Genomic DNA, 53,978 nt, shown 5'->3' on the forward strand with positions numbered 1-53,978 from the left:
CAGCGCCACCCCGTACACCGGGGCACCGGCCCGCCGGGCGACCTCCATCCACACCACCGACAGCAGGATCGGCAGGCCCCGGCGCCGCCGCAGCACCTCGTGCAGCAGCGACGACTCCAGCCGCCGGTAGTCGGCGGGCGAGCCGCCGAAGCCGCACCGGGTGCCGAGCAGCTCGGCGAGGTTACGGGCCCAGGCGCCGGGGCCGCCCGCCGGGGAATAGGGGAGCAGCCCGGCCAGCCGGTCCAGCTCGATCTGGACCGCGTCGCGGCCCGCCTCGTCCAGCGCGGGATCGGCCTCCTCGCCGATCAGCAGGCACAGCAGCGCCAGATCGGGCCGCTCGGCCCGCGCGGCCTCGGCGAACCGCTGCCGCCGTGCGCCGCGGGCGTCACCCTGCTGCGGCTCGGGCTCCGGGGACTCGGGTTCCTGGGACATGGCGTGGGATACCCGTTCAGCGCCGGCCGCCGGGCAGCGCCCGCCGGTAGTGACAGTCGTGGTGGTCGGTGAAGCCGAGCCGGTCGTAGAACCCGAGCGCGCCCGCGTTGTCCGCCTCGACCTGCAGATACGCGGCCGAGGCACCCTCCTCCAGGGCCCGCTCGGCGAGCGCCGCCATCACCGCCGTGGCCAGGCCCTGCCGCCGCGCGGCCGGCGCCACCTCCACCGCGGCGAAGCCCGCCCAGCGCCCGTCGACGACCAGCCGCCCGATCGCCGCCGTCCCGCCGTCCGGACCGGCCACCGTCGCGAACCACACCGAGGGCCCGCCGGTCAGCACCCGCAGGGCGTTCCGCGCCGCCTCCTGCGACAGGCCGGCCTCGCCGGTCCGGTTGTAGAGGGCCGGCCAGTCCGCGCCGGGCTCCCGGGACAGGACGACGCGGGGCGCGGCACCCCCGGCGGAACCGGCGGGGACCTCGGTGTCGGCGAGCGGTGCCAGCGCCGCGATCCTGATCCTGGTGTGCGCCTCGTCGGTCCAGCCGCGCTCCGCCAGCTCGGCGGCCAGCTCGGCGCCGCCGCCGTCCGGCCCCGTGGCAACCATGATCGTCGGCCGCAGGCCCCGCGCGTCATACCACTGGCCGACCCGCTCCAGGGCGGTCCCCAGCGGGACACCGGGGTCGCCGAGCGGCAGGACGGAGTTGGCACGCCGGGTGAAGCCGCCGGAGGCCCGCAGCGTCCACTCCCCGAGACGCGCCGTCTCCACGGCGGGCCAGCCGCGGGCCGCGACGGTCTGCAGTTCGCGGACGGTGGCCGAGGGGCCCCGCCGTCGGGAGGGCTCCCCCGAGGAGGGCCGCGCGCCCCCGTGCCGGGCGGCCGGACGGTCGGGTACCACTTTGGCCGCCACCATCGCGGACTCCTCGACCGCGACGATCTCCCCGTTGCGCCGTGTGATGCTCAGCACACCTTGATCCCAGGATGTGAGAACGCCGACCGCGTCGGTGAACGCCGGACCACCCGCGCCGTCCCCGGTCAGACGCCGGACGGATACCCTTTTGCCCACGTCAGCACGGGTGATACGGACCTCCGCGCGCCCGCCGGCCAGGAATTCCATCGCTCAAACCGCCCCTCTTGTTCGTCTCGCGCCCGGGAACGGAGATACTAGATGGCGGGCATCGACGACGCCGCGCTCCCGCGCGCCCAGCGGCGGTACTGCCAATCGGACCGCCGGCCCTACCGAGGAGGAACGACAGCGTGACCTACGTCATCGCGCAGCCTTGTGTCGACGTCAAGGACAAGGCGTGCATCGAGGAGTGCCCGGTCGACTGCATCTATGAGGGCTCCCGGTCCTTGTACATCCACCCGGACGAATGCGTCGACTGTGGTGCCTGCGAACCGGTCTGCCCGGTCGAGGCGATCTTCTACGAGGACGACACCCCGGAGGAGTGGAAGGACTACTACAAGGCGAATGTGGAGTTCTTCGACGAGCTCGGTTCGCCCGGTGGTGCCAGCAAGCTCGGCCTGATCGAGCGCGACCACCCCTTCATCGCGGAACTGCCGCCGCAGAACCAGTAACGACCGAGGACCAAGGGGGAGCCCGCCCGCTCCCTCTTGCTCCCCTGTCGTTGGGGGCACCTCCAGTGTCAGCCACGGGAGGTCGCACGGCGCCGCCCCGGTCCCGTACGGCCTGCCGCCGTACGGGACCGACGCGTTCGTGCCGACGGCCCCGCACCACCCGAGAAAGTGAGCACCGTGGGCGCAGCATCGTCTCCCCGGCCCGAATCCCCCCGCGGCTCGCTCCGCGGCCGGCTTCCCGTCTTCCCGTGGGACCGCCTGGAGCCCTACAAGGCCACCGCGGCCGCGCACACCGACGGCATCGTCGACCTGTCCGTCGGCACCCCGGTGGACCCGGTCCCCGCACTGGTGCAGCAGGCGCTGACCGCCGCGGCCGACAGCCCCGGCTACCCGACGGTGTGGGGCACCGCGGCGCTGCGGGACGCGCTCACCGGCTGGGCCGCCGAGCGCCTCGGCGCCCGGGGCCTGGAGCACACCAACGTGCTGCCGGTCGTCGGCTCCAAGGAGCTGGTGGCCTGGCTGCCGACCCAGCTGGGCCTCGGCCCCGGCGACAAGGTCGGCTACCCCCGGCTGGCCTACCCGACCTACGAGGTCGGCGCCCGGCTGGCCGGCGCCGAGCCGGTCGTCTACGACGACCCCACGGAGCTGGACCCCAGCGGTCTGAAGCTGCTCTGGCTGAACTCGCCGTCCAACCCCACCGGCCGGGTGCTGAGCGCCGACGAACTGCGCCGCACCGTTGCCTGGGCCCGTGAGCACGGGGTGCTGGTCTTCAGCGACGAGTGCTACCTCGAACTGGGCTGGGAGGCCGACCCGGTCTCCGTGCTGCACCCGGACGTCTGCGGCGGCTCCCACGACGGCATCGTCGCGGTCCACTCGCTCTCCAAGCGCTCCAACCTGGCCGGCTACCGCTCCGCGTTCCTCGTCGGCGACGCCGCGGTCCTCGGCGACCTGCTCCTGATCCGCAAGCACGGCGGCATGATGATCGGGGCCCCCGTCCAGGCCGCCACCGTCGCGGCACTCGGTGACACCGCCCATGTCGCCGAGCAGCGGGAGCGCTACGCCCGCCGCCGCGCCGCGCTGCGCGAGGCCTTCGAGGCGGCCGGTTTCCGTATCGAGCACAGCGAGGCCTCGCTCTACCTCTGGGCGACCCGCGACGAGCCCTGCTGGGACACCGTCGGCGCCCTCGCCGAGCGCGGCATCCTGGTCGCCCCCGGCGAGTTCTACGGCCCCGCGGGGGAGCGGTTCGTCCGGATCGCCTTCACCGCCACCGACGAGCGGGTGGCCGCCGCGGTGCGCCGTCTGGCGGAGTGAGCCGCGAGTGACACGTGCAGGGGCCCGGGGAGAGCGAACTCCCCGGGCCCCTGCGCGTCGTACGGGCGGCGGTCAGCGGCCGCCGAGCGGCAGACCGCCGAGCAGGCCCTTGGCGGGCGCGAGCAGGCCCTGCGGCGAGCCGACGAGTCCCTTGGCGGCGTCGAGCGGGAGCGAGCTGGTCGAGACGCCCTTCCTGGCGATCGGGCGGGCCACGCTCTCCGCCTTCTCGGCGGCGGCCTGGGTGAGCGGCATGGCCTTCTTCACGACCGGGCCGGCGGTCTCGATGAGCGCCGGGGCGAGCTTGGTGGCCGCCTTGCCGCCGGCCGCGTTCACCAGGCCGACGCCTTCCCGCGCGGTGTGGTCGAGGGTCGCGCTGGTGTTCTGGGAGTCCAGGGGCGCCGTCAGTCCGCCGAGTGCCTTGGTGGGCAGCTCCGCGGCGCTCGCGGAGCCGGCCGCAGCGACCACGGGAGCGGCACCCGCTGCAACGAGCAGGGCGGCTCGGGCGATCCGACGCGTAACGGGGAGGGACATGGTGCTCCTTTTACGGAGAAGGACTCGTACTTCTGACAGATGTGCCATGTCCGCCTGGCGGACGCACTGACTACCGCGTCAGAACCCCGAAGGTTGCGGTGAACTCCGGTAAAGAGTTGGTAACGCGTCACATAATCGGCCCTGGCGAAAGACGGGCAATATGCGCACGCGCCGAAGTGCCGCGGAAACGTCACAGCCCTTTGTCCGCAAGGGAATTGACCGGGCCCTATCCGTGCGCTCGGCCAACTGCCCCTCGGTAAAAGGGAATTGCTGCCGGTGCCCCTTCCGGGCGACCGGGCAAACTACTGCGCGGTGATGATACGAACGTGGTGCGCGGCCACCGCGGAGCCGGCCGGCTTCCGTTGCCAGCCCTTCCCCGCCTCGTCCGCCGTCCACATCCGGCCGGCGTAAGAGATCTGTTCGATGTGCAGCTCGGCGGAGTGCGCCATGGCCCACATCGCCAGCTCCCAGCCGCGCCGTTCGGCATCGCCCGAGGCCATCGCACCGGCCTGCCGCACCGGTATCGTCACCCCGCTCCCGCCGCCCGCGGAGCGGCCCTGGGTGGCGCCGGGCCGCGGCAGCACCTCGGGGCCGAACTCCCGCACCAGCCGCTCCCGTACCGCCTTGGCGCCGCCCGCCGTCCCGTCCACCGGGCTGCTCTCGGTGCAGCTCATCGCGTCGTGGTCGCGGCCGGTGAGTGCCCCGGTCAGCCGGGCGGCGTTCGCCTCGTGCTTCGCGTAGGCCTGCGGGTAGCCGCTGCGCTGCACCTTCTGCGCGGCCACGGTCAGCGGCAGCCGGGAGTAGCCGGGCACCTTCGCCAGGTGACGGTAGAACTCCCCGGCCGAATAGACCGGGTCCATGATCTGCCGCACGGTGCCCCAGTCCTGCGAGGGCCGCTGCTGGAAGAGCCCGACCGAATCCCGGTCACCGAAGTCGATGTTGCGCAGCCCCGACTCCTGCATCGCGGTCGCCAGCGCGATGGTCACCGCCCGCTCCGACAGCCCGCGCGAGGACGCCACGGCCGAGATCGTCGCGGCGTTCGCGGCCTGCTCAGGGGACAGCTCGTAGTCCTTCGCGTCACCCTCGGCGCGGACCGTGCAGTGCGGTGCTCCCGGGCCGCCGGTCACGTACTGCACCACGAGGTAACCGGCCAGACCGATCAGTACGGCGAAGGCCGCTGCGGTACGCCACAGGCGGGAGCGGCGGCGGGGAGCTGAGGACGGGGCGGACACCGCCCCACCGTACTGGAGTGCTGCGGATAGGGTCGGCCCCATGGAGCGCTCCACAGACCACCCCGCCCTCGACCTGTCGCTCGACTCCGCCGCGCTCACCGCGCAGCTCGTCGACTTCCCCTCCGAGAGCGGCGACGAGAAGGACCTCGCCGACGCCGTCGAGCACGCCCTGCGCGCGCTCCCGCACCTGACCGTCGACCGGTACGGCAACAACGTCGTCGCCCGGACCCACCTGGGCCGCGACGAGCGGGTGGTGCTCGCCGGACACCTCGACACCGTGCCGATCGCCGGCAACGTCCCCTCCCGGCTGGACGAGAACGGCGTGCTGTGGGGCTGCGGTACCTGCGACATGAAGTCCGGCGTCGCCGTCCAGCTGCGGATGGCCGCCACCGTCCCGGCGCCCAACCGCGACCTGACCTTCGTCTTCTACGACCAGGAAGAGGTCGCCGCGCACCTCAACGGCCTCGGCCACGTCGCCGACGCCCACCCCGACTGGCTCGCCGGGGACTTCGCCGTCCTCCTGGAGCCCTCCGACGGCGAGGTGGAGGGCGGCTGCCAGGGCACCCTGCGGGTCCTGCTGCGCACCACCGGCGAGCGCGCCCACTCCGCCCGCAGCTGGATGGGCGCCAACGCGATCCACGCCGCCGCCCCGATCCTGGCGAAGCTCGCCGCCTACGAGCCGCGCCGCCCGGTCATCGACGGCCTCGAATACCGCGAGGGCCTCAACGCGGTCCGCGTCGAGGGCGGCGTCGCCAACAACGTCATCCCCGACGCCTGCACCGTCACCGTGAACTTCCGCTACGCACCGGACCGCACCCCCGACGAGGCGATCGCCCACGTCCGGGAGGTCTTCGCGGACTGCCCGGTGGACGAGTTCGTGATCGACGACCACTCCCCGGGTGCGCTTCCGGGGCTCGCCCACCCGGCGGCCAAGGCGTTCATGGAGGCCGTCGGCGGCACCGCGATGCCCAAGTTCGGCTGGACCGACGTCTCCCGCTTCAGCGCCCTGGGCGTCCCGGCCGTCAACTACGGCCCCGGCTACTCGCTGCTGGCGCACAAGAAGGACGAGCGGGTCGAGGCCGCCCGCATCCTGCACTGCGAGGAGCGGCTGCGCGCCTGGCTGACCGCCTGACCTCCCCGGAGCCCGCGCCGACCGGTCGCATCCCCGCGGAATTCCCCTGCTCTTCACCTCCTCGGATCTACGCTGAAACGGCAAACGATCTGCCAGCGGAGGGAGCACGACATGGCCAGTCCCGAGGGAGCACCGGTCCCTGAGGAGCAGCGGCTGGGTCCCGTACTGCGCCGCCAGGAGCAGGTGCAGACCGGCACCACGGACCAGCGGCTGCTGGACTCCGAGGGCCCCTCCGAATGGGTCCACACCGACCCCTGGCGCGTGATGCGCATCCAGTCGGAGTTCGTCGAGGGCTTCGGCGCGCTGGCCGAGCTGGGCCCGGCCGTCAGCGTCTTCGGCTCGGCCCGTACGCCGCGTGACTCCAAGGAGTACGACGTCGGCGTACGGATCGGGCGGGCCCTGGTGGAGGCCGGGTTCGCGGTGATCACCGGGGGCGGCCCCGGCGCCATGGAGGCCGCCAACAAGGGCGCCAACGAGGCCGGCGGCACGTCGGTGGGCCTGGGCATCGAGCTGCCCTTCGAGCAGGGCATGAACGAGTACGTGAACCTCGGCGTCGACTTCCGCTACTTCTTCGTCCGCAAGACGTGTTTCGTGAAGTACGCCCGCGGATTCGTGGTGCTCCCCGGCGGCCTCGGCACCCTCGACGAGCTCTTCGAGGCGCTCACCCTCGTCCAGACCCGCAAGGTCACCCGCTTCCCGATCGTGCTGTTCGGCACGGCCTACTGGAGCGGGCTCGTCGACTGGCTGCGCGACACCCTCATCGCCCAGGGCAAGGCGTCGATGCACGATCTGGAGCTCTTCCACCTCAGCGACGACGTGGACGAGGCGATCGCGCTGGTCACCAAGGAGGTCGGGATCTAGGGCCGGTCCTGTGGCCAGGGAGGCTCACGCCAGTCCCCGGCGGGCGACCGCCGGGGGCCGGTGACCGGCGATGGAGGCCACCATGTCCAGCACCTGCCGGGTCTCGGCGACCTCGTGGACGCGGTAGACCCGCGCGCCCAGCCAGGCCGAGACGGCCGTGGTCGCCAGGGTGCCGAGCACCCGCTCCTTGACCGGCCGGTCGAGCGTCTCGCCGACGAAGTCCTTGTTGGACAGCGAGACCAGCACCGGCCAGCCGGTGTCCCGCATCTCGCCCAGCCGGCGGGTCGCCTCCAGGCTGTGCCGGGTGTTCTTCCCGAAGTCGTGCCCCGGATCGATCATGATCGCGTCCCGCCGGACGCCCAACTCCACGGCCCGCTCGGCCAGTCCGAGCGTCACCCGCAGGATGTCGGCCATCACGTCGTCGTACGTCACCCGGTGCGGCCGGGTACGCGGCTCGGCGCCGCCCGCGTGGGTGCACACCAGGCCGACGCCGTAGCGCGCGGCCACTTCGGCCAGCCGCGGATCGACGCCGCCCCAGGCGTCGTTGAGCAGGTCCGCGCCCGCCTCGCAGACCGCCTCGCCGACCTCGTGCCGCCAGGTGTCCACGCTGATCACCACGTCGGGGAAGCGCCTGCGGACCTCGGCGACGAACCCGACCGTGCGGCGGGCCTCCTCCTCGGCGCTCACCTCCTCGCCGGGACCGGCCTTGACCCCGCCGATGTCGATGATCGCGGCGCCGTCGGCCACCGCCTGTTCCACCCGGGCGAGGGCGGGCTCGTCACGGAACGTGGCGCCCTGGTCGTAGAACGAGTCCGGCGTCCTGTTGACGATCGCCATGATCACCGGCTCGTGCGCGCCGAACTCGCGATTCCCCAGCCGCAGCATTCCCTGACTCCCTCTCCGTGGTCCGGGAGCGACCCTAACTGTCACACCCGCATGGCACGATCAGTGCAGGCACATAGTCCGGGGAGTTGGTCGTGTTCTGGTTCTTGCTGATCGCGATGGTCGTGGTGGTGGCCGCGGTCACGCTCGTGGTCGTCGGCGGCGGTGACGGCGGTGGGCTGCGGGATTCCGAGCCGGACCGGCTGCACGACCCGCTGCCGGAGGACCGCCCCCTGGCCCGCGCGGATGTGGACGCCGTCCGCCTGCCGGTGACCGTCCGTGGCTATCGCATGAACGACGTCGACGACGTCCTGGACCGCCTCGGCGCCGAACTCGCCGAGCGGGACGCCCGGATCGCCGAGCTGGAGGCCGCGCTGGCCGGTGCGCACGCCTCCGCCATGGGCGGCCCGGGGCTGATACAGGACGGGCCGCCCGTGCTCGGGCCGGTGCCGGAGGCCGGGGCCGGCGACCGGGCGTCCGCCGACGCCCCCGAGGCCCCCGGCGCCCCCGGGAAGGGCGCGGACGGCGAGGAGCGGTCATGAGCGGCGTGGTGCGCGAACCGGACGGCATCCCGCGCTGCCCCTGGGGGATGGAGTCGGCGCAGATGGCCGACTACCGCGCCTACCACGACACCGAATGGGGCCTGCCGGTCCACGGCGACGACGCCCTCTTCGAGCGGATGAGCCTGGAGGCATTCCAGTCCGGCCTCTCCTGGATCACGATCCTGCGCCGCCGCCCCGGCTTCCGCGCCGCGTTCGCCGGGTTCCGGATCGCGGAGGTGGCCCGGTTCACGGCCGCGGACGCCGAGCGGCTGCTCGCCGACCCCGGCATCATCCGCAACCGCGCCAAGATCGCCGCGACGATCAACAACGCCAGGGTCGCCGCGGAGCTGGCCCCCGGCGAACTGGACGAGCTGATCTGGTCCTACGCCCCCGACCGCGCGGACCGGCCGGTGCCGCGCACCGTCGGTGATCTCCAGCCGACGACCCCGGAGTCGACGGCGCTCGCCAAGGACCTCAAGAAGCGCGGCTTCCGCTTCGTCGGCCCGACCACCGCCTACGCGATGATGCAGGCCTGCGGCCTGGTCAACGACCACCTGGCGGAGTGCCACGTCCGGGCGGCCGTGGAGGCGGCGGCCGGCTGACCGGCCCGGCCGGCGGGGACGGCCCCGGGGCGGGTCAGCGCCCCAGGAAGACCGGCCTCTCCTTCTTCACGAACGCCTCGACCGCGATCCGGTGGTCCTCCGACGCCCCGGCCCGGCCCTGCAATTCGTCCTCCTTGCCGAGGGTCTCGGCGAGCGAGTGGTCCGCACCGTAGGCCAGCGACTCCTTGAGCGCGGCATACGCGGCGGTCGGGCCCTGGGCGAGGCGCCGGGCGACGGCCGCGGCCTCCCCGGCCAGTTCCTCGGCCGGTACGACCTTGTTGGCGATCCCCAGCTCGTACGCCTCCTGGGCGCTGATGTTGCGCGGGAAGAGCAGCAGGTCGGCGGCCCGGCCCTGGCCGATCAGCCGCGGCAGGGTCCAGGACATCCCGGAGTCGGCGGTCAGCGCGACGCCCGCGAAGGAGGTGTTGAACGAGGCGGAGTCGGCGACCACGCGGTAGTCGGCGGCCATCGCGAAGCCCGCGCCGGCACCCGCGGCGACCCCGTTGACGCCCGCCACCACGGGCTTGGGCATCTCGGTCAGCGCCGTCACGATGGGGTTGTAGTGCTCACGCACGGTGTTCATGGTCTTCCCGGACCCGGTCGCCCGGTCCTCGGCCAGCAGGCCGATGTGCTCCTTGAGGTCCTGCCCGACGCAGAAGGCGCGCCCGGTGGCGGTCAGCAGCACGGCGCGTACGGCGGAATCGGCGGCGGCCTGCTGGAGGGTGTCCCGCAGCTGGACCTTCGCCTCGATGTTCAGCGCGTTCATCGCGTCCGGGCGGTTGAGCGTGATCGTGGCGAGTCCGTCGGTCACGTCATAGAGCACGGTGTCGGCCATAGTGGGAGTCCCCTCCGTCGCGGCTCGGACTGCGCGGCAGCGGCAGTCAGCGCTCAGGATGCCGGAGATCATCGGGCCTCGGCATGTGACGTACATCAAAGATCATGGGCGCGCCGGAGGTCGGCGGGCGGAGAAGTATTGCAGCCGCCTCTCCGAATTGCGGGGGTTTGCGGGAGCGCGTTGCCGAAGGGATGCAGCCCGATGTTGGTCATCGGGTCGTTCGATGCGGGATAATGGCCTGGAAGCAATGTGTTCGATGCCGGTGACACGTGCCTATCCGGGCCGTCGGCTGAGATGAGCTGGTTTCAGGAAGGGGAACGAGCATGGCGGCCATGAAGCCGCGGACGGGTGACGGCCCGCTCGAGGTGACCAAGGAGGGGCGGGGCATCGTCATGCGTGTTCCGCTCGAAGGCGGCGGGCGGCTCGTCGTCGAGCTGACCCCCGACGAAGCCAAGGCCCTGGGTGAGGCCCTGGACAAGGTCACCGTCTGACAAGGGCGGCGCAACCGGCGGTTTCCCGGGGCTGACCCCGGTATCCCCAGCCGTATGACACCGGCCCCGGCAGGTGGCGCGCAGTGAAGGTGCGCCGCCCGCCGGGGCCGTTTGCATGCGGGCGGGGGACGCGGTCAACCGGGTGGGGGACGCGGTCAACCGCGCTTGACCGCGCAGAGCAGTCCGTCGCCGACGGGCAACAGGGACGGCACCAGGGTCGTGCTCTCCCGTACGGTCCGCAGCAGTTCCCGCAGCCGCAGCACCTCCGCGGGCTGCACCGCGGAGTCGACCGTACGGCCGTCGGCGAAGACGCCCTCGAAGCACACCAGGCCGCCGGGGCGCAGCAGCCGCAACGATTCAGCGAGGTACTCCAGGCACTCCATGAGATCGCCGTCGCAGTACACGAGGTCGTATCCGCCGTCGGCGAGCCGGGGCAGGACGTCCAGGGCGCGGCCGGGGATGAAGCGGGCGCGGTTCCCGGCGAAGCCCGCCGCGCGGAACGCCTGCTTGGCGAAGCCCTGCCGCTCGGGTTCCAGGTCCACGGTGGTCAGCACCCCGTCGGGCCGCATGCCGTGCAGGAGGTAGATGCCCGACACGCCCGTGCCGGTGCCGATCTCGGCGACCGCTTTGGCGTCGACGGCGGCGGCGAGGAGACGCAGGGCGGAGCCGGTGCCGGTGGTCACCGTGCGGATACCGGCTTCCCGCGCACGGTCACGGGACCAGTGCAGGGCGGCCTCTGCGCTGTCGTCGAGGGTCCCGGCGCCGTACGCCTCGGCGAATGCCAGGCTCGTCTGCCGGTTGCCGGTAATGGCCCTCTCCTGTCCCCGTAGTTGACGCAACCGTGACTGTATCCGCTGCGTCCGGGAACCCGCAGATGGGACCGGACGTTATGAAGGGGTAGCGGGAGGACGGGGGGATGCACGGTGACGACTGCGCGAGACACGGACCAGGACCAGAAGCAGGGCCAAATGCAGGTCAAAACTGCTTATCCGGAGCTAACGGGCGAGGTGGATATGGTAGGGGCTCTACTGGACGCCACCAGAGCCACCAGGGGAGGTGCGGCTGCGGCGGGTGACCGAGGGGTGCTGAGGCGCTTGAAAAGGTCGTTCGTCGAGCCGAAATCCGTGACAAACACTGCTGACCGTTTCCGCCCCCATGGCCCGAAGGGCATGGGAGGGGCCTCCGCCGCCGACTCCGCGACCACCGCGACCTTCGCCGCAGACGCGGATGCGCAGGCGTGGACTCCGCCCAGCTGGGAGGAGATCGTCAGCACCCACAGTGCACGGGTCTACCGCCTCGCCTACCGCCTCACCGGCAATCAACACGACGCCGAGGATCTCACCCAGGAGGTGTTCGTCCGCGTCTTCCGCTCGCTGTCGACGTACACCCCGGGCACCTTCGAGGGCTGGCTGCACCGCATCACGACCAACCTCTTCCTGGACATGGTCCGGCGCCGTCAGCGTATTCGCTTCGACGCGCTCGGTGACGACGCCGCCGAGCGGCTCCCCAGCCGCGAGCCCTCCCCGCAGCAGCACTTCAACGACACCCACTTCGACGCAGATGTGCAGCAAGCTCTGGACACCCTGGCGCCCGAGTTCCGCGCCGCGGTGGTGCTGTGCGACATCGAGGGGCTGTCCTACGAGGAGATCGCCGCCACGCTCGGCGTCAAGCTCGGCACGGTCCGCAGCCGTATCCACCGCGGTCGCTCCCATCTGCGCAAGTCCCTCAAGCACCGTGCCCCGGCCACCCGCGCCGAAGAGCGCGAGCAGCGGCGCTCGCTGGCCGTGGTGCCCTCGCAGGAGGTCGGAATCGCGTGAGCGGCAGCGGCGGTCCGTCCCCCGCCGAGCAGCATCTCGGCGACCGCCTTGCGGCCCTGGTCGACGGCGAGTTGGGGCATGACGCGCGCGAGCGGGTGCTCGCGCATCTCGCGACCTGCGGCAAGTGCAAGGCGGAGGCCGACGCCCAGCGTCGGCTGAAGAACGTGTTCGCACAGGCGGCACCCCCCGGTCCCTCCGAAGGCCTGCTGGCACGTCTGCAGCAGCTGCCCGGCGGTGACCAGGAAGGCCCCGGCAGCCGGCTCGGCAGCGGCGCCCTCGGACGCGGTGAGTTCGCCCGCGGCGGCGGGGCGTTCGGCTATGTCCCCGGCGGCCACTCCGGCCATGCCATGGCCTTGCCCGCCCAGCCGCGTGCCCGCGGCTTCCGGGTGCCCGAGGCCGACCGTCCCGCACAGCGGCGCCGGTTCGCCTTCGCGGCGGCCGGTGCGGTCTCCCTCGCGGCCTTCGCGCTGGGCGGCGCCCTCCCACTGGAAGCGGCCGTCGATCTGCCCGGCGGACGCGTCGACGGCGGCGGCACGGCCGTCACCCCGCTCGGCGCCCGCCCCGCCGCCGACAACGGTTCCCTGCTGCGCGGCGCGGAGTACGCCGCGGGGAACTCCGGCTCCGGCGACCGCCAGCCGTCCGGCCGTCCACCCCTGGCCCCGGCCCCCAGCGCCATGGCCCTGTACGGCCCCGGTACGACACCCCCCGCCCCCTACGCGACGGCCTCGGCACCGTCGGTGCCTGCCGGCCGCTTCGGCCTCTCACCGCTGATAGCCGCGACCGGTCCGGCCTCCGCGTACCACCTCGCGCCCCTGACCGCCGTGACCGGCAACAGCCCGGTGCGGAAGAACTCACCGGCGCTCCCGCCCCTGGAGCCCAAGCGTCCGCTGATCGGCTCCGCGGCCGTGGCAGCCCCGTCCGCCGAGGGCGGAGGCCCCGCCCGGCGCTGACCGTCGACCGTCCCCTGCGCCGCCCCCTGCGGAACTGGTTGAATCGCTGTGGGGCGGCGCACCCCTGAGCGGGCGCGTCCGCGAGGTGGTGGTGGCCCGCGCACGACGCGGGCGAACTCTGGGGAGAGCATGGACGACGGTAAGGCCGCCGGGCCGAAGCTGAAGTGGTGGAGCCGTCCGGGCACACGACCGTCCGCCGAGACCGGCCCGCAGACGGCGCCGCCCACCGGCGGCCCGGCGGACGGGACACCGGCCGGGGGCTCCGGCCCGTCCGACGTCCGCAGCGACGAGGACTGGCTGGTGCGCCCGCCGGAGCGACCGGAGCGGGTGGAGCGGGGCGAAGCGCAGGGCGGCACGGCGGGCTCGGCGGACGGGTCCGGGCCGACCGGTGCGGCGTCCGGTACCGAGGTGGCTGACGCGGGGCAAGCCGGCCAAGGGACCCAAGCGACCCAAGTGACCGAAATGGCTGATCCGGAAGGGGAGTTGACTGCTGAGCTGCCCCATGTCCGGGGTGCTTCTGCTGGGCAGTCGTCGGAGGACTGGGTGGTGCGTCCGCCGGAGGCTCGGAACGGCTCGGCGTCGTCTGCGTCGTCCGCGTCGCCCGGAGATGCCGAGGCGGCTGCGGCGGACAACGTGGCCGAAGCGGCTGACCCGGAGCAGGAGTTGACTGCCGAGCTGCCCCACACCCGGGATGCCTCTGCTGGGCAGCAGTCGGAGGACTGGGTGGTGCGTCCGCCAGAGGCTCGGAACGGCTCGGCGTCGTCCACGTCCTCAGCGTCGCCCGGAGGGGCCGAGCCGCTTGCGGCGGGCGGGGCGTCCGAATCGGCCGCAAGCGGCGATGAGCTGGCGGTGACGCAGGAGGTCATGGCCGCAGATGGGGCGCACCAGGAGACCGCCGGCCAGGCCGTGGACGCCCCGGCCGGCGGTGCGCGTCCGGCTCCGTCGACCATGACGCTCGGCCGGCTACGCGCTGACACCCGGGACGAGACCACGCCCGCCCCGGACACCACCGCCGCCACCCCCACAACAGCCGCCACCCCTGCCACCACCCCCAGTCCCACCCCCCTGCCCCCCACGGCTCCACCCCAGGCCGAGGTTCCAGGGGCGGCGTCGCAGCGGCAGCAGAAGCCGTTGCACGCCGAGGACCCGTACGGCACGCCTCCCTACGGTGGGCCCGGGCCATGGGCGCCCGCGCCGCCCGTTCAGCGGCCGACGGCGACGCCCGCGCAGGGCACGGTGCTTCCGCCGCAGGCCGGCCAACTGCCCCCGTACGGCGCCCCGGCCGCCCCGCAGCCCGCGATGCCCGGCGCCGCTTACCCGGGCCCGCCGCAGGCGCCGCCGTCCGCCGTGCCGCCCACTACGCCGCCCGCCGCCCCCGGTGCGGAGCGTGCGCCGCTCGCCCCGGGCGCCGAGCAGCCACACCCGGGCCCGGCCCCCGCCGCTGCACACCCCCGCCCCGCCGCCGAACCTGCCGTACCCCACGGCATCGACCTTCAGAAGACCGGCGCCCCGCAGCCCGCCCCCGAAGCGGCCGCCGCCTCCGGGCCCGCCGCCGCACAGCCCGCTCCCCTGGACCCCGCCGCCCCCGCACCCGCACCCGCACCCGCCCCCGGGCCCGACGCGGCGCCGGACGGCACGGACGGCGCCTTCGTCCCGCACCCCGGCGACGGCGGCCCCCGCCCGGCCTCGGCGGCCGCGCACCGCACGGCCGCCCCGCAGCCCGGCACCACGGGTCCCGCCGGCCACGGACCGGGCGCCCTCCCCACCGACCACGTCCCGGCCGACCACGCCCCGGTCGGCGCCCCCGGGCACACGCCTCAGGGCGCCTGGCAGCAGTACGACCCCTGGAGCGCGCCGCTGCAGGGCGGGCCCGTCGCGCCGCCGTCCGGCCGCCGCGTGCGGCGCGGGCCGCTGATCGCCGGTGCGGTGGCGCTCGCCCTGCTCGCGGGCGGTGTCGGTGGCGGCGTCGGCGCGTACGTCGAGCGCTACGGCGGCCTCAGCGACATCATGCTGCCGCAGTCCGAGGCCGAGGACGGCGGCCGTGAGCCGGACAGCGTCGCCGGGATCGCGCAGACCGCGCTGCCCGGCGTGGTCACCCTCCATGTGCGCGGCAGCGCCGAACAGGGCACCGGCACCGGCTTCGTCCTCGACCACCAGGGCCACATCCTCACCAACAACCACGTCGTCGAACCGGCCGGCAGCGGCGGCGAGATCTCGGTGACCTTCAGCGGCGGCCAGACGGCCAAGGCCAGGGTCATCGGCCGGGACGGCGGTTACGACCTGGCCGTCGTCCAGGTGGAGGGCGTCGCGGGGCTGCACCCGCTCACGCTCGGCAACTCCGACTCGGTGCGGGTCGGCGACCCGGTGGTGGCGATCGGCGCACCGTTCGACCTCGCCAACACCGTCACCTCCGGGATCATCAGCGCCAAGCAGCGCCCGATCACCGCGGGCGGCCAGAAGGGCGACGGCAGCGATGTGTCCTATGTGGACGCCCTGCAGACCGACGCCCCCATCAACCCGGGCAACTCCGGCGGCCCGTTGGTGGACGCCAAGGCGCGGGTGATCGGCATCAACAGCGCCATCCGCGCGGCCGACGGCAGCGGTGGCCAGGACGGCGAGGGCCAGGGCCAGGGCCAGGGCGGCAGCATAGGACTGGGCTTCGCCATACCCGTCAACCAGGCCAAGCGGGTGGCCGAGGAGCTGATCAACACCGGCAGGGCGACCCACCCGGTGATCGGCGTCACGCTGGAGATGGAGTACGCGGGCGACGGGGCGCGGGTCAGCGAGCGCAGCAAGGACGGCAGGCAGCCGGTCCTCCCGGGCGGCCCCGGCGCCAAGGCCGGGATCAAGGCCGGCGACGTGATCACCAAGGTGGACGGTGCTCCCGTGCACCGCGGTGAGGAGCTGATCGTCAAGATCCGCAGCCACCGTCCCGGCGACACGCTGGAGCTGACCGTCCAGAGGGGCGGCAAGGAGCGGTCCGTCCGGCTCAGCCTGGGTTCCTCCAGCACGGACTGACTCGTTTGCACGGTGTTGGCACGGGCGACTCCCGCCCGACGCGCGGGGCCAGGTACCGTGATAGGCGGCCTGGCCCCTAGGCCACTGAAGGCCTCGGATAACCCAAGGAGCTGCACGGTGTTCTTCGACATAGGACCCCTCGAGCTGGTGGCGCTCGTGATCCTTGCCGTGCTCATCTTCGGTCCGGACAAGCTTCCCAAGGTCATCCAGGACGTGATGGCCTTCGTCCGCAAGGTCCGGGCGTTCTCGGACAGCGCCAAGGAAGACATCCGCAGCGAGCTGGGGCCCGAGTTCAAGGACTTCGAGTTCGAGGACCTCAAGCCCAAGAACTTCGTGCGCAAGCACGTCCTGGAGAAGGACGAGTACGGCCTCAAGGACCTTCAGGAGATCCGTAACGGCTTCGACCTGAAGAAGGAGATGGCCGAGGTCACCGACGCCGTCCACGGCCACGAGGGCGCCTCCTCCGCCACGCCCTCGAACGGCTCCGGCCCGAGCCTGTCCAAGGAGTCCCCGGCCGCCTCCGCCGGGCGCCCCGACCTGCTCAAGAAGGCCGCTCAGCCGGACGAGCGTCCGCCGTTCGACGCCGACGCCACCTGACACACACCGGTATGACTGTCTGCGTGGACGCCAGTGGCTATGCTCCGGGTGTCCGGGGTTCGGTCGCCTGAGGGGGGCGGGCCGCCCACGACGCAGGGCAACAAGGAGGCTCCGCGCAGATGGAGACGACCAGTCCGTCAGCGACACACGAGGCGGCCGCCGGCGCCGGCCGGAAGGTCGACGGCTATCTGCTGGCCGCGTTCCCGTGGTACGGCCTCGACGAGGCGTTCACCGGTCCGCGCTGGCTGATGCAGGTCGGGGCGGCCGCCGACGGCACCGTCGAGCACGGTGCCACCGGCCATGGCGAGGAGCCGACGATCAAGGTGGAGCCGCCGCAGGACGAGCGGTTCGCGGTGGTGGTGACGGTCGCCAGCCGTCCCGTGCGGCGCAGCGGCGACGGCACCGGCGTCCTGGAGGCGACCTCGGTCTCGACGGCCGCCTGGCTCGCCGGCTCGGGGCTGCTCGCGCAGACCTGGCCGACCCAGATGGACCGGACGCTCCGCCAGGACTGGCTGGACCAGCAGACGATGCTCGCCTGGGAGCTGGCCGACGACCTCGGCGGCGGCAGCTGGAACGAGCTGATGCTGCCGGTGGACGGGGTGCCGACCTCGTTCGCCTACCGCGAGTCCGAGTACGGCTGGGTGCTGGCCGGTTCGGCGAGCGAGGGCCCCGAGGCGGTGCACATCGGTGCCTACGGGCGCGGGATGAGCGCCTACGGGCTGGGCTTCTCGGTGATCAAGGACCTGTCCGCGTACGAGGGCTGACCGGGCCGGAGCGGCGCAACAGCGAGGGGCGGACCCGTACGGGCCCGCCCCTTTCCGCGTCGTCCGGAAGGCGCCGCGGCCACACCGGACGCAGCGCCTTCGCGGTCTCAGAACTTGTTGCGCGGGGTGATCCCCAGCGACATGCCGGACAGGCCCCGCTGACGGCCGCCCAGCTTGCCGGCGATCGTCCGGATCGCCGAGCCGGCGGGGGAGTCCGGGTCGGTGAGCACGACCGGCTTGCCCTCGTCGCCGCCCTCGCGCAGCCGGACGTCGATCGGGATGGCGCCGAGCACCGGCACCTGAGTGCCGGTCGTCTTCGTCAGGCCCTCGGCGACCCGCTCGCCGCCGCCGGTGCCGAAGACGTCGACCATCTCGTCGCAGTGCGGGCAGGGCAGCCCGGACATGTTCTCGACCACGCCGACGATCTTCTGGTGGGTCTGCACCGCGATCGAACCGGCCCGCTCGGCGACCTCGGCGGCGGCCTGCTGCGGGGTGGTGACCACGAGGATCTCGGCGTTCGGGACGAGCTGGGCCACCGAGATGGCGATGTCGCCGGTGCCCGGGGGCAGGTCCAGCAGCAGGACGTCCAGGTCGCCCCAGTAGACGTCGGCGAGGAACTGCTGGAGTGCGCGGTGCAGCATCGGGCCGCGCCAGACGACCGGGGCGTTGCCCGGGGTGAACATGCCGATCGAGATGACCTTCACGCCGTTCGCCGACGGCGGCATGATCATGTTCTCGACCTGGGTGGGCTTGCCGTCGGCACCGAGCATCCGGGGCACCGAGTGGCCGTAGATGTCGGCGTCCACGACACCGACCTTCAGACCGTCGGCCGCCATAGCCGCCGCGAGGTTGACCGTCACCGACGACTTGCCGACGCCGCCCTTGCCGGAGGCGACGGCGTAGACCCGGGTCAGCGAACCGGGCTGGGCGAACGGCACCTCACGCTCGGCGGTGCCGCCGCGCAGCGAGGCCGCCAGCTCCTTGCGCTGCTCGTCGCTCATCACGTCCAGCTCGACGGCGACGGAGGTGACGCCCTCGACCCGCTCGACGGCCTCCCGCACGTTGCTGGTGATCGTCTCGCGCATCGGGCAGCCGGAGACGGTGAGGTAGACCACGACCGCCACCGCGCCGTCCGCCGCGATGTCCACCGATTTGACCATCCCCAGCTCGGTGATGGGGCGGTGGATCTCGGGGTCGTTCACCGTCGCGAGCGCTTCGCGGACCGCGTCCTCGCTCGGGGTGGCGCCATGGGGCGTGTCGGTAGCCATGCCCCGATGGTACGGCGCGTGAGGGTGCCTCCGGAAAGGCCGTCAGCGGTCGCGTTCGTCACTCTCCGCGTCGGCCGGCTGCCGCAGCTCCAGATCCCGGAGCAGGTCCTGCAATTCGGAGCGAATCCAGTCGCGGGTGGCGACCTCACCGAGCCCGAGCCGCAGCGCCGCGATCTCCCGCGTCAGGTACTCGGTGTCGGCGATGGAGCGCTCGTTCTGCTTGCGGTCCTGCTCGTGGGTGACCCGGTCGCGGTCGTCCTGCCGGTTCTGCGCCAGCAGGATCAGCGGCGCGGCGTACGAGGCCTGGAGCGACAGCGCCAGCGTCAGGAAGATGAACGGGTACTGGTCGAACCGCAGCCCGCTGGGCGCGGTGGTGTTCCAGATGACCCACACGATGATGGTGAAGGTCATCCAGACGATGAAGCGGCCGGTCCCCAGGAAGCGGGCGATCTTCTCCGAGAGCCGCCCGAAGGCCTCCGGGTCGTACTCGGGCAGGAACGTACGGCGCGGTGCGCGCGGCTGGTCGAGGCGCACCCGGGGGCGGTCCGCGGTGCCCCGGCGCAGCGCGGAGGCGCCGTTGGCCCGCGACCGCTCCCGGCCGCCGTCCCGCTCCTCAGCGCCCATGCCCGGCCTTTCCGGGGCCGCCGTCGCCGGTCAGTCCGGCCGTCGCCGGAGCGTGCAGCCCGTCCTCCCGCCAGTCGTCCGGCAGCAGATGGTCCAGCACGTCGTCGACGGTGACCGCGCCCAGCAGGGCCCCGCTCTCGTCCACGACCGGCGCGGCCACCATGTTGTACGCGGCCAGATAGCTGGTCACCTCCGGCAGCGGGGTGTCCGGTGGCAGGGCCGGCAGATCGGTGTCGGCGATCGAGCTGACGAGGGTGAACGGCGGGTCGCGCAGCAGCCGTTGGAAGTGCACCAGGCCCAGGTACTTGCCGGTGGGGGTCTCGTCCGGGGGCCGGCAGACGTAGACCTGGGCGGCCAGGGCGGGGGACAGGTCCGGGTCGCGGACCCGGGCCAGCGCGTCCGCGACCGTCGCGTCAGGGCGCAGCACGATCGGCTCGGTGGTCATCAGCCCGCCCGCGGTCCGCTCCTCGTACGACATCAGCCGCCGCACGTCCGCGGCCTCCTCCGGCCGCATCAGCGCCAGCAGCCGTTCCTTCTCCTCCTCGGGCAGTTCGGAGAGCAGATCGGCGGCGTCGTCCGGGTCCATCGCCTCCAGGACGTCGGCGGCCCGCTCGTCCTTGAGCTTGCCGAGGATCTCCACCTGGTCGTCCTCCGGCAGCTCCTCCAGGACGTCGGCGAGCCGGTCGTCGTCGAGGGCCGCGGCGACCTCGGCGCGCCGCTTGGGGGAGAGGTGGTGCAGCACCCCGGCCAGGTCGGCGGGCCGCAGCTGTTCGAAGGTGGCGAGCAGGCTCTCCGCGCCCTGCCCGTGCTCCTCCAGCGAGAAGCCGGTCACCGCCGACCACTCCACGGTCAGCGCCTCTCCCTTGCGGCGCAGCGCCCCGCCCTTGCCCTTCCGTACGAAGGCCTTGTCGATCTCCCAGTCCCGGCGGGCCGGCAGCTGGGTGATGCCGATGTCGAGGACGGTGACCTCCTCACCGGTCTCCACCAGCCGCACCCGCCGGTCGAGCAGCTCGCCGAGCACCAGCGTCTCGGACGCCCGCTGTTCGAAGCGCCGCATGTTGACCACACCGGTGATCACGATCTGGCCGGAGTCCACCCCGGTCACCCGCGTCATCGGGACGAAGATCCTTCGCCTGCTGATCACCTCGACGACCACCCCGAGCAGCCGCGGCGGCCGGTCGCCGACCCGGAGCAGGGCGACCAGGTCCCGCAGCCGGCCGACCTGGTCGCCGTTGGGGTCGAAGACGGCGCTGCCGGCGAGATGGGAGACGAAGACCCGGGGAGTCACGACCGCCATGCCGAGCGCCGCCCTTCTCCCGTTCGGCCCGAATTAAGGCATCGATCCGGGTTCAGGCTAACGCGCCCCGGTCCGCGCCGCCCCGGTGAAAGCGGCCGTAGGGTGACTGCCCCGCACCCCGCCGACGACCGGCGCGGCCCAGGTACGCTGCCGTACTGCTGCCGAGATCACCCGCATCAGGAGGCCGAGCCGACGTGAGCGCAATCCCCCCGGGGTCCGGCCCCCGACCGCTGCCCGGAACCCGTCGGACGGGACGGGCCGCGCTCGTGGGGGCGGCCTGCGCGGCACTGGCCGTGGCGCTGACGGGCTGCGGCGGGGAGGAGAACCCGGACGCCGGCACCAACGGCGTGGGGAAGCTGCCCGCCGCGAAGATCGAGGCCAAGGCACGGGCCGCCGCCCAGCGCGCCGACACGGTGCACCTCGCCGGCAACGTCGTCAGCCAGGGCCGCACCTACAAGCTCGACATGAGCCTGGCGAAGGACGGCGCCAAGGGCGAGCTGACCACGAAGGCGGCCGCCTTCCAGCTGCTGCGGGTCGGCGACGCGCTCTACCTGAAGGCGGACGCGGCCTTCTGGGCCGGCGAGAAGAGCGGCAAGCCGGGCACGCCCGACCAGGCGGCGGACAAGCTCGGCGGCAAATACGTGAAGGTGCCCGCCAAGGACCCGGTCTACCAGCGCTTCAGCGGCTTCACCGACAAGGACACCCTGCTCGCCGGTCTGCTCGGACTGCACGGCAAGCTGACCGCCGGTGACCGCGGCGAGGTCGACGGGGTCCGCACCGTCCGGGTCAGCGGCGGCGCGGGCTCCGGCGGCACCCTGGACGTCTCGCTGGAGGGCACGCCCTACCCGCTGCGGCTGCACCGGGCCGGCGACGCGGGCGTGGTGCGGATGGGCGAGTGGGGCAAGACCGTGGACCTCAAGGCCCCGGACGAGGACCAGGTCGTCGACTACGGCAGCCGGATCTCCGGCGGCGGGGGCAGCTGACGGACCGGCCCGCCGCTCGGGACCCCCGCCGTGCCAGGCGTGCGGCGGTGTCCCGGCGCCCCGGGTTCAGCGCTTGCGGCCCCGCCGCAGCAGCAGCTTCGGCAGCGCCGCCGGTACGGGCCGCCGGGTGATCGCGGAGGTCGCCGGCGGCGGCGCGGCGTGCGACTCCTCCGGCATCCGCCCGGGGCGCTGTACGGCCTCCCCGGCGGGCTCCAGCCGCAGCACCCGGCACTCGCGCGCCCAGCGCTCGGTGAGGGTGTCCGCGTCCGGCGCGTTCAGCCGCTTGCCCTTGAGTTCGTCGACCGCGGCCCGCCAGGCCTCGCCCTCCGGCGTCAGCTCGACGACCCGGGCCTCCCAGGCGACCAGCCGGCCGCCCTTGTCCTTGCTGCGTACGGTCACCGTCGCCGTCCCGCCGTCGGTCAGCCCGAGGCCGGCCAGCGGCTGCTCACCGGCGCCGTCCCCGACCAGGCAGGCGGCCCCGTCGAGCCACAGATGCCACAGCGCACGGGACGGGCCGGCCGTCCCCCGTACCCAGATGAGGCCGGACTTCTTGGTGGCCTCTTCGATGAGCGCCCGATCGTGCAGGGCCTGCGACACGGTCTCCGTCATACGGCTCAGCCTAAACGTCCCGGCCGCGGGCGACCGGGGCCGCCCAGGCGCTGAGATGTGCGGACGCCCCGCCCGCACCGGCACCCGGGGTCACAGCCATCCGTTGCGCTTGAACCCGCGGTGGATGCCGAAGCAGATGGCGACCGTCGCCATCAGTACGGCCGGATAGCCGAACTTCCAGTGCAGCTCGGGCATGTAGTCGAAGTTCATGCCGTAGATCCCGGCGATCATCGTGGGCACGGCGAAGATCGCCGCCCATGCGGTGATCTTGCGCATGTCCTCGTTCTGCGCCACGGCGGCCTGCGCGAGATTGGCCTGGAGGATGGAGTTGAGCAGGTCGTCGAAGGACAGCACCTGCTCGTTGACCCGCGCCAGGTGGTCGGCGACGTCCCGGAAGTACTTCTGGATGTCGGAGTCCACCAGCCGCATCGGACGCTCGCTCAGCAGCTGCATCGGCCGCAGCAGCGGCGACACCGCCCGCTTGAACTCCAGTACCTCACGCTTGAGTTGGTAGATCCGGCCGGCGTCGCCGCCCTTGGGGGAGCCCTTGGCGCCGGTGCCCTTGCCGTTGGTGCCCGAGCTGAAGACGTCGATCTCCACCTCGTCGATGTCGTCCTGCACCGCACCGGCCACCGCCATGTACCCGTCGACGACCTGGTCGGCGATGGCGTGCAGCACCGCGGACGGACCCTTGGCCAGCAGGTCCGGGTCGTCCTGGAGCCGGTGCCGCAGCGCGCGCAGCGACCCCTGGCCGCCGTGCCGCACGGTCACGATGAAGTCCCGGCCGGTGAAGCACATCACCTCGCCGGTCTCCACGACCTCGCTGGTCGCTGTCAGCTCGGTGTGCTCGACGTAGTGGACCGTCTTGAAGACGGTGAACAGGGTCTCGTCGTAGCGCTCCAGCTTGGGCCGCTGGTGGGCGTGCACGGCGTCCTCGACGGCGAGCGGGTGCAGCCCGAACTCCTGGGCGATACCGGCGAATTCGGCCTCGGTGGGCTCGTGCAGCCCGATCCAGGCGAAGCCGCCCTCGGCCCGCACGCCGGCCATCGCCTCGGCCGGGGTGACGTGGTCGCTCACCCGGCGGCCCTCGCGGTAGACACCGCAGTCGACGATGGCGCTGTTCGGGCAGGCAGGGGCGGACGCGGAGTAGTGGTACGAGGGGTCGTCGCGCCGCCGGGAGGGACGGACGGCGGCGCGCAGGTCGCGGATCATCGACATGGCAGGCTCCTTCACGGGCCGGCCGTCAGCGCGGGCGCGGGGGGCAACGCTGCCCGGAACGTGGACGTACGAGGCGTCATCGGCTGTACGTCCGCAAAGCGGGCGGCGCTCCGTGCGGTGACACTGACGGCAGTTCGCAGAAAACACGGAACAAAGAGTCGAGGGCGCTCTTCCGTCATCTACGTCCGGCGCAAAGGTGCTTCCCTGGTTTCACCGCTGAGCGGCGGGGTACGGAAGCTCTCGGATCAGGAGATTCGCTGCGCGAGCGGGATGACGGGAGAACTATCGGTACTGCACGGTCGACTCGGATCCACCGCAGCCCCACCTCCTCCGGCCGGTCCCCGTTGGGGGACGACGTCATTCCCTGAGCAGACGGCAAGGCTATCAGCCGCCTGACGCGTCACGGTGCCCCTTTGCCCGTTCCATACGAAGAACGGGGGCGCCGCACAGCAGTGCACCGAGGGGTGACGGACGCCCGAGTGGCCGGCCGTATGCTCGCGCCATGTCTGACGTTCTTGAGCTGGTCGAGGCCCGGTTGCGGACAACCCTGGGCGAGCCGGACGCGCGCGCCGCCGTCACCTTTCTCGGGACCGACCGTATCGAGGTCCTCCGCTTCGTGGACAGCGGGGTGGTCCGCTACGCCACGCTCGGGATGTCCGCGCAGCCCATGGCCGACCCCACGGCCGTGCTGGCCGATCCGCTGCGCGGTCCGCGCGCCGAACTCGTGCTGTCCGTACGGACCGGCCGCGCCGACACCGACAAGGTGCTCAGGCCGCTCGCCGTGCTCGCCGCGTCCCCGCAGGTCGAAGGGGTGATCGTGGCGCCCGGGGCCTCGCTGGACGTCGGTGAACCGCTGTGGCCGGGTGCTGCTTTCACCTCGGTGCTGGTCGCCTCGCCCGGGGGGCTGGTCGAGGATCTCGCGCTGGACGAGCCGAGGGAGCCGGTCCGCTTCCTGCCGCTGCTGCCGATGACGCCCAACGAGGCGGCCTGGAAGCGGGTGCACGGCGCCGAGGCCCTGGAGAAGCGCTGGCTGGAGCACGGCACGGATCTGCGTGATCCGCTGCGTGCGGGCGTTCCGCTCGACTGACCGGCGAGCGGAGGTGGCACCGCGCCCCGTCGACCCTCGAACAGGGAGGGCCGACGGGGCGTCAGTGTCCTTACGGGGGCGGGGCGGTCGCGGTGCGTCTCACCGGGCGAGGGCCGTGATCCCGTCCTCCGTCGCGTGCCGCGGGGCCTGTTCCGCAGCCCCGGTGGTCAGCGCCCGGCGGCGGACGGCGACGACACCGGCGCCGGCCACCGCCGCGACGGCCGCGACCACGAACGGAACGTGGATGTCGGTCCACTCCTCGATCCTGGGCGCGAGGAACGGCGCGGCCGCCGCCGCGAACCAGCGCACGAAGTTGTAGCCGGCGCTGGCCACCGGGCGCGGTGCGTCCGAGACGCCGAGCGCCAGTTCCGTGAAGACGGTGTTGTTCAGGCCGATCAGGGCGCCGGACAGCACGGTGCACACGACGGCGGTGGTGTGGTCGCCGTAGCCCAGTACGACCAGGTCGGCGGCGAGCAGCAGCAGGGAGCCGCACAGCACCTTCAGCGAACCGAAGCGGTGCTGGAGCCGGGGCGCCACGAGCACCGAGAACACCGCGAGCAGCACACCCCAGGCGAAGAAGACGCCGCCCGACGCGTAGGGGGACATGTTCAGCACGAACGGGGTGAAGGCCAGCACCGTGAAGAACGCGTAGTTATAGAAGAACGCGGAGACGGCGGTGGCGGCCAGCCCGCCGTGGCCGAGGGCCCTGACCGGGGCGAGCAGTGAGGTCTTGGCGGCCGGCTTCGGCTGCTCCTTGAGGAAGGCCGCGATGGCGATGAACCCGATGGCCATCAGGACGGCGGTGCCGAAGAACGGGTAGCGCCACTTCAGGTCGCCGAGGACCGCGCCCAGCAGCGGCCCGCAGGCCATGCCGAGCCCCAGCGCGGACTCGTACAGCAGGATCGCGGTGCTGCTCCCGCCGGACGCCGCGCCCACGATGACCGCCAGCGCCGTCGAGACGAACAGGGCGTTCCCCAGGCCCCAGCCCGCCCGGAAGCCGACCAGTTCGCTGACCGATCCGGACAGGCCGGAGAGCGCCGCGAAGACCACCACCAGCGCCAGCCCGGCCAGCAGGGTCTTCCGGCCGCCGATGCGGCTGGAGACGAAGCCGGTGATCAGCATCGCGACCGCGGTGATCAGGAAGTAGGAGGTGAAGAGGAGCGAGACCTGGCTGTTGGTGGCGTGCAGGCCGCGGGCGATCGACGGGAGGATCGGGTCGACGAGGCCGATGCCCATGAAGGCCACGACCGAGGCGCCCGCCGTGGCCCAGACGGCCATCGGCTGGCGGAGCAGCGAGCCGCCGCCCTCCTCGAACGGATCGTCCGTGCCGCCGTGGGCGCCGTTCTCCGTGCCGCTCATGCTGCGGTTCTCCTTTCTGTCGCCGGTTGCGTGTCCCCGGCCGGCGGTGGACGTGGCGCCGCCGCCGAGATCGTTGACGTTTACACACAATAAGTTAGGCGATCTAAAGAATGCAAGGTGCAACTAGTTCTCCGGAGGGGTGCGCGGACCGGGGGCGCGGTCAATTGCGCGGCGCCGTAAGTGATTCGGGGCACACCGGTCGGGTGATCGTCCTTGACGCGGGGGCGGGGCTGGAGGACCGTTGGTCCCTATGAGGGGCGAACCCAGTTGCCCGAAGTGCGGAGGCCGGGTAAGGGCGCCCGGTCTCTTCTCCGACACCTGGCAGTGCGCCCTGCACGGCACCGTGCATCCACTGCAGCCGGTCGTCCCGCCGAGCGTCGAGGCGCTCGGCGTCGTCGTGCACCGCGCGCAGGTGCCCGTATGGATGCCCTGGCCGCTGCCGGTCGGCTGGCTGTTCACCGGAGTGGCCTGCGCCGGCGACGACCGCAGCGGCGGCCGGGCGACCGCGGTGGCCTGCACCGGCCCCGGCCCGCTCGGCGGCCCCGGCGAACTCCTGCTGATCGCCGAGGAGCTGGGCGTCGGACTCGGCGCGCGCTACGCCGGTATCGACGGCCCCGACCCCGGTCCGCACATCTGCGTCGACAAGCACCCGCACGCCAAGGTGCTCGCCGCCGGCCGCCCTACCCCGTTGTGGCACGTCGAGGACGCGCCCCCGGACCGCGCGGTCTTCGCGGGCGAGGCACGCGGGCTGTGGCTCTGGGCGGTCGCCTGGCCCGAGCAGTCGGGGCTGATGATGTACGACGAGCTGGTGCTGACCGATCTGCGGGAGGCCGGTGCCGAGGTGGATCTGCTGCCGTGCGGGGCGCTCTCGCCGCGGATTCTGGGCTCCCGGACGACGGACGACGGCCGTGACGCCGCCCGCTGACGGCCGCGACGGCTGACCGCGCGGGACACCGCGGCGCCTGGCGGGCGGCCGGTGCCACCCGGCCGCCCGGTATTCTTCTGGGGTCCCCTTACGGTGTACCTGCACCCGGTGTCTCCCGGGCTGCGTCCCCGTCCGTCCCGCAGCAGTCTGGAGTCCGCGTCGTGCGCATCGATCTGCACACCCACTCCACGGCCTCCGACGGTACGGACACCCCCGCCGAGCTGGTGCGCAACGCCGCGGCCGCCGGTCTGGACGTCGTCGCGCTGACCGACCACGACACCGTCGGCGGCTATGCCGAGGCGCGGGCGGCACTGCCCGGCGGACTGACACTGGTCACCGGCGCCGAACTCTCCTGCCGGATCGACGGCGTGAGCCTCCATATGCTCGCCTACCTCTTCGACCCCGAGGAGCCGGAGCTGGCCCGGGAGCGGGAGCTGGTGCGCGACGACCGGGTGCCGCGGGCCCAGGGCATGGTCGCCAAGCTGCGGGATCTCGGGGTGCCGGTCACCTGGGAGCAGGTCGCCCGGATCGCCGGGGACGGCGCCGTGGGACGGCCGCACATCGCCACCGCCCTCGTCGACCTGGGCCTGGTCCCCACCGTCTCCGACGCCTTCACCTCCGAGTGGCTCGCCAACGACGGCCGGGCGTACGTGGAGAAGCACGAACTCGATCCGTTCGACGCGATCCGGCTGGTCAAGGCGGCGGGCGGGGTCACCGTCTTCGCGCATCCGCTGGCCGTCAAGCGCGGCAGCTGCGTCCCGGAGAGCGTGATCGCCGAACTCGCCGCGGCCGGTCTCGACGGCATCGAGGTCGACCACATGGACCACGACGCCCCGACCCGCGCCCGGCTGCGCGGCATGGCCGCCGACCTCGGCCTGCTGGCCACCGGCTCCAGCGACTACCACGGCAGCCGCAAGACCTGCCGCCTGGGCGAATACACCACCGACCCCGAGATCTACGGTGAGATCGTGCGCCGCGCGACCGGCGCCTTCCCCGTACCCGGCACCGGCGGCTGAGCCCGCCGCGGCCGGCTGCCGCACCGCGCGCCCCGGTCCGCGGGGCCGTCACCCACCGCGCCGCACCCGGCCGGGCACCGGACAGGGCGCGGCCGCATACCGCCCCCTCCTTCCCTCCCTCCCTCTTACGGGCCCGCGCCCGCCGCGCCGGTCCGTGCTCGTCCCGTACCACCTCTCGCAAGGCCATCACCGTGTTCGACGTCGCCGTCTTCAGTACCCTCTTCGTCACCCTGTTCGTGATCATGGACCCGCCGGGTATCACCCCGATCTTCCTGGCCCTGACCTCCGGCCGGCCGGCCAAGGTGCAGCGCCGGATGGCCTGGCAGGCGGCCGTCGTCGCCTTCGGGGTCATCGCCCTCTTCGGCCTCTTCGGCCGGCAGATTTTGGGGCGGCTGCACATCTCCACCCCCGCGCTGATGATCGCGGGCGGTCTGCTGCTCCTGCTGGTCGCGCTGGACCTGCTGACCGGGAAGTCGGAGGAGCCGACCCAGACCAAGGACGTCAACGTGGCGCTGGTGCCGCTGGGGATGCCGCTGCTGGCCGGGCCGGGCGCGATCGTGTCGGTGATCCTCGCGGTGCAGCACGCCCAGGGCGTCGCCGGGCAGGTCTCCGTCTGGGCGGCGATCGCCGCGATCCATGTCGTGCTCTATCTGGTGATGCGGTTCTCACTGGTCATCATCCGTGTGATCAAGGACGGCGGAGTGGTCCTGGTCACGCGGCTGGCGGGCATGATGCTCTCGGCGCTCGCCGTGCAGCAGATCATCAACGGCGTGCTGCAGGTGATCCAGTCGGCGGCCTGACGCCGGCACCCCGCAGCGGAACGCACGGCGCCCCCGTACGGACATCGCGTACGGGGGCGCTCATGCGGTGCGGCCGGTCTCGCCGGCCGCCGTCGCCTTCGCATCGTCGGGCGGCGTGTCGGTGACTAACGGACGGCGGTGTCGGCCGGGCGGATGTAGATGCGCTGGCCGGTCGAGGCGGCCTGCTGCACGATCCGGTTGACGGAGGCGGCGTCCACGACGGTGCTGTCCACGGCGGTGCCGTCGACATCGTCCAGGCGCATGATCTCGAAGCGCAACGGCTTCTCCCTTCGTCTGATCCTCCTGCGGAGAACTCTTGGGCAGGTGCTGCCCGGCGTCGCTGCCGGGCGCTCCGTACTTGGTAGAACGCCCTACCCAGGGCAATCATTCCCTACGCTAAAGAAAAATTTCGACGGCCTAACTACGCCTGCCCGAGAGCGGTTGTGTCCGCAGAGTGACCGCCCGGACAATGGGACCGGTATGAATGACGTCCAGCCCACGGGCCCCACCGACCTCGCCGCGCTCGCCGCCGGGATCGAGCGCACCAACGAGCTGCTCACCCGCGTGCTCGCCGAGGTCGCCACCACCCCCTCCACCCATGCCGCCTTCGTCGACGCGGGCTACGTCTACGCTGCGGCCGGCCGCCTGGTCACCGGCACGGAGGACCGCAAGGCCTTCGACCTGGATGCGGAGGCGCTCATCGAGGCCTTCATCGACAAGGCCCGGATGATCTTCCCGGACAGCCGGCTGCTGCGCGTCTACTGGTACGACGGCGCCCGCCGCCGCATCCACACCCAGGAGCAGCAGCGGATCGCCGAGCTGCCCGACGTCAAGGTCCGGCTCGGCAACCTCAACGCCAACAACCAGCAGAAGGGCGTCGACTCCCTGATCCGTTCGGACCTGGAGTCACTGGCCCGGCACCGCGCCATCAGCGACGCGGTGCTGATCGGCGGCGACGAGGACCTGGTCTCCGCCGTGGAGGCGGCACAGGGCTACGGCGCCCGGGTGCACCTGTGGGGCATCGAGGCCTCCGGCGGCCGCAACCAGGCCGAGCCGCTGCTGTGGGAGGTCGACAGCGCGCGCACCTTCGACCTGGAGTTCTGCAGGCCGTACGTCACCCGGCGGGCCGGTGTGGAGTACTGCGAGCAGACCGCGGGCGAGGGACCGGCGCCCAGCCGCGACGACGTGCGCTTCGTCGGCGCCCAGGTCGCCGCCCAGTGGCTGTCGGAACGCGGCCGCGAATGGGTGGCCGGACTGCTCCCCGGTCACCCCTATCTGCCCGGCGCCGTCGACCAGGAGCTGCTGACCGCGGCGGAGGCGCTGCTGCGGCACTCCCTGCGCGGCCACGCCGACCTGCGGCGGGTCCTGCGCGACGGCTTCTGGGATCACGTCCAGGGGCAGTACTAGCGGGCGCTCGTGGCCCCGGCCGGACGGAGGGGCCGGGATCAGGCCTGTGCGAGCAGCTCCGTGAGACGGTCGAAGAAGCCCGACCAGCCCGCCTCCGCCTGGCGGTACTGCTCGGAGGTGAGATTCCCGCCGAGCTGGCGGAAGGCCATCTCCGTACGGCCCCCGAGATCGGTCAGGGTGACCCGGACGATCTCGCCCTCGATGCCGTCCGGCGCGGACGCGTCCTTGAGCGTGAACTCCAGCCGCTCCGGGGGCGCCACCTCACGGTAGACGCCGGAGAACGGCAGCTCACCGCCGTCCGGGGTGCGCATCACCAGACTCCACACCCCGCCCGGCCGCGGGTCCATCGTCATCCGGTCGGCGGGCACCGCCAGCTCCCCGCCGAACCAGTACCCGAAGTGCTCGGGCCTCGTCCACGCCTCGAAGACCAGCTCACGGCGGGCGTCGAAGGTCCGGGTGAGCGCGATGCCGTGGGGGCCGTCCCCGGGGTCGGCCGGGGGAGTCGCCGGGTTCTCGGTCATCAGGGAGCCCTTCGTACGAAGCCGGTGCGGCCCGGACCGCGCCGGGCCGCCTCCCTCGATGCTCGCCGAACCGCCGGGCGCTGTCCTGGCGACACCGCCCGCTCGGCCCACCGGCCCGCCCTCAGCCCACCCCGCTCCAGAACCCGGCCAGCGCCTCCGCCGTCTTCTCCGGACGCTCGGCGTTGGGGGAGTGCTCGGCGCCCTCGATGACGGTGCGCCGGGCGGACAGCCGCTCCGCCATGTCGTCCATCCACGCCACCGGCCAGGCGTAGTCGACGGCGCCGGAGACGACATGGACGGCCAGCCCGGTACGGGCCAGCTCCGCCACCCGGTCGGGCTCCGCCAGCATCTGCCGGCCGGTCGCGATCAGCTGCTCGGGCACGGTGTTCAGCCAGCGGCGGTGCAGGAACGCGCCGATCTCCGGCGGTGTCGCCGCGTCCGCCGCCTCCGGCGGGTCCAGTTCGCGCATCGCCCGCCAGACGCTCTCCATGTCGAGCGTGCCGAGCGCCTCGATCAGCATCCGCACCCGGGCCTGCTGGGACGCCTCGATGGCGGCCGGCCCGGAGCTGAGCACGGTGAGCGAACGGAACGGGGCCGCGTCCAGCAGCACGGCGGCCCGGGTGACCAGCCCGCCCAGGGAGTGCCCCAGCAGATGGACCGGGCCGCTGTCCGGCTCCCGCACGGCCCGCGCCTGCGCCAGCACGTCGAGCGCCAACTCCCTTTGCGCATAAGCCTGTTCCTCGCGCGGCCCGGCGGACTCGTGCTGGCCGCGGCCGTCCACCGCGACCGCCCGGAAGCCGGCCGCGGCGAGCGGCTCCAGCAAGGCGACGAAGTCCTCCTTGCTACCGGTGAACCCGGGCACCAGCAGGGCGGTCCCGATCGGTGCGGCCTCGGGCCGGGCGTCCTGCACGGCGAAGGAGCCGCGCGCGGTGTCGAGTCGGTACGCACGGGCGCACGGGGGCAGCGTGAGGGTGGGCGGCCTGCTCATGCAGTGAGGTTATCCGGGCCGGGTGGCAAAACAGGGCCGGGACGCCGACGACCCGGCACCCGCGCGGTGCGGGGCCGGGTCGTCGGTGCCGGGTCCAGGAGGACCGGGCGGGTCAGCTCTCGGGCGTCGCCTCGGCCGCCGTGGCCTTGGCGCGGGTGCGGCGGCGCACCGGCTTGGCCTCGGCGCCCTCCGCCGCCTCCGCGGCCGGCTTGGCGGCAGCGCTCTTGCGCGTCCGCTTCGGCTTCACCGGGGCGTCCTCGGCGGGAGCGTCCACCGCGGCCTCGGCGGCCTTCGCGGCGGCGGTCTTCCGGGTGCGCTTGGGCTTGGCCGGTGCCTCCGTCACGGTCTCCGCGGCCTCGGCGGCCTTCGCGGCAGCCGTCTTCCGCGTCCGCTTGGGCTTGGCCGGCGCCTCCACGGCACCTTCGGCGGTGTCCACCGCGGCCTCGGCGGCCTCGGCGGCCTTGGCGGCAGCCGACTTGCGGGTGCGCTTCGGCTTGGCCGGGGCCTCGGTCACGGCGTCCGCGGCCTCGGCCACGGTCTCCGTCACCACCGCCGGCGCCGTCTCCGCCGCGGCCTTGGCGGCGCTGCGGGAACGGCGGCGCGGCCTGGCCGGTGCCTCGACGGGCTCCGTCACGGCAGCGGCCTCGGCGGCTGCCGCGCGCTCCGCCGCGAGCGCCCGGGCGGCGACCTCGACGGTCTGGAAGCTCTCGGTCTCCACCGGCCGGGCCACCCGGGGACGGCGGCGGCGCGGCTTCACGGGCTCGGCCGGAGCCTCGGTCACCACGGCGGCGGCCTGGGCCACCACAGCGGCGCCCTTGGCCACCACAGCGGTGTCCTTGGCGACCTCGGTGTTGCGCGCGGCCTCGGCCACCGGCGCCGTCACGGCACCGGACTGGCTCGACGAGCGGGTACGCCGGCGCCGGCGCGGCTGCCGCGGTCCGGCGGCCTCCGTGCCCTGAGCGGCGTCCTGGGTGCTCTCGGCGGCGGGCGACCCGGTCGTCTGTGCCGTGGCACCGGCCGGGCCGTCCAGCGCGGTGCCGCCACGGGTACGGCGGCGCTGCCGCGGGGTACGGGTGCGCGCGGGGCGCTCCTCCTCCACGACGGCACCCTTACGGGGACCACGGCCCCGGCCACCGGTCTCGCCCAGGTCCTCGACCTCTTCGGCGGCCAGCCCGGCCCGGGTGCGCTCGGCGCGCGGCAGCACGCCCTTGGTACCCGCGGGGATGTTCAGCTGCTCGTAGAGGTGCGCGGAGGTGGAGTAGGTCTCCTCCGGCTCGTCGAAGGCCAGGTCCAGCGCCTTGTTGATCAGCTTCCAGCGCGGGATGTCGTCCCAGTCGACGAGGGTGACCGCGGTGCCCTTGGCGCCCGCGCGGCCCGTACGGCCGATGCGGTGCAGGTAGGTCTTCTCGTCCTCGGGCGACTGGTAGTTGATGACGTGCGTCACGCCCTCGACGTCGATACCGCGGGCGGCGACGTCGGTGCAGACCAGGACGTCGACCTTGCCGTTGCGGAAGGCCCGCAGCGCCTGCTCACGGGCGCCCTGGCCGAGGTCGCCGTGCACCGCGCCGGAGGCGAAGCCCCGGCGTGCGAGCTGGTCGGCGATGTCGGCGGCGGTCCGCTTCGTCCGGCAGAACACCATCGCCAGGCCCCGGCCCTCGGCCTGGAGGATGCGGGAGACCATCTCCGGCTTGTCCATGGAGTGCGCACGGAAGACGTGCTGGACGGTGTTGGCGACGGTCTGGCCCTCGTCGTCCGGCGCGGTGGCGCGGATGTGCGTGGGCTGCGACATGTAACGGCGGGCCAGCGAGATGACCTGGCCGGGCATGGTCGCGGAGAACAGCATCGTCTGGCGCTTGGCCGGCAGCAGCTGGATGATCTTCTCGACGTCGGGCAGGAAGCCCAGGTCGAGCATCTCGTCGGCCTCGTCCAGCACCAGGCTCTTGACCTGGGAGAGGTTCAGCTTCTTCTGGCCCGCCAGGTCGAGCAGGCGGCCGGGGGTGCCGACGACGACGTCGACGCCCTTCTTCAGCGCCTCGACCTGCGGCTCGTAGGCACGGCCGCCGTAGATGGCCAGCACCCGGACGTTGCGCACCTTGCCGGCGGTGAGCAGGTCGTTGGTGACCTGCTGGCACAGCTCACGGGTCGGCACGACCACCAGGGCCTGCGGCGCCTCGGTCAGCTGACCGGGCTGCGCCCGGCCGACCTCGACGTCCACGGGGACCGTGACGCGCTCCAGGAGCGGCAGGCCGAAGCCCAGGGTCTTGCCGGTGCCGGTCTTGGCCTGGCCGATGACGTCGTTGCCGGAGAGGGCGACGGGGAGCGTCAGCTCCTGGATGGGAAAGGGGGAGATGATGCCGACGGCTTCCAGCGCCTCGGCCGTCTCGGGGAAAATCCCGAGGTCTCGGAACGTAGACAGAATCTTGCCTCTTCTGTGAGACGCGGCGTGAGGCGGCGAAGGGGGTCGTACCGCACCTTCGTACGGAGTTCGTACGGGCCGGCCGGAGGGGCCGGTGGGGCGGGACCACTGCCAACGCTCAGGCACTCCTGCCGCGAGCGGTGTCCCTCTCGCCGTGCGTATGTCTGCTACGCGCCGCAAGAGAGGGCGGTCGGTTTGGAGCCGATCGGGCCACCGACCGGGCATCCGCTTCGTGGAACGACCCACCGATACTCGGCAGGTCCAAATACCACTGTACCCCGGATATGGCTCGCCTATCCGAAGGCTTGTATGAGTGAGGAATACATCACGGCCGGTCCGGCGCCCCGGCACCGGCTACGACCGTCGTTCGTACGAGGGAACGGCTGTGGCTGACCAGGCCCTTCCCCGAGCCGCCGAGCGGGCTATTGTGCCGGTCATGGGAACGCCTGACAACGCCGCGGCTGACGCGCAAGAGAACACCGGGATCGCCGCCCAGGACTGGGCGCAGGCATCCGCCGACCCGCAGTACCGGGCCGCCGTGATCGACCTGCTCGGCGCCCTCGCCTACGGCGAGCTGTCCGCCTTCGAGCGCCTGGCGGAGGACGCCAAGCTCGCGCCGACGATGGACGACAAGGCCGAACTGGCCAAGATGGCCTCGGCAGAGTTCCACCACTTCGAGCGGCTGCGGGACCGGCTCGCACAGATCGAGGCCGAGCCGAACGAGGCCATGGAGCCGTTCGCCGCCGCCCTCGACGAGTTCCACCGCCAGACCGCGCCGTCGGACTGGCTGGAGGGCCTGGTCAAGGCCTATGTCGGCGACTCGATCGCCAGTGACTTCTACCGCGAGGTCGCGGCCCGGCTGGACTCCGACACCCGCGGTCTGGTGCTGGCCGTGCTGGACGACACCGGGCACGCCTCGTTCGCCGTGGAGAAGGTGCGCGCGGCCATCGAGGCCGAGCCGCGGGTCGGCGGGCGGCTGGCGCTGTGGGCGCGCCGCCTGATGGGCGAGGCGCTCTCCCAGGCGCAGCGGGTGGTCGCGGACCGCGACGCGCTCTCCACGATGCTGGTGGGCGGCGTGGCCGACGGCTTCGACCTGGCGGAGGTGGGCCGGATGTTCTCCCGGATCACCGAGGCGCACACCAAAAGGATGGCGGCGCTGGGTCTCGCGGCCTGACGTCCCTAGGGCCTGTCGTAGCGGGGTGCCGGGCGGCTCAGGCCGTCCGGTGCCCCTTCAGTGTCGGGGCCGGGTGCCGCAGGCGCCGGTGCGGCGGGCGTACCAGGACCGACAGCAGCGCCGCTCCCACGGCGACCGAGGCCACCATCACCTGCACGGGATACCCCGGACCGAGGATCGAGCGGGTCAGCACCGCGCCGAGCAGCGCCGCGACCGGGCCGGTCGCGAGCGTGAGGCTGCGCGAGGGGAAGCGGTCGGGCAGCCATCGCGTGGCGGACAGAGCGATGGCAAAGCCGATGAGCAGGGCGCCGAGTGCTTCCCAGATCATGCTGTTCCCTCCCGCGTGACAAACGCCGATCGATGAACAAACCGGTCTTACGCGGTCGTACCCAAGGGGCACCGGCAGCAACCCTCGCCCCGCCGGTCCGCTGCCTGATCAGCCCAGCCGAACCGACTCGAACAGCCTGATCTGCGCAAACGCCCCCCGGCCGGGCCCGGAAGCGGCGCCCGGGCGGGCCTGGAAACGACAGGCGAGGGCGGCGGCCCGGAGAAGGGAATCTCCGGGCCGCCGCCCTCGTGTCCTGGTGGGCGCCGTGGCCGGCGCCCCGCGCTCAGAGCGCGCCGAACCCGACCTTGCGGGCGGTCGGCTCGCCGATCTCGACATAGGCCAGCCGGTCCGCCGGGACCAGAATCTTGCGACCGTGGTCGTCCACCAGGCTCAGCAGCTGCGACTTGCCGCCCAGCGCGTCGGACACAGCGCTCTCGACCTCTTCGGCAGACTGCCCGCTCTCCAGAATGATCTCGCGGGGCGCGTGCTGCACGCCGATCTTGACCTCCACGGCTTTTGTCCCTCCGACGGTCTGGGGGTCCCCAGCCTCAGCTGGGGGAGGAAGCGCGGTCATCCGCGCCGTACGCAGCACACATTAGCCCGGTACGGGGACACGCAGGACGCCATGGGCCACGCCCGCAGCGAACAGGGTCAGTGCGTTTCGCCGCCCTGCAGGGGGAAACCGGCGATGCCCTTCCAGGCGAGCGACGTCAGCAGCTGCACCGCGGTGTCCCGCGGGACCTGGCTCTCCGAGGACAGCCAGTAGCGCGCCACCACCTGGGACACTCCGCCCAGACCCACGGCCAGCAGCATCGACTCGTCCCGTGACAGGCCGGTGTCCTCGGCGATCACCGCGCTTATGGCCTCGGCGCACTCCAGCGACACCTTGTCCACCCGCTCACGGACCGCCGGGTCGTTGGTGAGGTCCGACTCGAAGACCAGGCGGAAGGCGCCGCCCGGGTCCTCCACGTACGCGAAGTAGGCGTCCATCGTCGCCGCGACCCGCTGCTTGTTGTCGGTCGTCGACTCCAGCGCCGTCCGCACCGACTGCAGCAGGGCCTCGCAGTGCTGGTCGAGCAGCGCGAGGTAGAGCTCCAGCTTGCCCGGGAAGTGCTGGTAGAGCACCGGCTTGCTGACGCCCGCCCGCTCGGCGATGTCGTCCATCGCGGCCGCGTGGTAGCCCTGCGCGACAAAAACTTCCTGCGCGGCGCCCAGAAGCTGGTTGCGCCGGGCGCGGCGTGGCAGGCGCGTGCCCCGCGGGCGCGCCGCCTCGGTCTGCTCGATGGCGCTCACGCTGCCTCCCAGAAGTGGTTCCGTTCGCGGCCTGTACAAGGTGGTGCACCGCGCCCGCCATCGTACTTTTGGGTAACCCGGCTGTGCGCGGTCCGGGCCGAGAATTTATGCCCGGCCTCGGGGCCATAAGCCGACATAACGTGCCAGGTCATCGGTATTCGTCTTCGTTGAGCTCCACCACGCGGGCCTGTTCGGCGCGGTCCGCCTCGTTCGCGGAGTCCGGGTCGGCGGTGGTCAGCGGCTCGTCGCGGCGCGGGGTGACGTCGGCGTACTGCTCCGCCGCGTCCGCTTCCGGTGCTTCGACATCGAACTCGGTGGCGTCGCTCTCGTCCTCGAAGGTCTCCGGGTCAGTCGGGTCGACGCGCATGGTGGCTCCCTTTCTCGCGTGCTCGCTTCGTCGGCTGGTGCCAGGCATGAGCAGGCCGGGGCTGCCGCCCTCGCCTACGAGCGTAGGAGAGCGGCCGCGTCAGCGCGATGCGGTGTGTGACCGCGGACACACGATCGTGGGCGTGATCGTCTCGTAACATCGACCCATGTCTTCGACCGAGTCGCCGGACACCGCGACTGCCGCCCTCCCGGTGCCCCCGGCCGGCTCCGGCCGGCCCGGCGCGGCGGAGACGCTGCGCACCGTGACCCTCCCGGGCCTCACGCTGACCGTACGGGCACCGGTCGGACCGCCCGCCCCGGAGGGCGGCGGCAGCGGGGCCGGTGACGGGCGGGACCGTGAACCCGCGCTCTACGTCCACGGACTCGGCGGCTCCTCGCAGAACTGGTCGGACCTGATGCCGCTGCTCGCCGACCGGGTGGACGGCGAGGCGATCGACCTGCCCGGCTTCGGGCACTCGCCGCCGCCCGCCGACGGCAACTACTCCGTCTCCGCGCAGGCCCGCGCGGTCATCCGCCACCTCGACGCGGCCGGGCGCGGCCCCGTCCACCTCATCGGCAACTCCATGGGCGGCGCCGCCTCGACCCGGGTGGCGGCGGAGCGCCCCGACCTCGTGCGGACCCTGACGCTGGTCTCCCCGGCGCTGCCCGAACTGCGCCCGCAGCTGACCGCGGTGCCCACCGCACTGCTCGCGGTGCCCGGTCTCGCCGGGCTCTTCGGCCGGCTCACCCATGACTGGACGCCCGAGCGCCGCACCCGTGAGGTGCTGGCGCTCTGCTACGGCGATCCCGGCCGGGTCAGCCCGGAAGGGTTCAACGCCGCGGTCGACGAATACGCGCGACGGCTCGAACTCCCTTATTTCTGGGAGGTGATGGAGCGCTCCGCGCGCGGCCTGGTGAACGCCTACACGCTCGGCGGCCAGCATAATTTGTGGCGTCAGGCAGAGAGAGTGCTCGCCCCCACCCTTCTCGTCTACGGTGGGCGCGACCGCCTGGTCTCCTTCCGGATGGCGCGGCGGGCGGCCGCGGCGTTCCGCGGTTCGCGACTGCTGACGCTTCCGGAGGCGGGGCACGTGGCGATGATGGAGTACCCGGAGACAGTGGCGCGGGCCGTCCGCGAACTGCTCGACAGTGACATGACCGATGTGACCGCTGATGCGGGCAGGAGCTGACACACCCCGTGGGACGCCACAGCCGCAAAGGCCGGCCGGAAACCGCAACGGACACCCCGGAGACGGCCGGTCCGCCCGGTGAGGGCACCCCGGGCGGCACGCCGCCCGGACCGGGCTCGGGCCGCCGCAGACGCGAGCCGTTCGAGGGCGACGTGGTGCGCGGTGGCCACCCCGAACAGCGGGAACCGGGCGGCGGCTGGGGCGAGTTCCCCACCACGCCGGCGCCCGGACAGGGCGCGCCCCGTATTCCCCGGCCCCGCGCGGAGATGCCCCACGGGCCGCGGATGGCGGCACCGGGCAGCGGTCCGGGACCCCGGCGCGAGTTCGTGGAGGCCTTCGACGCCGGCACGTACCCGCGCGGTGCGGTCGAGGTGAGCGACCCCGAGGACGATGTGTTCCGGGCTGGTGCGCCCCGGAAGGCGGCCGCGGCGGCCGGTGCGTACGGACCCGGCACGGACGGCGCGGCCCCCGGCGGCCGGTACACGGGCCGGTCGGTCGTCTTCGACCGCGAAGCGGCCGACGGGCAGGACCGGCCGGCGGAGCCCGGCGTGCTCGGTGCGGGGCCCGGCGGGCCCGGTGACGAGGACCTGGACGACGGCTACGGCGCGGAGGAGGGGCGGCACGGCGTCAGGAAGGGCGGCAAGGGCCGGACCTTCACCGGCGCGGCGGCCGCGGCGGTCACCACCGTGCTCGCCGTGGTCATCGCGGGCCAGGTCGCCGAGCAGCACACGAAGGACGGCGAGCCGCAGCCGCGCAGCGGCAGCGACCGCGCCGACGGGGTCGACGACGAGGCCTCCCGGTCGCACACCAGGCCCACCCAGGACGCCAAGCCCGCCAGTTACGACGAGAAGATGAACCAGGTCTTCCCGCTGGACGCGAAGCTGACGGCCACCGGCCGGTTCACGCCGGCCGGCGGGGACGCCGAGGCGCCCGGCAAGGGCAAGGTGCTGCGCTACCGCGTCGACATCGAGGAGGGGCTGCCGCTGGACGGCGACCTGTTCGCCGAGGCGGTGCACAAGACCCTCAACGACAGCCGGAGCTGGGCACACGGCGGGAAGATGGCCTTCCAGCGGGTGGGCTCCGGCGACGCCGACTTTGTGATCACGCTGGCGAGTCCGGGGACCACCGACGAGTGGTGCGCCAAGTCCGGCCTCGACACCAGCCAGGACAAGGTCTCCTGCGACTCCGCGGCGACCGACCGGGTCATGATCAACGCCTATCGGTGGGCGCAGGGCGCCCGGACCTACGGCCACGACAAGATGCACGCCTACCGGCAGATGCTGATCAACCACGAGGTCGGCCACCGGCTCGGGCACAACCACGAGACCTGCTCCCGGCAGGGCGCCCTGGCCCCGGTGATGATGCAGCAGACCAAGTTCCTGACCACGGACGGGGCGACCTGCCGCCCCAACTCCTGGCCGTTCCCCACCCAGCGCTGACCGGGCCCGGCCCGGCGCCGACGGGCCCGCCGCCCGGCGCGCACCCCGTGGGGCGGTCCCTGCCCCGTGCCGGTCCACCGCGCGGGCCCTGGTACGCCTATAGCGCGAAGAAACGCCCTTAGGGGCGGAAAGTTACGTGCTTTCACCCCTTCCGGTGGCGCGACGGACAACCGTCCATCGCGCCACCGGCCCCTTTGCATAGCTTCTTCCTGCAGGTGGCGGCCGTGCCGCCGCACATCAGGGACGCCGACAGGGGAGGACGGGGGTGCACTCATGCGCATTGGACTGCTCACCGAAGGTGGTTATCCGGATGCGTCCGGTGAGTCGTCCGCGTGGTGCGACCGGCTCGTGCGCGGACTGACCGGCCACGACTTCGAGGTCTACGCCCTGAACTCCGACGCCCGCCGGGCGGCCCGGCCCCGGACCGAACTGCCGGACCACGTCCGCCTGGTACGGCGCGCGCACCTGTGGGGCGAGGCCCCCGCCGCACCCCGCCGGACCGCCGAGCGCCGGGGCCGCGTCGGCGGACGCCGCGCCCGCCGCCGCTTCGCCGAGTGCTTCGGCGCCCTCGTGACGGCCTTCGCCACCGTGCCCACCGGGGACGAGCCGGCCGGCGCCGCCCACCACGGGGACCCGGAGAGCGGCCCCGGTCCGTCGGCGACCAAGAAGGCGGACCGTTTCGCCACCGGCCTCTACGGGCTCGCCGAACTCGCCCGCGACCACGGCGGGGTGCCCGCGATGCTGCGCTCCGAGAGCGCCGTACGACTCCTGGAGACCGTCTGCCGCGGCCCCCGCGCCCTGCCCGCCGCCCAGGGCGCGCAGGTCAACGATCTGCTGGCGGTCACCACCCAGCTCGAACTCGCGCTCCGGCCGCTCTCCCTGGACTGGTACGGCGGCCGGGACACCCCCGGCCTCGGCGGCGTGGACCTCTGCCATGCCACCTCCGCCGGTGCCGCCGCCCTGCCCGGACTGCTCGCCAAGCGCTTCTTCGGCACCCCGCTCCTGGTCACCGAGTACGGCGTCCGGCTGCGCGAGCACTATCTCGCCCGCGCCGCCTCGCCGTTGAGCGTGCCGGTGCGGGCGCTGCTCGCCGCCTTCCAGGGCGCGCTGGCCGCCGAGACCTACGCCCAGGCCGCGCTGATCACCCCCGGCAACACCCACGCCCGGCGCTGGCAGGAGCGCTGCGGCGCCGACCGCGCCCGGCTGCGCACGGTCTACCCGGGCATGGACGCCGCCCCGTTCGCCGCCGTCGGGGACGCCGCCGCGGACGACTCCAAGACGCTGGTGTGGGTCGGCACGGTCGAGCCCGCGAAGGACCTCATCGCGCTGCTGCACGCCTTCGCCGAGATCCGCCGGGCCGAACCGGCGGCCACCCTGCGCATCGTCGGCGGGCCCGGCCGCGACCCGGGGGCGCCCGGCTATCTCGCGCACTGCCGGGCGCTGGCCGCCCAGCTCTTCCCCGACGAGGCCGCCGACGCCCGCACCGTCGGCGAGAGCCCGGTCAGCTTCGAGGAGATCGGCGGCCCCGGTCTGCCGGCCCCGGCGGACGCCTACGCCTCCGGTGCGGTGGTGGTGCTCTCCAGCGTCATCGAGGGGTTCCCGCGCTCCCTGGTGGAAGCCATGTTCTGCGGCCGTGCCACGGTGTCGACCGATGCCGGCGCGGTCTGCGAGGTCATCGGCGGCACCGGTCTGGTCGTCCCGCCGCGCAACCCCCGCGCCCTGGCCGAGGCCTGCGCCGCGCTGCTCGGCGACCCGGACCGCAGGGCCAGGCTGGGCGCGGCGGCCCGCGCGCGGGCGCTGGAACTGTTCACCGTCGAGCAGAACACCGCGGCATTTCGTGGCATCTACCTGGAGCTGATCTCGCACGCCCCGGCTCGCCCGGCCGCCTGCCGCACGCAGGACGCGCACGGCGTCCCGCGGCCGTTCGCCCGCCCCGCCGAGTCCCATGTCCCCGGCCGCTGGGCCGCGACCGGCACCGCCACCCGGGCGGTCACCGCGCCGGCTCCCCGGACCCCGCGCTGGGCGGCGTCCGGGGCCCGGCGGCCCGCGGCGCCGGCCGCCGCCGACGGGGGCGGGGACGCCGGGGGAGCGGAGGCCGTCCAGGACGTGGGACAGGCCGTGAGACGGCAGGGCCCGACGAGCGACCAGGCATGGCCGGCGCGAAGGAGAGAGCAATGGTGACCAGTGTGCTGGACGTGATGTGTGCGATGGGTGTCGTGGGCGTGGCCCTGGTGACGGGTATGGCGGATGTGGCACACGGCGGCGGCCGCCCCGGCCGTCCCGGCGGCCTCGTCCCGGTCGCCCGGCGCACCCCGCACACACCCGGCCCGCCCCGGCGTCGTACCGCGCCCCGCCGCCCCGGCCCGGACGGCTGCGCGCCGGCCCGGGGGAGGGGGGCCGGCGCATGACGACTCCCGAAGGCGGCGCCGCCGGTGCCATGGCGGCCCCGGGGGAAGCCCGCGCCGAACGGGCCGTGCCCCCGCGCAAGGACCCCGCCGCCCGCCCCCCGCGCCGCGGCCCCGCCGACCCCGTACGCACCCTGATGCACCGTCACCAGGAACTGTGCGCCCGCGCCGTCGACGCACTGGAGATCGCCGCCGGCCTGGAGGCGCACGGCGTCACCGACCGCACGGCCGCCCGGTTCCGGCACCGGGACGTCTTCTCGCTGGCCGAGGAGCTCTACGCCCGGGTGCCGCGCGCCACTTCGGACACCGTCCCCGGGGCCGCGCCCGCACCCACCCCCGCCCGGCGCTCCCGCACCGTGTGCGCGGCGCTGCACCTGCTCCCCGGCGGCGTCTGCGTCGCGACCGTCGCCGCCCTCGCCTCGGTGCACACCGAGCCCCCCGCCGTACGCACCGGCGTGGGCGCCGCGGGCCTGGTCCTGCTCGCCCTCGCCGTCCGGCTGGGCGTGCGGGCCGGGCCGCTGCGGCTGCGCCACGGCAGCGGACCGCGCACCGCCGGCCTGTGGGCCGGCTGGACGGCCGGCTACGCGGTGTACGGGGACTGGCTGCTCGAACAGCTGCTGACCGGCGGCCCCGACCTGCCCCACGCCGCACCCCACGCCGCCGTCGCCCCCGCCGTGGCCCTTGCCTTCGCCCTCGCGCCCGCGGCCGGCTGCGCCCACTGGTTCACGGTGCGCGGACGAGGCGTCCTGGCCGCCAGCCGCGGACTCGGTGAACTCGCCGCCCGGGTACGCCCGTTACTGCTCGTCACCACCCTGCTCTTCCTGGGCGCGCTGGCCGCGCTGCTGCTCGGCGCGCAGGCGGTCCTCGGCGGTGGCGACCCGGTCACCGCGGGGGCGGCGGCCGCGCTGGGCGTGCTGCTCTTCCTGGCCCGGCTGCTCGCCGTCCACGGCTTCCCCGAAGCGGCCGCCACCGGCCTGGCCTCGGCCGCCGCCCTGGAGGCCCTCGCCCTGGCCCTGGTGCTGATCGCCCGGCTCCCCGGCCTGCCCCCGCTCGGCGCCCCGGTCGAGGCGCTGACCACCACGGTGGGACCGGCCGCGGTACCCGCCGTGGCCTGCACCGCCGCCGCCCTCGGCCTCCTCGGCTACGGCCTGCGCGCGCTCGCCGGCGCCTGCGCGCACTGGCCCGCCCCCACCGGACCGGCGGAGGCACACCGGCCGTGATCCTCCGGACGACCCCCGGCCCCCGATACCCCGCACCCCCACACGGGCAACCCCACCACGCACCACCCCGGGAGCGGCACCCCGCAGCGGCCGCCCCGTTCCTGTCCCCGCGGACCGCCCCCACGTGGCCCCCGCCCCCAGGGCGGACGCCGACCCCGCGGCCGGAGCCGACCCGCTTCCCTCGATCCGTCTTAGGAGCACGACAGATGAACGTCCAGCCGACCACACACCACGCGCACCGGGGGGCCGCACGATGAGGGTGCTGCTCATCGGCGCCAACGGCTACCTGGGCCGCTACGTCGCCGACCGCCTGCTCGCCGACCCGGCCGTCCAGCTCACCGCCCTCGGGCGGGGCGACGACGCCGACGTCCGCTTCGACCTCGCCTCCGGCAGCCCCGGGGCGCTCACCCGCTTCCTCGACGCGGTCCACCCCGGTGTCGTCGTCAACTGCGCCGGAGCCACCCGGGGCGGCGCCCGCGAGCTGACCCGGCACAACACCGTCGCGGTCGCCACCATCTGCGAGTCGCTGCGGCGCAGCAGCTGCGGCGCCCGGCTCGTCCACCTGGGCTGCGCCTCCGAGTACGGGCCCTCCCAGCCCGGCTCCTCCACCGCCGAGGACGCGGTGCCGCGCCCCGGCGGCCCGTACGGCGTCAGCAAACTCGCCGCCACCGAACTCGTCCTGGGCTCCGGCCTCGACGCCGTCGTGCTGCGGGTGTTCTCGCCGGTCGGCCCCGGCACCCCGGCGGGATCGCCGCTCGGCCGGCTCGCCGAGGCCATGCGCCGCGCCATGCAGTCCGGCGACAGCGAACTCAAGCTCGGCGGGCTCGGCGTGCAGCGGGACTTCGTCGACGTGCGCGACGTGGCGCGGGCGGTGCACGCCGCCTCGCTGTCCGCCGCGCAGGGCGTCGTCAACATCGGGACCGGGCGGGCCGTACGGCTGCGGGAGGCCGCTTCGGTGCTCGCCCGGGTCGCCGGCTTCGGCGGCGCGCTGCACGAACTCGACTCCCCGCCGGCCCGGCTGGTCATCCCGGGCCCGTCCCCGGAGCACCCCGCCGGTTCGCCGCCCGCCACCTACCCGTACCCGGACGGCTGCGGCACCTGGCAGCAGGCGGACGTCCGCACCGCCCGCGACCGGCTCGGCTGGCGCCCCCGGATCGGGCTGGAGGAGTCCCTCGCCGACATCTGGATGGAGGCCGCGTGCCGCATCTGACCACCGGCGTCCCGGCCTGACCGGAGCGGAGGCTCCGCGCTCCGCGGCGTGGCGGGGTGAGACGGGTGTCCCGCTCGGTGGGACGAGCGAGCGGGGAGGACCGGCGCTCCGCCGCCGCGGCGGGCACCGGCGGAGGCGCCTGGGCGTCACTGCCCGGCTACTGGGACGAAATCGTCTCGCGCATCGGAACGGGTGTCTCGGAATGAAGAAGGGCGTGGCAGTGTTACGGGGAGAGCAAGCTCCCCCACGCTCGGCTCGGCCCGGGCGGGGGGAACCCATCAAGACCGACCAACGGAGTCCCCGTGTCGCTGCCACCCCTGGTCGAGCCCGCTTCCGAGCTCACCGTCGATGAGGTCCGCAGGTACTCCCGCCACCTGATCATCCCCGACGTCGGGATGGACGGGCAGAAGCGGCTGAAGAACGCCAAGGTGCTCTGTGTGGGCGCCGGTGGCCTGGGCTCGCCCGCGCTGATGTACCTGGCCGCGGCCGGTGTCGGCACACTCGGCATCGTGGAGTTCGACGAGGTCGACGAGTCGAACCTGCAGCGCCAGATCATCCACAGCCAGGCGGACATCGGCCGCTCCAAGGCGGAGTCCGCGAAGGACACCGTCCTGGGCATCAACCCGTACGTCACGGTCAACCTGCACCAAGAGCGCCTCGACTCCACCAACGTCATGGAGCTCTTCGCCCAGTACGACCTGATCGTCGACGGCACCGACAACTTCGCCACCCGCTACCTGGTCAACGACGCCTGCGTGCTGCTGAACAAGCCGTACGTCTGGGGCTCGATCTACCGCTTCGACGGCCAGGCGTCGGTGTTCTGGTCCGAGCACGGCCCCTGCTACCGCTGCCTGTACCCGGAGCCCCCGCCGCCCGGCATGGTGCCCTCCTGCGCCGAGGGCGGTGTCCTGGGTGTGCTGTGCGCCTCCATCGGCTCCATCCAGGTCAACGAGGCCATCAAGCTGCTCGCCGGTATCGGCGACCCGCTCGTCGGCCGGCTGATGATCTACGACGCGCTGGAGATGACCTACCGCCAGGTCAAGGTCCGCAAGGACCCCGACTGCGCGATCTGCGGGGAGAACCCCACCGTCACCGAGCTGATCGACTACGAGGCCTTCTGCGGCGTCGTGTCCGAGGAGGCCCAGGAGGCCGCGGCCGGCTCGACGATCACTCCGCAGCAGCTCAAGGAGTGGATCGACGGCGACGAGAAGATCGAGATCATCGACGTCCGCGAGCCGAACGAGTTCGAGATCGTCTCGATCCCCGGCGCCAGGCTGGTCCCGAAGAACGAGTTCCTGATGGGCACCGCCCTCCAGGACCTCCCCCAGGACCGGAAGATCGTCCTGCACTGCAAGACGGGCGTCCGCTCCGCCGAGGTGCTGGCCGTCCTGAAGTCCGCGGGCTTCGCCGACGCCGTGCACGTGGGCGGCGGTGTCATCGGCTGGGTCAACACCGTCGAGCCGGAGAAGCCCGTCTACTGAGCTTCCCGCACCACCCGTAAGGCGCCGGTCCGTGCTCACGGACCGGCGCCTTCGCGTCGGACAGGTGGCTGCGGCGGGGGCCCGCTCAGATCTCGCCCTTGCGGGTCAGGTAGGTGAAGGCCACCCAGCCGGGCAGCACCGGCAGCCAGAAGACCATCAGCCGGAACAGCAGCACCGCCGGGAACGCCACATCACCGGCGAGCCCGGCGACGGTCAGCGCACCGAACAGTGCACCCTCGACGGCGCCCACTCCACCCGGCGTCGGCGCGGCCGAGCCCAGCGCGTTACCGGCCAGGAAGGCCACCGCGATGCTCGCGTAGCTGATCGTGTCGCCGCCGCCGAACGCGCGGATCGAGGCGTCCAGACACATCACGTTCGCCGCCGTCAGCAGCAGCATCCCGCCGATGCCGGTGACCAGCTTCCCGGGCCGCTGGAGGATGTCCAGCATCCGCGGGACCACCCCGGCGAACAGCGACCGCACCCGCGTGGAGACGAACTTCCGCAGCGCCGGCACCGCCGTGACGATCAGGACCAGCACGGCCACGGTCAGCAGCCCGGCGATGACCGTACGGGACGGCGAGATCGTCGGGGTCCGTTCGGTGCCCGTCAGATAGCCGAAGGTGAGCAGCAGCAGGATGTGGCTGCCCAGCCCGAACAGCTGGGAGGCGCCGACGCTCGCCACCGCCAGGCCGGGCCGGACCCCCGCGCGCTGCAGGAAGCGGGTGTTGAGCGCCACCCCGCCGATCGCCGCGGGCGCCACCAGCTTCACGAAGTTGCCCGCGATCTGCGCGATGACCGTCCTGACGAACGACACCTTCTCCGTGACGAACCCCAGCAGGCTCATCGCCGCCGCGATGTACGTCAGCCCCGAGAAGCCCACCGCGACCAGCACCCACATCCACTGGGCCTTGCTGATCAGATCGCTGAGGTTGAAGTGGGTGAGCTGGGACAGCAGCAGATACACCGCGAACGCGCCGGCGATCCAGCTGATCAGGATGCGCGGGCTCAGCCGCTCCAGCTTCGCCGGCTCGATCACCGCCGCCGGACGGATCAGCAGCACCTGCCGGCGGATCTGCGCCAGCAGGTCCTCCTCCCGGGCCTCCTCGCTCGCCTCGTCCAGGGCCCGCTTCTCGGCGTGCTTCTCCGCGTGCCGCTCGGCCCGGATCGCCTTGCGGTCCTTCGGGCCACCGGCCTCCCGGGCCTCCCGCGCCTCCTTGGCGGCCTGCGAGGCCTCCAGCACCGCCTCCCGCTCCCGCTTGGCCCGCTCCCGGGCCAGCTGGCGCAGCGTCGCGCGGGTGGTGCGGCTCAGCGCGATCGGCTGCAGCAGCGGCAGGCTGTCCGCCACCGCGTCCGGGCCCAGCACCTCGACGGCCGCGGCCACCGCGCGCTCCGCGCCGACCCGCAGCCCGCAGGTGGCCAGCAGCTGGGCGATGTCCATCCGCAGCACCAGATCACCGGCCGCGATCTCCCCGCCGCGCAGCTCGGTCAGCACGATGTTGCCGGAACGATCCACCAGCAGCGCGTCACCGACCAGCCGCCGGTGCGCGATCCGCCGCGACTGCAGCGCCGCGACCTGACGCCAGGCGCTGTGCATCAGCGCGTCGGTGATCTCCTCGTCGGCCAGCGAGTCGAAGCTGCGGCCGCCGATGTGCTCGTAGACCAGCATCACCGCGTCCGGGCCCAGCTCCGAGGTGGCGATCAGCTTGGGGGCGTTGGCACCGGCCGCGATGGCCGCGTACGCCAGCAGCGCCTCCTGCTCCAGCGCCTGGCGCAGCGACTGCAGACTGCGGCGCTGGTTGATGCCGCGCAGCGACAGCCGCCGCCACACCCGGTAGAAGAAGCCCTGCGCCTGCTGCTCGCGGTCGACGACGGTGACATCGATCGGCGGGCCGTCCTCCAGGGTGACGAGGTAGCGGCGGCCGCGGTCGGTGTGCTCGGACTGCTCGGGGCCGGCGGCGTCCTCCGCGCGCAGCGCGGACACCGGGTGGAAGCCGACCCGGCGCAGCCCCGCGAGGAGGTTCTGTCCGGTGGGACGGACATTGGGGGAGCCGACGGCGTAGAGGGTGCCGTAGGCGACGGTCCAGCCGATCAGCACGGTCGTGACGATCGCGAACGGGGTGGTGTACCGCCCGACCAGCACCGCGAACGAGTCCAGCAGCAGCACGCACCACATCGCGACCCGCCAGCGCGGCCGCCGGGACATGCCCACCGCCGTCATATAGGCGATCACCGGTGCCAGATAGCTGTGCACCGGCGCGGACAGCGCACCGTTGTCCAGGGTCTGGGTCAGCGCGTCCCGGATGGACGGCGGGGCGGCCTCGGCCACCCACAGGTCGGTGGCCAGCGACACCCCGTGGGCAAGGACGGCGGCGAGCACCCCGTCCGCGATCCGCAGCCCGTCCCGCTTGATCAGCCGCTCCACGGCGAACGCCACCGGCACGATCAGCACCGCGACGCTGGACGTCAGCCCCGCCAGATTGATCAGCAGCGGGGGCGCCGCCTTCGCACCGCTGCCGATGTCGTTCTCCAGGCCCTGGGTGGTGCCGTGTGCGAACGTGGCGAGCCCGAGGACGAGCGCGATCCCGGCGATCCCGAGCAGCAGCCGCAGCAGGTCGGAGGGCCGGTGCACCCGGGCGGGCAGCAGCGGCTCGTCACCGGAGACCCGGTCGACGTGGAACTCGCCGTACTCGTCGGCGGTCAGATCGGCGCGGTGCGAGCCGGTACGCGGCTTGCTCCGGGCCGTGCCGGACACCGGCTCCTCGCCCTGGTCGTGCCGGACCTGCTCCTCCGCGGGCCGACTGCTCTTCCGCTCCTCCTCGTGCCGCTCGGTTGGCTCGGCCTCCTCGGGCCCTTCCGGCCTCTGGGACGCCCCGGGTCGTTCGGCCTTCTCGATCGTGCTCGCCTTTTCGGTAGCGGAAGCCGTGGCCGGCTCCCGTTGGTGCTTCCCCTGTGGTGCCGCCCGCTGCCGCTCGGGCCGCTCGGTCGCAGCGGCCGGTCCGGGCGCGGTGCCGGCGGCGTCGACGGCCAGCGCTTCAGGGGCGCCCGCCTCCCGTGGAGGCGCCGCACCCTGCTGCTCGGCCGTCTCTTCTTGATCTCGTATCACCAGTCACCGTCCGGAAGATGGTGGCACGGCCGACCGGTGGAGGGGGGCATCAGGGTGCATTTCGGGGGTGCGGGAGGCGGAACGCCCCTCCTCCTCGCCACAGCTGACGGCGCCGTGCCGACGACCTCCGCGGGGTGCGGGACCGTGTGTCCGCTCCCATTGTCGGTGCCGTGCGGCAGGATGGACCGAATGAGTGGGACCGGAGACACAGCGCCAGGTGAGCTGCCCGCCTACGCGGAACGGGTCCTCGCCGTCGCCGAGCTGATCCCGGCGGGCCGGGTGATGACGTACGGGGACGTCGCGGAGTGGCTCAGGGACGAGGAGCCCCCCGAAGGGCTGCCCGCGGCGGGCGGTGGCGGGCCGCGCCAGGTGGGACGGGTGATGGCCCTCTACGGGGGCGCGGTGCCCTGGTGGCGGGTGGTGCGCGCGGACGGCCGCCCGCTGCCCGGCGGCGAACAGCGCGCACTGGCGCACTACCGGGCGGAAGGCACCCCGTTGCGCACCGCCTCGCGGGGGACCGCGGACCCCATACCGCGGCTCGACATGCGGCGGGCCCGCTGGGACGGGCAGCAGCCCGGCGGCGCGGCGCCGCGGTAGCGACAGCGGGCCGCGACGGACCGGGGGACGCGGCGCGGTCCGGGTACGGTCCGGCATGGCGTCGGGCAGCGCCGTCACGGCGCGGCCGCGTACCGTACGGCCGGACCGCCCGCCAGGACGGCGGCCCGCACCGCGGCACTCCGCCGGACTCCGTCCGGGGGGACCCGAACGGCACCACCCGCGCACCACGAACACCCTCCTCAGGACCGGCGATCCACGTGAGTTCCTCCTTCTCGGCCGCCCCGCCGACGCAGCCCCACCGGGCGGCGCGACGGGCCGTCCCCGGCGCGTACCGGCTGGTCCGCACCCCGCCGGGGCGGGCGGATTCTCCTGCTCTGGACGCAGCACAGCGCGCCGTGGTTGACCACCGGCACGGGCCGCTGCTGGTCCTGGCCGGACCGGGCACCGGCAAGACCACCACCCTGGTCGAGTCGGTCGCCCAACGGGTACGGGCCGGCGGCGACCCCGAGCGGATTCTCGTCCTCACCTTCAGCCGCAAGGCCGCCGCCGAACTCCGCGACCGGCTCGCGGCCCGGCTGGCCGCCTTGGAGGGACCGCCCGACGGACACCCCGGCCCGGCGGGCGGCGGACGGCGGGCGGGCATCCCGCAGGCGACGACCTTCCACTCCTTCTGCTACGCCCTGGTCCGCGCCCACCAGGACGCCGACCTCTTCGCCGACCCCGTACGGCTGCTGTCCGGACCCGAACAGGACCTCGCCGTCCGGGAACTCCTCGAAGGACAGGCGGAACTCGCCGGCACCGGCCGCGCCCGGGTGAGCTGGCCGGACGAACTGCGGGCCTGCCTGACCACCCGCGGCTTCGCCGACGAGGTCCGCGCCGTGCTCGCCCGCAGCCGCGAGCTGGGCCTGGGGCCGGAGGCGCTCGGCGCCTTCGCCCAGCGCACCGGCCGCCCCGACTGGAGCGCAGCGGCCGCCTTCCTCGCCGAATACCTCGACGTCCTGGACGCCCAGGGCGTCCTGGACTACGCCGAGCTGGTGCACCGCGCGGTGCTGCTCGCCGAGGACACCGGCATCGCCGCCGAGCTGGCCGCCGCCTATGACGCGGTCTACGTCGACGAGTACCAGGACACCGACGCCGCCCAGGTACGGCTGCTGCGCGCGCTCGCCGGCAACCACGGAGCCACCGCCGCACCCGGCTCCCCGGGCCGCACCCTCGTCGCCTTCGGCGACCCCGACCAGTCGATCTACGCCTTCCGGGGCGCCGACGTCAACGGCATCCTCGACTTCCCCGAGACCTTCCGGCGCGCCGACGGCAGCCCCGCACCGGTGGCCGTACTCGGCACCTCCCGGCGCTCCGGCGCCGCCCTGCTCGCCGCCACCCGGCTGGTCACCCGCCGGATGCCGCTCACCCGTCTGCCCGCCCAGAAGGTCCGCGCCCACCGCGAACCGGCGCCCGTACGGGACGGCGGCCGCGTCGAGGCGTACACGTACCCGACACCCGGCACCGAACTCGACAACATCGCCGACATCCTGCGCCGCGCCCACCTGGAGGACGGGGTGCCCTGGCGGGAGATGGCCGTCCTCGTCCGCGCCGGCGGGCGCTCGCTCCCCGCCGTGCGCCGGGCGCTCACCTCTGCCGGGGTACCGCTGGACATCGACGGCGACGACCTGCCGCTGCGCCACGAACCCGCGGTCGCCCCCCTGCTGACGGCCCTCCGCGCGGCGGCCCGCGCGGCGCTCGGCCGGGAGCCGGGGGCGGATGACGCCGGGACGGACGGAGCCGGGGCGGGCGAGCCGGGTGGGGACGGGCTGGGCGTGGACGAGCTGGGCATGGACGAGCTCGGTGCGGACGAGCCGGATGCCGACGGACCCGGTACGGGCGAGCGGGGTGGGGAGGAACCCTGTACGGATGAGCTGGGCGCGGACGAGCCGGGCGCGGACGAGGCCGGAGCGGACGCCTCCACCGGTGCCGCCCCGGAGGGCGTCCCGGATGCCACCGCCCCCCAGTGGCTCGACGCCGAAACCGCCCTCGACCTGCTGGCCTCCCCCCTGGGCGGGATGGACTCCGCCGACCTGCGCCGTCTGGGCCGTGCCCTGCGCGAGGAGGAACGGGCCGCCGGGCACCCACTGCCGCCGCCCTCCGACGAACTGATCGCCCGTGCGCTCGCCGAGCCCCGGCGCCTGGTGGCCCACGACCCCGCCTACGCCCGCGGCGCCCAGCGGCTCGGCCGGCTGCTGGGCAGGGCCCGCGCCCTGCTGGCCGGCGGCGGCACCGCCGAACAGGCGTTGTGGGAGCTGTGGGACGGCACCCCCTGGCCGCAGCGCCTGGAGCGGGCCGCCCACCGCGGCGGCGCCGCCGGCCGCAACGCCGACCGGGACCTGGACGCCGTCGTCGCCCTCTTCGAGACCGCCGCCCGCGCCGAAGAACGCACCGGCGGCCGCGGCGCCCTCAACTTCCTGGAGGAACTCGACGCCCAGGACATCGCCGCCGACACCCTCACCCGCCGCGCCGTCCGCCCCGACGCCGTACGCCTGATGACCGCCCACCGCGCCAAGGGCCTGGAATGGCGGCTCGTCGTCGTCGCCGGCCTCCAGGAGGGCCTCTGGCCCGACCTGCGGCGCCGCGGCTCGCTCCTGGAGGCCGACCGGATCGGCCGCGACGGCCTGGCCGAACCGCTCACCCCCGGCGCCCTGCTCGCCGAGGAACGCCGCCTGTTCTACGTGGCCGCCACCCGCGCCCGGGAACGCCTGGTCGTCACCGCCGTGAAGGCCGCGGCCGACGACGGCGACCAGCCGTCCCGTTTCCTGACCGAGCTGGGCGTCACCCCCCAGGACGTCACCGGCCGCCCCCGCCGTCCCCTCTCGGTGGCCGCGCTCGTCGCCGAACTCCGCGCCACCACCGTCGACCCCGCCGCCACCCCCGCGCTGCGCGACGCCGCCGCCCAGCGGCTCGCGAAACTGGCCGCGCTGCACGACGACGACCACCACCCCCTGGTGCCCGCCGCCCACCCCGACACCTGGTGGGGCCTGCACGATCCCACCCACAGCAGCGTCCCGCTGCGCGACCGCGACCGCCCCGTAGTCCTCTCCGGCAGCGCCCTCGACCAGCTCGCCAACACCTGCTCCCTCCAGTGGTTCCTGGGCCGCGAGGTCAAGGCGGACGCCCCCGCCACCGCCGCCCAGGGCTTCGGCAACGTCGTCCACGTGCTCGCCGACGAGGTCGCCTCCGGCCGCACACCCGCCGACCTGACCGTCCTCATGGAGCGCCTGGACTCCGTATGGGACGGCCTGGCCTTCGACGCCCCCTGGAAGTCACGGCAGGAGAAGGACCAGGCGCGCGCCGCACTGGAACGCTTCCTTCGCTGGCACGTCATGGAACGCGAGACCCACGGCCGGGACACCGTCGCCACCGAGCACGGCTTCGACCTCACCCTCCGGGCCGGTGCCTACGAGGTCCGTATCCGCGGCAGCATGGACCACGTCTCCCAGGACGCACAGGGCCGGGCGTACGTCGTCGACTTCAAGACCGGCAAACAGAAGCCGACCGGCCCCGAGGTCGCCCGCCACCCCCAGCTCGCCGTCTACCAGCTCGCGGTGCGCGAAGGCGCCGTCGACGACGTCTTCGACGGCCGCACCCCCGAACCGGGCGGCGCCGAACTGGTCCACCTGCGGCTCGGCGCCCCCCAGAAGGAGGGCGGCGACGCGCTGCCCGCCGTACAGGCGCAGCCGCCGCCCGACGGGGAGTGGATCGGGGACCTCCTCGCCACCGCCGCCGGCCGTGTCCTGGAGGAGCGCTTCACGCCCACCACCGGCACCCACTGCACCCACTGCACCTTCCGCGCCGCGTGCAGCGCCCAGCCGGAGGGGGGGCACATCGTGGAGTGACCCTCCGCTGCGCTTTGGTTTCGGGCCCACGTTTTTGGCTTTCCCGCCGTGGGGGTTGCTCGCCGTGTTTCGCCCCGCTGCGCGGGTGCGCCCGTCGTTGCGCCTGCGGCGGGCGGGTCCGCTGCGCGGGGCTGTCGGGGTGCGGTGACGGGCCTGCGCGGGTGGGGGGGGGGCGGGGGGGGGGGGGTGGGGGCGGGCGCCCCCCCCCCCACCGGCCCCCGCCCCCCCCGGGGGGGGTGGGGC

Annotated in this window: 50 protein-coding genes (1 of these 50 running past the window's edge); 28 read left to right on the forward strand and 22 right to left on the reverse strand. The window is 73.6% G+C overall.

What is annotated here, in order from left to right; genetic code table 11:
* Both ACGFN2_RS25855 and ACGFN2_RS25860 read right to left on the reverse strand, forming a co-directional pair.
* Positions 1–432, reverse strand: partial view of a transglutaminase-like domain-containing protein gene (locus ACGFN2_RS25855; RefSeq protein ID WP_362605465.1) — the start only. 444 nt of this gene lie to the left of the window's left edge; the window shows 432 of its 876 coding nt (coding positions 1–432); its start codon is at positions 430–432; its stop codon lies beyond the left edge, outside the window.
* Positions 433–448: 16 nt separating this feature from the next.
* Positions 449–1,540, reverse strand: coding sequence for a GNAT family N-acetyltransferase (locus ACGFN2_RS25860; protein ID WP_362605464.1), 1,092 nt, complete (start codon positions 1,538–1,540; stop codon positions 449–451).
* A 140-nt stretch (positions 1,541–1,680) separates the two neighbouring features.
* On the opposite strand from ACGFN2_RS25860, the gene fdxA reads away from it, so the two are divergent.
* Both fdxA and dapC read left to right on the forward strand, forming a co-directional pair.
* Complete coding sequence (gene fdxA, locus ACGFN2_RS25865) at positions 1,681–2,001, forward strand: ferredoxin (protein WP_033319951.1); 321 nt, start codon at positions 1,681–1,683, stop codon at positions 1,999–2,001.
* Positions 2,002–2,178: 177 nt separating this feature from the next.
* The gene (dapC, locus tag ACGFN2_RS25870) at positions 2,179–3,312 is read left to right on the forward strand and encodes a succinyldiaminopimelate transaminase (RefSeq protein WP_362605462.1); all 1,134 of its coding nucleotides are present in this window, start codon (positions 2,179–2,181) and stop codon (positions 3,310–3,312) included.
* Positions 3,313–3,384: 72 nt separating this feature from the next.
* On the opposite strand, the gene ACGFN2_RS25875 is transcribed toward dapC, so the two are convergent.
* Together ACGFN2_RS25875 and ACGFN2_RS25880 are read right to left on the reverse strand one after the other, a co-directional pair.
* Positions 3,385–3,843 (reverse strand): ATP-binding protein, encoded by a 459-nt coding sequence (locus tag ACGFN2_RS25875; protein ID WP_362605460.1) that lies wholly within the window; start codon positions 3,841–3,843, stop codon positions 3,385–3,387.
* Positions 3,844–4,145: 302 nt separating this feature from the next.
* Positions 4,146–5,075: a heavy metal transporter gene (locus tag ACGFN2_RS25880; RefSeq protein ID WP_362605458.1), complete on the reverse strand. Its 930-nt coding sequence runs from the start codon at positions 5,073–5,075 to the stop codon at positions 4,146–4,148.
* A gap of 40 nt (positions 5,076–5,115) precedes the next feature.
* On the opposite strand from ACGFN2_RS25880, the gene dapE reads away from it, so the two are divergent.
* A complete protein-coding gene (gene dapE / locus ACGFN2_RS25885; protein ID WP_362605456.1) occupies positions 5,116–6,207 on the forward strand; it encodes a succinyl-diaminopimelate desuccinylase in 1,092 nt (363 codons plus the stop codon).
* A 111-nt stretch (positions 6,208–6,318) separates the two neighbouring features.
* Entirely contained in the window at positions 6,319–7,068 is a 750-nt protein-coding gene (locus ACGFN2_RS25890; RefSeq protein ID WP_393364357.1) for a TIGR00730 family Rossman fold protein, read from the forward strand.
* Positions 7,069–7,092: 24 nt separating this feature from the next.
* Here the strand turns inward: ACGFN2_RS25890 and folP are convergent, their stop codons facing one another.
* A complete protein-coding gene (gene folP, locus ACGFN2_RS25895; protein ID WP_393364360.1) occupies positions 7,093–7,953 on the reverse strand; it encodes a dihydropteroate synthase in 861 nt (286 codons plus the stop codon).
* Between the two features lie 92 nt (positions 7,954–8,045).
* On the opposite strand from folP, the gene ACGFN2_RS25900 reads away from it, so the two are divergent.
* Both ACGFN2_RS25900 and ACGFN2_RS25905 read left to right on the forward strand, forming a co-directional pair.
* Positions 8,046–8,492 (forward strand): DivIVA domain-containing protein, encoded by a 447-nt coding sequence (locus ACGFN2_RS25900; RefSeq protein ID WP_362605452.1) that lies wholly within the window; start codon positions 8,046–8,048, stop codon positions 8,490–8,492.
* A complete protein-coding gene (locus ACGFN2_RS25905; RefSeq protein ID WP_393364363.1) occupies positions 8,489–9,094 on the forward strand; it encodes a DNA-3-methyladenine glycosylase I in 606 nt (201 codons plus the stop codon). The genes ACGFN2_RS25900 and ACGFN2_RS25905 overlap by 4 nt, the downstream gene beginning before the upstream one ends.
* Positions 9,095–9,128: 34 nt before the next feature.
* Here ACGFN2_RS25905 and ACGFN2_RS25910 read toward each other — a convergent pair whose 3' ends face one another.
* Positions 9,129–9,929 (reverse strand): enoyl-CoA hydratase-related protein, encoded by an 801-nt coding sequence (locus tag ACGFN2_RS25910; RefSeq protein ID WP_362605448.1) that lies wholly within the window; start codon positions 9,927–9,929, stop codon positions 9,129–9,131.
* A gap of 323 nt (positions 9,930–10,252) precedes the next feature.
* Here ACGFN2_RS25910 and ACGFN2_RS25915 point away from each other — a divergent pair, with 323 nt between their 5' ends.
* Entirely contained in the window at positions 10,253–10,420 is a 168-nt protein-coding gene (locus tag ACGFN2_RS25915) for a DUF3117 domain-containing protein (RefSeq protein ID WP_006603288.1), read from the forward strand.
* 155 nt (positions 10,421–10,575) lie between these two features.
* Here ACGFN2_RS25915 and ACGFN2_RS25920 read toward each other — a convergent pair whose 3' ends face one another.
* A complete protein-coding gene (locus ACGFN2_RS25920) occupies positions 10,576–11,259 on the reverse strand; it encodes an O-methyltransferase (RefSeq protein WP_362605446.1) in 684 nt (227 codons plus the stop codon).
* A gap of 285 nt (positions 11,260–11,544) precedes the next feature.
* Between ACGFN2_RS25920 and sigE the strand changes: the two genes are divergently transcribed.
* From sigE to ACGFN2_RS25945, 5 genes are all read left to right on the forward strand, one after another.
* The gene (sigE, locus tag ACGFN2_RS25925) at positions 11,545–12,237 is read left to right on the forward strand and encodes an RNA polymerase sigma factor SigE (RefSeq protein ID WP_393364367.1); all 693 of its coding nucleotides are present in this window, start codon (positions 11,545–11,547) and stop codon (positions 12,235–12,237) included.
* On the forward strand, positions 12,234–13,187 hold the full coding sequence (locus ACGFN2_RS25930) for a zf-HC2 domain-containing protein (protein ID WP_393364370.1): 954 nt from the start codon (positions 12,234–12,236) through the stop codon (positions 13,185–13,187). Before sigE ends, ACGFN2_RS25930 begins: the two co-directional genes overlap by 4 nt.
* A 1,131-nt stretch (positions 13,188–14,318) precedes the next feature.
* Positions 14,319–16,205 (forward strand): S1C family serine protease, encoded by a 1,887-nt coding sequence (locus ACGFN2_RS25935; protein WP_393364438.1) that lies wholly within the window; start codon positions 14,319–14,321, stop codon positions 16,203–16,205.
* A 117-nt stretch (positions 16,206–16,322) separates the two neighbouring features.
* Complete coding sequence (locus tag ACGFN2_RS25940; RefSeq protein ID WP_362605441.1) at positions 16,323–16,802, forward strand: sec-independent translocase; 480 nt, start codon at positions 16,323–16,325, stop codon at positions 16,800–16,802.
* 119 nt (positions 16,803–16,921) lie between these two features.
* Positions 16,922–17,566, forward strand: a complete 645-nt coding sequence (locus ACGFN2_RS25945) for a hypothetical protein (protein ID WP_362605439.1) — start codon at positions 16,922–16,924, stop codon at positions 17,564–17,566.
* Between the two features lie 107 nt (positions 17,567–17,673).
* Here the strand turns inward: ACGFN2_RS25945 and ACGFN2_RS25950 are convergent, their stop codons facing one another.
* From ACGFN2_RS25950 to ACGFN2_RS25960, 3 genes are read right to left on the reverse strand one after another with little or no spacing between them, the layout of a single operon-like run.
* A complete protein-coding gene (locus ACGFN2_RS25950; RefSeq protein ID WP_042148270.1) occupies positions 17,674–18,834 on the reverse strand; it encodes an Mrp/NBP35 family ATP-binding protein in 1,161 nt (386 codons plus the stop codon).
* Positions 18,835–18,876: 42 nt separating this feature from the next.
* Entirely contained in the window at positions 18,877–19,458 is a 582-nt protein-coding gene (locus tag ACGFN2_RS25955) for a DUF1003 domain-containing protein (RefSeq protein WP_362605436.1), read from the reverse strand.
* Positions 19,448–20,755 carry a magnesium transporter MgtE N-terminal domain-containing protein gene (locus tag ACGFN2_RS25960; protein WP_362605435.1) on the reverse strand — a complete coding sequence of 436 codons (1,308 nt, stop codon included), beginning with the start codon at positions 20,753–20,755 and terminating at the stop codon, positions 19,448–19,450. The genes ACGFN2_RS25955 and ACGFN2_RS25960 overlap by 11 nt, the downstream gene beginning before the upstream one ends.
* Before the next feature lie 194 nt (positions 20,756–20,949).
* Between ACGFN2_RS25960 and ACGFN2_RS25965 the strand changes: the two genes are divergently transcribed.
* Complete coding sequence (locus ACGFN2_RS25965) at positions 20,950–21,738, forward strand: hypothetical protein (RefSeq protein WP_393364375.1); 789 nt, start codon at positions 20,950–20,952, stop codon at positions 21,736–21,738.
* 66 nt (positions 21,739–21,804) lie between these two features.
* Here the strand turns inward: ACGFN2_RS25965 and ACGFN2_RS25970 are convergent, their stop codons facing one another.
* Positions 21,805–22,347 carry a hypothetical protein gene (locus tag ACGFN2_RS25970; protein ID WP_393364378.1) on the reverse strand — a complete coding sequence of 181 codons (543 nt, stop codon included), beginning with the start codon at positions 22,345–22,347 and terminating at the stop codon, positions 21,805–21,807.
* Between the two features lie 90 nt (positions 22,348–22,437).
* On the reverse strand, positions 22,438–23,565 hold the full coding sequence (locus tag ACGFN2_RS25975; protein ID WP_362605432.1) for a magnesium and cobalt transport protein CorA: 1,128 nt from the start codon (positions 23,563–23,565) through the stop codon (positions 22,438–22,440).
* A gap of 502 nt (positions 23,566–24,067) precedes the next feature.
* Between ACGFN2_RS25975 and ACGFN2_RS25980 the strand changes: the two genes are divergently transcribed.
* Complete coding sequence (locus ACGFN2_RS25980) at positions 24,068–24,652, forward strand: suppressor of fused domain protein (RefSeq protein WP_393364381.1); 585 nt, start codon at positions 24,068–24,070, stop codon at positions 24,650–24,652.
* Between the two features lie 99 nt (positions 24,653–24,751).
* Here ACGFN2_RS25980 and ACGFN2_RS25985 read toward each other — a convergent pair whose 3' ends face one another.
* Entirely contained in the window at positions 24,752–26,011 is a 1,260-nt protein-coding gene (locus ACGFN2_RS25985; protein WP_393364384.1) for an MFS transporter, read from the reverse strand.
* A gap of 250 nt (positions 26,012–26,261) precedes the next feature.
* Between ACGFN2_RS25985 and ACGFN2_RS25990 the strand changes: the two genes are divergently transcribed.
* The 3 genes from ACGFN2_RS25990 (at position 26,262) to ACGFN2_RS26000 (ending at position 28,752) form a co-directional block, all read left to right on the forward strand.
* On the forward strand, positions 26,262–26,936 hold the full coding sequence (locus tag ACGFN2_RS25990) for a DUF6758 family protein (RefSeq protein ID WP_393364387.1): 675 nt from the start codon (positions 26,262–26,264) through the stop codon (positions 26,934–26,936).
* A 161-nt stretch (positions 26,937–27,097) separates the two neighbouring features.
* The gene (locus tag ACGFN2_RS25995) at positions 27,098–27,952 is read left to right on the forward strand and encodes a PHP domain-containing protein (RefSeq protein ID WP_393364390.1); all 855 of its coding nucleotides are present in this window, start codon (positions 27,098–27,100) and stop codon (positions 27,950–27,952) included.
* 191 nt (positions 27,953–28,143) lie between these two features.
* Entirely contained in the window at positions 28,144–28,752 is a 609-nt protein-coding gene (locus ACGFN2_RS26000; protein ID WP_362605423.1) for a MarC family protein, read from the forward strand.
* Between the two features lie 125 nt (positions 28,753–28,877).
* Here ACGFN2_RS26000 and ACGFN2_RS26005 read toward each other — a convergent pair whose 3' ends face one another.
* Positions 28,878–29,030: a hypothetical protein gene (locus ACGFN2_RS26005; RefSeq protein WP_085925097.1), complete on the reverse strand. Its 153-nt coding sequence runs from the start codon at positions 29,028–29,030 to the stop codon at positions 28,878–28,880.
* Positions 29,031–29,232: 202 nt separating this feature from the next.
* Here ACGFN2_RS26005 and ACGFN2_RS26010 point away from each other — a divergent pair, with 202 nt between their 5' ends.
* Positions 29,233–30,159, forward strand: coding sequence for an NYN domain-containing protein (locus tag ACGFN2_RS26010; protein ID WP_362605421.1), 927 nt, complete (start codon positions 29,233–29,235; stop codon positions 30,157–30,159).
* 38 nt (positions 30,160–30,197) lie between these two features.
* Here ACGFN2_RS26010 and ACGFN2_RS26015 read toward each other — a convergent pair whose 3' ends face one another.
* From ACGFN2_RS26015 to ACGFN2_RS26025, 3 genes are all read right to left on the reverse strand, one after another.
* Positions 30,198–30,680 carry an SRPBCC domain-containing protein gene (locus ACGFN2_RS26015; RefSeq protein WP_362605419.1) on the reverse strand — a complete coding sequence of 161 codons (483 nt, stop codon included), beginning with the start codon at positions 30,678–30,680 and terminating at the stop codon, positions 30,198–30,200.
* 121 nt (positions 30,681–30,801) lie between these two features.
* A complete protein-coding gene (locus tag ACGFN2_RS26020) occupies positions 30,802–31,668 on the reverse strand; it encodes an alpha/beta hydrolase (RefSeq protein ID WP_362605417.1) in 867 nt (288 codons plus the stop codon).
* A 112-nt stretch (positions 31,669–31,780) separates the two neighbouring features.
* Entirely contained in the window at positions 31,781–34,210 is a 2,430-nt protein-coding gene (locus tag ACGFN2_RS26025; RefSeq protein WP_362605416.1) for a DEAD/DEAH box helicase, read from the reverse strand.
* Between the two features lie 310 nt (positions 34,211–34,520).
* Here ACGFN2_RS26025 and ACGFN2_RS26030 point away from each other — a divergent pair, with 310 nt between their 5' ends.
* On the forward strand, positions 34,521–35,258 hold the full coding sequence (locus tag ACGFN2_RS26030; protein WP_393364395.1) for a ferritin-like fold-containing protein: 738 nt from the start codon (positions 34,521–34,523) through the stop codon (positions 35,256–35,258).
* Between the two features lie 37 nt (positions 35,259–35,295).
* On the opposite strand, the gene ACGFN2_RS26035 is transcribed toward ACGFN2_RS26030, so the two are convergent.
* The 4 genes from ACGFN2_RS26035 to ACGFN2_RS26050 all read right to left on the reverse strand — a co-directional run bounded on the left by ACGFN2_RS26035 (position 35,296) and on the right by ACGFN2_RS26050 (position 37,246).
* A complete protein-coding gene (locus ACGFN2_RS26035) occupies positions 35,296–35,586 on the reverse strand; it encodes a hypothetical protein (RefSeq protein WP_362605412.1) in 291 nt (96 codons plus the stop codon).
* Positions 35,587–35,869: 283 nt separating this feature from the next.
* Positions 35,870–36,097: a DUF3107 domain-containing protein gene (locus tag ACGFN2_RS26040; protein ID WP_362605410.1), complete on the reverse strand. Its 228-nt coding sequence runs from the start codon at positions 36,095–36,097 to the stop codon at positions 35,870–35,872.
* Between the two features lie 140 nt (positions 36,098–36,237).
* On the reverse strand, positions 36,238–36,879 hold the full coding sequence (locus ACGFN2_RS26045; protein ID WP_362605409.1) for a TetR/AcrR family transcriptional regulator: 642 nt from the start codon (positions 36,877–36,879) through the stop codon (positions 36,238–36,240).
* Positions 36,880–37,027: 148 nt separating this feature from the next.
* On the reverse strand, positions 37,028–37,246 hold the full coding sequence (locus ACGFN2_RS26050) for a hypothetical protein (protein WP_362605407.1): 219 nt from the start codon (positions 37,244–37,246) through the stop codon (positions 37,028–37,030).
* 166 nt (positions 37,247–37,412) lie between these two features.
* Between ACGFN2_RS26050 and ACGFN2_RS26055 the strand changes: the two genes are divergently transcribed.
* From ACGFN2_RS26055 to moeZ, 7 genes are all read left to right on the forward strand, one after another.
* The gene (locus ACGFN2_RS26055; protein ID WP_393364400.1) at positions 37,413–38,435 is read left to right on the forward strand and encodes an alpha/beta fold hydrolase; all 1,023 of its coding nucleotides are present in this window, start codon (positions 37,413–37,415) and stop codon (positions 38,433–38,435) included.
* A gap of 8 nt (positions 38,436–38,443) precedes the next feature.
* Positions 38,444–39,874, forward strand: coding sequence for a DUF3152 domain-containing protein (locus ACGFN2_RS26060; RefSeq protein ID WP_393364403.1), 1,431 nt, complete (start codon positions 38,444–38,446; stop codon positions 39,872–39,874).
* A gap of 273 nt (positions 39,875–40,147) precedes the next feature.
* Positions 40,148–42,055, forward strand: coding sequence for a DUF3492 domain-containing protein (locus tag ACGFN2_RS26065; protein ID WP_393364406.1), 1,908 nt, complete (start codon positions 40,148–40,150; stop codon positions 42,053–42,055).
* On the forward strand, positions 42,049–42,282 hold the full coding sequence (locus ACGFN2_RS26070) for a hypothetical protein (protein WP_393364409.1): 234 nt from the start codon (positions 42,049–42,051) through the stop codon (positions 42,280–42,282). The genes ACGFN2_RS26065 and ACGFN2_RS26070 overlap by 7 nt, the downstream gene beginning before the upstream one ends.
* On the forward strand, positions 42,279–43,499 hold the full coding sequence (locus ACGFN2_RS26075; RefSeq protein WP_393364412.1) for a hypothetical protein: 1,221 nt from the start codon (positions 42,279–42,281) through the stop codon (positions 43,497–43,499). The genes ACGFN2_RS26070 and ACGFN2_RS26075 overlap by 4 nt, the downstream gene beginning before the upstream one ends.
* Before the next feature lie 253 nt (positions 43,500–43,752).
* The gene (locus ACGFN2_RS26080; protein WP_362605398.1) at positions 43,753–44,709 is read left to right on the forward strand and encodes an NAD-dependent epimerase/dehydratase family protein; all 957 of its coding nucleotides are present in this window, start codon (positions 43,753–43,755) and stop codon (positions 44,707–44,709) included.
* A gap of 302 nt (positions 44,710–45,011) precedes the next feature.
* Positions 45,012–46,190 (forward strand): adenylyltransferase/sulfurtransferase MoeZ, encoded by a 1,179-nt coding sequence (gene moeZ, locus ACGFN2_RS26085; protein ID WP_362605397.1) that lies wholly within the window; start codon positions 45,012–45,014, stop codon positions 46,188–46,190.
* An 85-nt stretch (positions 46,191–46,275) separates the two neighbouring features.
* On the opposite strand, the gene ACGFN2_RS26090 is transcribed toward moeZ, so the two are convergent.
* Positions 46,276–49,293, reverse strand: a complete 3,018-nt coding sequence (locus ACGFN2_RS26090; protein WP_393364416.1) for a lysylphosphatidylglycerol synthase domain-containing protein — start codon at positions 49,291–49,293, stop codon at positions 46,276–46,278.
* A 189-nt stretch (positions 49,294–49,482) separates the two neighbouring features.
* On the opposite strand from ACGFN2_RS26090, the gene ACGFN2_RS26095 reads away from it, so the two are divergent.
* Together ACGFN2_RS26095 and ACGFN2_RS26100 are read left to right on the forward strand one after the other, a co-directional pair.
* Complete coding sequence (locus tag ACGFN2_RS26095; protein WP_393364419.1) at positions 49,483–49,890, forward strand: MGMT family protein; 408 nt, start codon at positions 49,483–49,485, stop codon at positions 49,888–49,890.
* A 218-nt stretch (positions 49,891–50,108) separates the two neighbouring features.
* Positions 50,109–53,735: an ATP-dependent helicase gene (locus tag ACGFN2_RS26100; protein WP_393364422.1), complete on the forward strand. Its 3,627-nt coding sequence runs from the start codon at positions 50,109–50,111 to the stop codon at positions 53,733–53,735.
* Positions 53,736–53,978: the final 243 nt, after the last annotated feature.

The organism is Streptomyces sp. NPDC048612 (assembly GCF_043199295.1).
Lineage (GTDB): Bacteria > Actinomycetota > Actinomycetes > Streptomycetales > Streptomycetaceae > Streptomyces.

Excerpts from the sequence above, each read along its gene's own strand:
- ACGFN2_RS25860 (WP_362605464.1), bottom strand. The coding sequence starts at position 1,540 with ATGGAATTCCTGGCCGGCGGGCGCGCGGAGGTCCGTATCACCCGTGCT.
- ACGFN2_RS25875 (WP_362605460.1), bottom strand. The coding sequence starts at position 3,843 with ATGTCCCTCCCCGTTACGCGTCGGATCGCCCGAGCCGCCCTGCTCGTT.
- dapE (WP_362605456.1), top strand. The coding sequence starts at position 5,116 with ATGGAGCGCTCCACAGACCACCCCGCCCTCGACCTGTCGCTCGACTCC.
- ACGFN2_RS25890 (WP_393364357.1), top strand. The coding sequence starts at position 6,319 with ATGGCCAGTCCCGAGGGAGCACCGGTCCCTGAGGAGCAGCGGCTGGGT.
- folP (WP_393364360.1), bottom strand. The coding sequence starts at position 7,953 with ATGCTGCGGCTGGGGAATCGCGAGTTCGGCGCGCACGAGCCGGTGATC.
- ACGFN2_RS25905 (WP_393364363.1), top strand. The coding sequence starts at position 8,489 with ATGAGCGGCGTGGTGCGCGAACCGGACGGCATCCCGCGCTGCCCCTGG.
- ACGFN2_RS25910 (WP_362605448.1), bottom strand. The coding sequence starts at position 9,929 with ATGGCCGACACCGTGCTCTATGACGTGACCGACGGACTCGCCACGATC.
- ACGFN2_RS25915 (WP_006603288.1), top strand. The coding sequence starts at position 10,253 with ATGGCGGCCATGAAGCCGCGGACGGGTGACGGCCCGCTCGAGGTGACC.
- ACGFN2_RS25945 (WP_362605439.1), top strand. The coding sequence starts at position 16,922 with ATGGAGACGACCAGTCCGTCAGCGACACACGAGGCGGCCGCCGGCGCC.
- ACGFN2_RS25950 (WP_042148270.1), bottom strand. The coding sequence starts at position 18,834 with ATGGCTACCGACACGCCCCATGGCGCCACCCCGAGCGAGGACGCGGTC.
- ACGFN2_RS25955 (WP_362605436.1), bottom strand. The coding sequence starts at position 19,458 with ATGGGCGCTGAGGAGCGGGACGGCGGCCGGGAGCGGTCGCGGGCCAAC.
- ACGFN2_RS25960 (WP_362605435.1), bottom strand. The coding sequence starts at position 20,755 with ATGGCGGTCGTGACTCCCCGGGTCTTCGTCTCCCATCTCGCCGGCAGC.
- ACGFN2_RS25970 (WP_393364378.1), bottom strand. The coding sequence starts at position 22,347 with ATGACGGAGACCGTGTCGCAGGCCCTGCACGATCGGGCGCTCATCGAA.
- ACGFN2_RS25975 (WP_362605432.1), bottom strand. The coding sequence starts at position 23,565 with ATGTCGATGATCCGCGACCTGCGCGCCGCCGTCCGTCCCTCCCGGCGG.
- ACGFN2_RS25980 (WP_393364381.1), top strand. The coding sequence starts at position 24,068 with ATGTCTGACGTTCTTGAGCTGGTCGAGGCCCGGTTGCGGACAACCCTG.
- ACGFN2_RS25985 (WP_393364384.1), bottom strand. The coding sequence starts at position 26,011 with ATGAGCGGCACGGAGAACGGCGCCCACGGCGGCACGGACGATCCGTTC.
- ACGFN2_RS25990 (WP_393364387.1), top strand. The coding sequence starts at position 26,262 with ATGAGGGGCGAACCCAGTTGCCCGAAGTGCGGAGGCCGGGTAAGGGCG.
- ACGFN2_RS26010 (WP_362605421.1), top strand. The coding sequence starts at position 29,233 with ATGAATGACGTCCAGCCCACGGGCCCCACCGACCTCGCCGCGCTCGCC.
- ACGFN2_RS26015 (WP_362605419.1), bottom strand. The coding sequence starts at position 30,680 with ATGACCGAGAACCCGGCGACTCCCCCGGCCGACCCCGGGGACGGCCCC.
- ACGFN2_RS26020 (WP_362605417.1), bottom strand. The coding sequence starts at position 31,668 with ATGAGCAGGCCGCCCACCCTCACGCTGCCCCCGTGCGCCCGTGCGTAC.
- ACGFN2_RS26030 (WP_393364395.1), top strand. The coding sequence starts at position 34,521 with ATGGGAACGCCTGACAACGCCGCGGCTGACGCGCAAGAGAACACCGGG.
- ACGFN2_RS26035 (WP_362605412.1), bottom strand. The coding sequence starts at position 35,586 with ATGATCTGGGAAGCACTCGGCGCCCTGCTCATCGGCTTTGCCATCGCT.
- ACGFN2_RS26050 (WP_362605407.1), bottom strand. The coding sequence starts at position 37,246 with ATGCGCGTCGACCCGACTGACCCGGAGACCTTCGAGGACGAGAGCGAC.
- ACGFN2_RS26055 (WP_393364400.1), top strand. The coding sequence starts at position 37,413 with ATGTCTTCGACCGAGTCGCCGGACACCGCGACTGCCGCCCTCCCGGTG.
- ACGFN2_RS26065 (WP_393364406.1), top strand. The coding sequence starts at position 40,148 with ATGCGCATTGGACTGCTCACCGAAGGTGGTTATCCGGATGCGTCCGGT.
- ACGFN2_RS26070 (WP_393364409.1), top strand. The coding sequence starts at position 42,049 with ATGGTGACCAGTGTGCTGGACGTGATGTGTGCGATGGGTGTCGTGGGC.
- ACGFN2_RS26075 (WP_393364412.1), top strand. The coding sequence starts at position 42,279 with ATGACGACTCCCGAAGGCGGCGCCGCCGGTGCCATGGCGGCCCCGGGG.
- ACGFN2_RS26080 (WP_362605398.1), top strand. The coding sequence starts at position 43,753 with ATGAGGGTGCTGCTCATCGGCGCCAACGGCTACCTGGGCCGCTACGTC.
- ACGFN2_RS26095 (WP_393364419.1), top strand. The coding sequence starts at position 49,483 with ATGAGTGGGACCGGAGACACAGCGCCAGGTGAGCTGCCCGCCTACGCG.